The 42,626-nt window shown below is 45.0% G+C and carries 33 protein-coding genes; 19 read left to right on the top strand and 14 right to left on the bottom strand.

What is annotated here, in order from left to right; genetic code table 11:
* Positions 1 to 92 precede the first annotated feature (92 nt).
* The 7 genes from ACYVAA_RS13835 to ACYVAA_RS13805 all read left to right on the top strand — a co-directional run bounded on the left by ACYVAA_RS13835 (position 93) and on the right by ACYVAA_RS13805 (position 12,098).
* Complete coding sequence (locus ACYVAA_RS13835; RefSeq protein ID WP_460542675.1) at positions 93 to 1,586, top strand: glycoside hydrolase family 172 protein; 1,494 nt, start codon at positions 93 to 95, stop codon at positions 1,584 to 1,586.
* The gene (locus ACYVAA_RS13830) at positions 1,573 to 3,609 is read left to right on the top strand and encodes a glycoside hydrolase family 172 protein (protein WP_460542673.1); all 2,037 of its coding nucleotides are present in this window, start codon (positions 1,573 to 1,575) and stop codon (positions 3,607 to 3,609) included. Before ACYVAA_RS13835 ends, ACYVAA_RS13830 begins: the two co-directional genes overlap by 14 nt.
* Before the next feature lie 87 nt (positions 3,610 to 3,696).
* Positions 3,697 to 4,854 carry a glycoside hydrolase family 172 protein gene (locus ACYVAA_RS13825; protein ID WP_460542671.1) on the top strand — a complete coding sequence of 386 codons (1,158 nt, stop codon included), beginning with the start codon at positions 3,697 to 3,699 and terminating at the stop codon, positions 4,852 to 4,854.
* Between the two features lie 18 nt (positions 4,855 to 4,872).
* Positions 4,873 to 6,960 (top strand): hypothetical protein, encoded by a 2,088-nt coding sequence (locus ACYVAA_RS13820; RefSeq protein ID WP_460542669.1) that lies wholly within the window; start codon positions 4,873 to 4,875, stop codon positions 6,958 to 6,960.
* Positions 6,961 to 7,168: 208 nt separating this feature from the next.
* Positions 7,169 to 8,647: an alpha-L-fucosidase gene (locus ACYVAA_RS13815; RefSeq protein WP_460542667.1), complete on the top strand. Its 1,479-nt coding sequence runs from the start codon at positions 7,169 to 7,171 to the stop codon at positions 8,645 to 8,647.
* A 195-nt stretch (positions 8,648 to 8,842) separates the two neighbouring features.
* Entirely contained in the window at positions 8,843 to 11,590 is a 2,748-nt protein-coding gene (locus ACYVAA_RS13810; protein ID WP_460542665.1) for a GH116 family glycosyl-hydrolase, read from the top strand.
* Between the two features lie 133 nt (positions 11,591 to 11,723).
* Complete coding sequence (locus ACYVAA_RS13805) at positions 11,724 to 12,098, top strand: nuclear transport factor 2 family protein (RefSeq protein WP_460542663.1); 375 nt, start codon at positions 11,724 to 11,726, stop codon at positions 12,096 to 12,098.
* Between the two features lie 123 nt (positions 12,099 to 12,221).
* Here the strand turns inward: ACYVAA_RS13805 and ACYVAA_RS13800 are convergent, their stop codons facing one another.
* A complete protein-coding gene (locus ACYVAA_RS13800) occupies positions 12,222 to 13,214 on the bottom strand; it encodes a YhdH/YhfP family quinone oxidoreductase (protein WP_460542661.1) in 993 nt (330 codons plus the stop codon).
* 108 nt (positions 13,215 to 13,322) lie between these two features.
* On the opposite strand from ACYVAA_RS13800, the gene ACYVAA_RS13795 reads away from it, so the two are divergent.
* From ACYVAA_RS13795 to ACYVAA_RS13780, 4 genes are all read left to right on the top strand, one after another.
* Entirely contained in the window at positions 13,323 to 13,649 is a 327-nt protein-coding gene (locus tag ACYVAA_RS13795) for a winged helix-turn-helix transcriptional regulator (protein ID WP_200977975.1), read from the top strand.
* Between the two features lie 360 nt (positions 13,650 to 14,009).
* Positions 14,010 to 14,672 carry a Rossmann-fold NAD(P)-binding domain-containing protein gene (locus tag ACYVAA_RS13790; RefSeq protein WP_460542658.1) on the top strand — a complete coding sequence of 221 codons (663 nt, stop codon included), beginning with the start codon at positions 14,010 to 14,012 and terminating at the stop codon, positions 14,670 to 14,672.
* A gap of 266 nt (positions 14,673 to 14,938) precedes the next feature.
* Entirely contained in the window at positions 14,939 to 16,072 is a 1,134-nt protein-coding gene (locus tag ACYVAA_RS13785) for an MBL fold metallo-hydrolase (protein WP_460542656.1), read from the top strand.
* 24 nt (positions 16,073 to 16,096) lie between these two features.
* Complete coding sequence (locus ACYVAA_RS13780) at positions 16,097 to 17,020, top strand: helix-turn-helix domain-containing protein (RefSeq protein WP_460542654.1); 924 nt, start codon at positions 16,097 to 16,099, stop codon at positions 17,018 to 17,020.
* Between the two features lie 214 nt (positions 17,021 to 17,234).
* Here the strand turns inward: ACYVAA_RS13780 and ACYVAA_RS13775 are convergent, their stop codons facing one another.
* Together ACYVAA_RS13775 and ACYVAA_RS13770 are read right to left on the bottom strand one after the other, a co-directional pair.
* Positions 17,235 to 18,722 carry a RagB/SusD family nutrient uptake outer membrane protein gene (locus ACYVAA_RS13775; protein WP_460542652.1) on the bottom strand — a complete coding sequence of 496 codons (1,488 nt, stop codon included), beginning with the start codon at positions 18,720 to 18,722 and terminating at the stop codon, positions 17,235 to 17,237.
* 12 nt (positions 18,723 to 18,734) lie between these two features.
* Entirely contained in the window at positions 18,735 to 21,875 is a 3,141-nt protein-coding gene (locus ACYVAA_RS13770; RefSeq protein ID WP_460542650.1) for a SusC/RagA family TonB-linked outer membrane protein, read from the bottom strand.
* A gap of 314 nt (positions 21,876 to 22,189) precedes the next feature.
* On the opposite strand from ACYVAA_RS13770, the gene ACYVAA_RS13765 reads away from it, so the two are divergent.
* Positions 22,190 to 24,409, top strand: a complete 2,220-nt coding sequence (locus tag ACYVAA_RS13765) for a beta-N-acetylhexosaminidase (protein ID WP_460542648.1) — start codon at positions 22,190 to 22,192, stop codon at positions 24,407 to 24,409.
* A gap of 201 nt (positions 24,410 to 24,610) precedes the next feature.
* Here the strand turns inward: ACYVAA_RS13765 and ACYVAA_RS13760 are convergent, their stop codons facing one another.
* The 9 genes from ACYVAA_RS13760 to ACYVAA_RS13720 all read right to left on the bottom strand — a co-directional run bounded on the left by ACYVAA_RS13760 (position 24,611) and on the right by ACYVAA_RS13720 (position 33,266).
* Positions 24,611 to 25,717: an alkene reductase gene (locus ACYVAA_RS13760; protein ID WP_460542646.1), complete on the bottom strand. Its 1,107-nt coding sequence runs from the start codon at positions 25,715 to 25,717 to the stop codon at positions 24,611 to 24,613.
* Between the two features lie 27 nt (positions 25,718 to 25,744).
* A complete protein-coding gene (locus ACYVAA_RS13755) occupies positions 25,745 to 26,725 on the bottom strand; it encodes an aldo/keto reductase (protein ID WP_460542644.1) in 981 nt (326 codons plus the stop codon).
* 21 nt (positions 26,726 to 26,746) lie between these two features.
* Positions 26,747 to 27,736 carry an LLM class oxidoreductase gene (locus ACYVAA_RS13750; RefSeq protein WP_460542642.1) on the bottom strand — a complete coding sequence of 330 codons (990 nt, stop codon included), beginning with the start codon at positions 27,734 to 27,736 and terminating at the stop codon, positions 26,747 to 26,749.
* Position 27,737: 1 nt separating this feature from the next.
* The gene (locus tag ACYVAA_RS13745) at positions 27,738 to 28,940 is read right to left on the bottom strand and encodes an MFS transporter (protein ID WP_460542640.1); all 1,203 of its coding nucleotides are present in this window, start codon (positions 28,938 to 28,940) and stop codon (positions 27,738 to 27,740) included.
* A gap of 2 nt (positions 28,941 to 28,942) precedes the next feature.
* On the bottom strand, positions 28,943 to 29,686 hold the full coding sequence (locus tag ACYVAA_RS13740) for a type 1 glutamine amidotransferase domain-containing protein (protein ID WP_460542638.1): 744 nt from the start codon (positions 29,684 to 29,686) through the stop codon (positions 28,943 to 28,945).
* A gap of 126 nt (positions 29,687 to 29,812) precedes the next feature.
* The gene (locus tag ACYVAA_RS13735) at positions 29,813 to 30,379 is read right to left on the bottom strand and encodes a Crp/Fnr family transcriptional regulator (protein ID WP_460542636.1); all 567 of its coding nucleotides are present in this window, start codon (positions 30,377 to 30,379) and stop codon (positions 29,813 to 29,815) included.
* 170 nt (positions 30,380 to 30,549) lie between these two features.
* The gene (locus ACYVAA_RS13730) at positions 30,550 to 31,518 is read right to left on the bottom strand and encodes a CobW family GTP-binding protein (protein WP_460542634.1); all 969 of its coding nucleotides are present in this window, start codon (positions 31,516 to 31,518) and stop codon (positions 30,550 to 30,552) included.
* Between the two features lie 70 nt (positions 31,519 to 31,588).
* Positions 31,589 to 32,782: a zinc metallochaperone GTPase gene (locus tag ACYVAA_RS13725; protein ID WP_460542631.1), complete on the bottom strand. Its 1,194-nt coding sequence runs from the start codon at positions 32,780 to 32,782 to the stop codon at positions 31,589 to 31,591.
* 13 nt (positions 32,783 to 32,795) lie between these two features.
* A complete protein-coding gene (locus ACYVAA_RS13720) occupies positions 32,796 to 33,266 on the bottom strand; it encodes a MerC domain-containing protein (protein ID WP_460542629.1) in 471 nt (156 codons plus the stop codon).
* Positions 33,267 to 33,381: 115 nt separating this feature from the next.
* Here ACYVAA_RS13720 and ACYVAA_RS13715 point away from each other — a divergent pair, with 115 nt between their 5' ends.
* From ACYVAA_RS13715 to ACYVAA_RS13705, 3 genes are read left to right on the top strand one after another with little or no spacing between them, the layout of a single operon-like run.
* Positions 33,382 to 34,038 carry an ABC transporter ATP-binding protein gene (locus ACYVAA_RS13715; protein WP_460542627.1) on the top strand — a complete coding sequence of 219 codons (657 nt, stop codon included), beginning with the start codon at positions 33,382 to 33,384 and terminating at the stop codon, positions 34,036 to 34,038.
* Positions 34,039 to 34,043: 5 nt separating this feature from the next.
* Positions 34,044 to 35,375, top strand: coding sequence for an ABC transporter permease (locus ACYVAA_RS13710; RefSeq protein ID WP_460542625.1), 1,332 nt, complete (start codon positions 34,044 to 34,046; stop codon positions 35,373 to 35,375).
* Entirely contained in the window at positions 35,368 to 35,802 is a 435-nt protein-coding gene (locus tag ACYVAA_RS13705) for a DUF3299 domain-containing protein (RefSeq protein WP_460542623.1), read from the top strand. The genes ACYVAA_RS13710 and ACYVAA_RS13705 overlap by 8 nt, the downstream gene beginning before the upstream one ends.
* Positions 35,803 to 35,979: 177 nt before the next feature.
* Here ACYVAA_RS13705 and ACYVAA_RS13700 read toward each other — a convergent pair whose 3' ends face one another.
* Both ACYVAA_RS13700 and ACYVAA_RS13695 read right to left on the bottom strand, forming a co-directional pair.
* Positions 35,980 to 36,759: a DUF4625 domain-containing protein gene (locus ACYVAA_RS13700; protein WP_460542621.1), complete on the bottom strand. Its 780-nt coding sequence runs from the start codon at positions 36,757 to 36,759 to the stop codon at positions 35,980 to 35,982.
* Between the two features lie 345 nt (positions 36,760 to 37,104).
* Positions 37,105 to 37,485: a Fur family transcriptional regulator gene (locus ACYVAA_RS13695; RefSeq protein WP_460542619.1), complete on the bottom strand. Its 381-nt coding sequence runs from the start codon at positions 37,483 to 37,485 to the stop codon at positions 37,105 to 37,107.
* A 114-nt stretch (positions 37,486 to 37,599) separates the two neighbouring features.
* Between ACYVAA_RS13695 and ACYVAA_RS13690 the strand changes: the two genes are divergently transcribed.
* From ACYVAA_RS13690 to ACYVAA_RS13675, 4 genes are all read left to right on the top strand, one after another.
* Positions 37,600 to 39,843 carry a TonB-dependent receptor gene (locus ACYVAA_RS13690; protein WP_460542618.1) on the top strand — a complete coding sequence of 748 codons (2,244 nt, stop codon included), beginning with the start codon at positions 37,600 to 37,602 and terminating at the stop codon, positions 39,841 to 39,843.
* Positions 39,844 to 39,858: 15 nt separating this feature from the next.
* Positions 39,859 to 40,335 (top strand): DUF4625 domain-containing protein, encoded by a 477-nt coding sequence (locus ACYVAA_RS13685; protein WP_460542616.1) that lies wholly within the window; start codon positions 39,859 to 39,861, stop codon positions 40,333 to 40,335.
* 243 nt (positions 40,336 to 40,578) lie between these two features.
* Entirely contained in the window at positions 40,579 to 41,988 is a 1,410-nt protein-coding gene (locus ACYVAA_RS13680) for an alkaline phosphatase PhoX (RefSeq protein WP_460542614.1), read from the top strand.
* Between the two features lie 250 nt (positions 41,989 to 42,238).
* Positions 42,239 to 42,475 (top strand): hypothetical protein, encoded by a 237-nt coding sequence (locus ACYVAA_RS13675; protein ID WP_460542612.1) that lies wholly within the window; start codon positions 42,239 to 42,241, stop codon positions 42,473 to 42,475.
* Positions 42,476 to 42,626: the final 151 nt, after the last annotated feature.

Below are 42,626 nucleotides of genomic sequence, written 5' to 3'. Positions count from 1 at the left end.
AATAGTTTGGAGATCAAGCTCTTGAAAAAGAGTGCTTCCGACAAAAGCAGTGGCGTGATTGTGGATTACCTGAAGCTAAACGAATAGAAAGCATGATAAATAAAGCTGTTGGTTTAGTAATGGCCCTAAGCCTGCTTCTCTCCTGCAGACCGTCAGGAATCAATGTATACGAGAATGCATTTTCCCTTATTGATATGCCGGTATTGAAGAAGGATTGGGAAGGGGTGATGTTCAGCAGCTACGACCGATCAGGAGGAAACGATGATGGGTTTAAGGGGACTTATTCCAAGTTGAGGGTAGAAAATGGCAATAGTGTATTGGCCGAGGCAGAAGGGGCCGGTTACATCAGCAGAATATGGTTTACCCATTCTGAGCACCATGAAGATGGGCTGCTGAACAGAGAACGGGAAAATATTCGAATCTATATTGATGATAAGGATAAGCCCGCGATTGAATTTCCTTTGGAGCAATTGTTTACCGGGGATATTGAAGGTTTCCCGGAGGAATTGGTAGGCCAAGGCTTAGGGGGATGGTACTGTTATGTGCCCATTCCTTTTTCCAAGTACTGTAGAGTGGAAGTGGAAGGGGAGGCCGTCCGATTTTATCAGATCAACTTTCAGCAATATAAGGGACAGAAAACTATAGCCCCTTATGAGGAAAGTGATGCCAAAAAGGTGCAAAAGATGCTTAAAAGCCAGGTCGAAGAGTTTAACCTGGACGGGGCTGGAATTGTATTTCCTAAAAACACCCAAGTGCTTTCGGTTAAAAGAGGACAGTCCCAATCTGTTACCATTAATGAAAAGAATAAGCTAATCACAGGCTTGTTTGCCAAGGTGCCCGAAAATCAATTAGCTGCTTTTTTAAATTCACGGATGAGCATCTATTGGGATGATCAGGAGAAGGCAGCAGTGGATGTGCCTACTAAAATGTTCTTTGCAATTCCTGATGCTTCCAGTATTCAGGAAAGTTGGGTGGCAGGCTACCAAAGCGGGATTTTATATAGCCGGCTACCGATGCCCTTTAATCACCAAGCACGGATTGAATTCAGCGGGGAAGAAGCTGCTTTTGATCTTGAAATTGCCTATGAATTGGCAGAGCTGCCTCAAGCTCACTGGGGCTACCTTCATGCGTTTTACCAGGAAGAGTTGCCCACCAATGATCCCGCGGATCCCTATTTATTACTTCAGACCGAAGGGGCAGGCAACTATGTAGGTACCTTCTTGATGACAGAAGGACCGACCAGGGGAGAAGAAAATTTACCCGTTTGGCTCGAAGGTGACGAGGTCTTTGTTTGTGATGGTGAGATGAGGATCCATGGTACCGGCACAGAGGATTATTTCAATTGCGGTTGGTATTCAGTACCGGGAAGGTTGAATGAGCCAGGTGATTTTGCCATGCATGGCTTTCCTAAATTCGACATGGGACCAGTGGGGTTTGCATCAGCCTATCGGTGGCATTTGACTGATCCTGTTCCTTTTAATGAATCCATCCATGTTACCGTTGAGCATGGAATAAGTAATGCGGATGCCGTGGATTATAGAAGCGTTGCATTTTACTATTTATCCCAACAATATGATCAAGACTAATATTAAACTTCTTTTAGGCTGTTTAGGAGTGCTTTTGGGCTTCTCCTGTTCCTCTTCATCTTATGATGTGACGGTAGCATCGCTATTGGATGAAATGGTGGATAGGGAACAATTGGCCAAATTGAATACTCCGGCTTATTCCTTGGAACAGGTCAGCAGTCGGTCCGAAGAGTCCATTGGGCCCAATGAACCCGGCTGGTTTCATAATGGAGATTCGAAAATCATTGGAAATGACAGCTTGGATAAGGGAAGGGAGCATGTGCTTATGGATGTGGAAGGTCCCGGGGCAATCGTGCGTTTCTGGAGTGCGTGGAATCCTCAGCCGGCATCTTTTTCGAATGGGATATTGCGGATTTATATCGATCATTCGGAAACCCCTGAACTGGAAGGTAAGCTGGGTGAAATCATCTCCCACAATGCAGCCATAGGTGCCCCACTTTCCCGGGCCGTATCCTCTTTTTTGGAAAATGACAAGTGGTATGCAGGCCATAACCTTTATTTCCCCATTCCATTTGCCCGGCATATAAAAATCACCTATCAAAAGGCCAATCAGGAGGCCATAGATGGTATTTACTATATCATTAATTACAGGAAATATGATGCAGGGATCAGGGTGAAATCCTTTAGGCAAGCTGATTTGGAAGCTGGTGGAAGCTATGCTGAACTGACCCAACGCACCAATAAGGAACTCCAACAGTTTCCAAACTTGGACGGTTTGGAAAGCATTTCTGGGGATAAAAAGAACCTGGAAAGCGGTGGCGTCAGCTCCTTGGAAGTAAGTGGGAGCAAAGCCATTAAAAAGCTGACGGTAAAAATCGATGCGGAGCATTTGGAACAAGCCCTCCGCTCTACAGTGCTGTCCATGGAGTTTGATGAAAAAAATACCGTATGGGCTCCGTTAGGAGACTTTTTTGGGACGGGATATATGGTTTCCCCCTACAAGTCGCGCTATTCGGTGGTGGAAGAAGATGGCAAGATGAGCTGCTATTTTCCCATGCCCTTTAGCCAATCAGCAAAGGTTTCGATCCACAATTATGGTGAGCAGGAGGTAAAGCTCCTAACATTTGAGGCGGTGGTTTCCGACTGGGAGTGGGACGATAAGAGTCTTTATTTTCATGCCGATTGGAAAAACTATCCCGATATCTCCACTCAAAACAAGCAAGACTTAAACTACATCCATATTAAGGGCAAGGGCAAGCATGTGGGCGATGTGCTTACTTTGTTCAATAATAGCTATTACTGGTGGGGGGAAGGAGATGAAAAAATCTATGTGGATGGTACGGCCTTTCCGAGTCATTTTGGTACAGGCACTGAGGACTATTTTGGCTATGCCTGGTGCAGTGTGGTGGATTTTGAGAGCCCCTTTCATGCCCAACCCAGCGGGGACGGAAACCGGAGTCCAGGGATGACGGTCAACAGTCGCTGGAGGATGCTGGATGTGACGCCATTCGATGAATCCTACCGCTTTGATATGGAACTCTGGCATTGGGACAATCATACGACAATGGATTATGCCCCTACCGTTTTTTGGTACGGTACCAAGGAAGCCTATTCCATCAATGAAAAGGACATTTCAGGAGTAACCTTGCCCGTAAAATTCCCAGAGAGATTTGAAGGGGAAGGAATGAAGCTGGTGTCAAAATCAGGAGGCGAGATGTTGACCCAGGCCTTTCTGTCTTATGAATGGAGTGGGAGGAACCACCTGTTTTGGAAAGATTTCGATGCAAAGGATGAGCTTGAGGTAAAGTTTTATTCTCCTGAAAAAAGAGAGGGAAAGTTAAAACTGGTTTTCAGCCAAGCGCCAAGCTACGCGGTGGTGGATGTTTATTTGAATGGAAATAAAGTGGTGGAGGACCTGGACCTGTTTGAAGAAGAACTGGGCAGGACCACAGTCTATGGAGAGCAAGGGCTTGTTCTGCAAGGAGAAAATTTTGTGACAATTGTCGCCAAAGACCAAGCCCTGCACAGTGTGAAAACCAATGAATTCGGTTTTGATTATCTGATGATAGAAAATGAGGATTAGGTGGTGTAAGCTGATGATAATCAAAGATAATTCGATGGTGTCAGTTTCAATGAAATTTTACAATCAATTCGTTTAAAACCTACATAAATGATGAAAAAAGGAACTTATAAACCTTTACTACTCACTTTGATGAGTATCCTATTGGCTGGCTTGACTTTTGGTCAAGGAAGCCATAATGGCCTGAACAATCATCTGGGAAATCTTTATATGCTCTCTGATGCCAAAACGAGATCAATAAGTCCTGAAAACTTTACCGGCGAAAAGGGAAAAGGGGGGATGGCCAAAATAGGAGAAGGTACAGCCTCCGATGCCGCAAGGGATTTGGGCCAAGGCTGGAAAGTGAATCCCTTCGTCAATATTGAGGCAGGGGGTACGTTTACCCTAGCTGAGATAGAGGGGCCGGGTGCCATTCAACATATTTGGATGACCCCTACTGGGAACTGGAGATATTCTATTATTAGAATTTATTGGGATGACGAGAAGGAACCTTCTGTGGAAGTTCCAGTGGGAGATTTTTTTGGAATGGGCTGGGGGGAGTATGCCCATTTGAATTCAATGCCCGTTACCGTCAATCCAGGAAGCGCTTTTAACTGTTATTGGCAAATGCCCTTCAGGAAGAAATGCAAAATTACCATGGAAAATATAGATGAGAAGCCCATGCGCCTTTATTATCAGATCGATTATGCCTTAGATGAGGTTGCTGAGGATGCCGCCTACTTCCATGCTCAATTCCGAAGGGTCAACCCCAATAAATACAAAGAGGTGTATACCATTGTGGAGGGGATAAAAGGAAAGGGACATTATGTAGGAACTTATATGGCCTGGCAAGTAAACAATAATGGTTGGTGGGGTGAAGGAGAGATCAAATTCTATATGGATGGGGATAAGGAGTTTCCCACCATTAATGGCACCGGGACGGAAGATTATTTCTGTGGTTCCTACAACTTTGACCGCAACGGCCAATATGTGGAATATTCCACCCCTTATGCGGGATTACACCAAGTAATTAGGCCAGATGGTACCTATAGGGCCAACCAACGCTTTGGGATGTACCGGTGGCATGTGGTCGACCCTATCCGGTTTGAAAAGGACCTTAAGGTGACCATCCAGGACTTGGGCTGGAGAAGTGGGGGAAGGTATTTGCCTCAGCAAAGCGATATTTCTTCTGTTGCCTTTTGGTACCAAACAGAACCCCACAAACCGTTTCCAAAGCTCCCTTCGAAAGATGAATTAGAAGTGAATTAATTGAATTATCGATACGATATGAGACTAAGCGTTAAGTCAGGTTTTATAACTTTATGCACTTTCTTATTAATGGTCAGCAGCAGTGCCGTGGTGTTCGGGCAAGTGGCAGCACAGCAGTCATTTAAGGAGTATATTGACCAGATCATTGTGGATCCTCTGGGTGGGCAGGAGGGTAATATGGAAGTGGAGCAAGTTGCAGAGGAGGTTTTCCATATTACCGTTTCCGTTGATTTACCCAGGGAAACCGTGGCTAGCTCATGGGACATAAATGTTTTTCCATCCTTTGAGGGAAGCTTCCATTGGGCACCGCATTTAACCCCAACTGACGATCATATTATCAGTGACCATATATTCAGAGCACCGGCCTTGATATATGCTTCTTCAGAAAAGGTGCTTGCTTTGGTGCCGGACTTGGAGGCCAGGAATGCCAGCGAAAACAGGTGGTATTTGGATATGGATGTGCCGGAAAACCGCTTGTCAATTGGGATGAGTGATTATTATGTGGAGGAGCATGTGTTGTTTAAGAAAACTTCACAAACCAACTATAAAGCGGGCACGGTAGCTATTGCCTTTTACCTATTGATCAGTGACCAAGAAGAAGATATTGCCAATCCTTGGAGAAAACCATTGGCTTTTATGTGGGATAACCATGGGAAAGCACTCTTCGAATCCGGTGAGCCAGTCAAAAGCGATTTACAAGCCTACGTAAACCACACTTACAATTGGGCATTTAACACATGGAAAGACCCTGTATGGCAGGAATTTGATTTGGAAGGAACAAGGGTGGGGGCACCTGTATTTATCGTCAACTATACCCAAAGTCCCAATTATTCTGGAGAAGTCAATGAGCGGGAATTTAAGTCTATCTGGAATCAAGCCTGGTTCAATTCCCTGCGCTCCGCCCAAGGCTTATTTCGGTACGGTAGAAGAACCGGTAATCAAGATTATATAGAGAAAGCCCAATTAACAAAAGAGTTAGCCCTGTCTTTCCCTCAGGATGATGGGCTTTTTCCATCCGTGATAGCTGCACAAATGGAGCAAAAGGAAATCGGGGGGGCAGTGTATAACCGTTCCAAAGGTTGGGATACCTACTATTTTGGCAATTCCAACCGCAATCCATTTACTAATGAAGCATCCGATTCACCTTATCATATCGTGGATATGAGCTGTACCGCTTATTTTATGTTGATGTGGTACCAAGAACTGGAGAAGGATGAACGGCTTTTAGCATATTCTAAAAAGTATGCCGATAGGTTGCTGAGGCTAATGGGTCCCGAAGGCTTTTTCCCTGCCTGGGTTTCCCTGGATGGCAAGATGCCAATGGGTTATTTGGACCAATCTCCCGAATCTGCGAAATCCATTTCCTTTTTACTGAAGCTTTATGAAATTACCCAAGAGGAACGGTATAAGGACGCTGGTTTGAAGGCGATGGAAGCTGTAATTGATCACATCATTCCTGTTGGGAAATGGGAGGATTTTGAGACGTATTGGTCCTGCAGTCGATGGGGAAGTGGGGATTTTGTAGGGAAGAAAATTCCCAGAAACAATATGTACAAGCAAAATACCCTGGCCATTTTCTGGACAGCAGAAGCTTTGTTATCCTGCTATGAAGCTAGCGGAAACGAACGGTTTTTGACCTTGGGTCAACGGGTATTGGATGAGCTGCTTATGGCCCAAGCGGTATGGCAGCCTGATTATATGCATATCAATGTCTTTGGCGGTTTTGGGGTGATGAATGCAGATGCTGAGTGGAACGATTCAAGACAAGCTTTATTTTCAGAACTGTTGATTCGGTACGGAAAAACCCTAGGGCAGCAAGAGTACATCCACAGAGGGATATCCGCCCTAAAGGCATCCTTCAGCATGATGTATTGTCCGGAAAATCCAACTACCAAATTACAATGGGAAGCCAAGTATCCCTTTTTCAACGAGAAGGATTATGGTTTCATGATGGAAAATTATGGGCATGGAGGATATGCAGGAGGTGATGGAGAAGGGATTGGAGTTTTTACCATTTATGACTGGGGGAACGGAGCTGCATCAGAAGCTTATAATAGGATATTTGATCATTATGGGGATCAATTGTTTCGAGATCCAGGATTATAGATCGCATTATATGTTTAATCATTATGTATATCCGAAAAGACACCAGTAGCTCTAAGTTAGCAAACCATCTCTCACAACTTGTCCGCCTTGGCGGAGAATGCACAGAAACCCACAGAAAAGGTTAATTAATTCCGTGGAATTCTGTGGAATCTGTGAGAAATAAATTTACTGGTGTAATCCCGGATAACCTTATTAATCATTATTTATCATGAGTAGAAAAAGTATATTAAGCTTGATTTTGTTCTTGTTGCTGATCAACGAGGGCTTTTCACAACAGAAGTATGAAGCAACATGGGAGTCGATTGACAGCCGGCCGATTCCCGAATGGTTTCAAGACGCCAAACTGGGCATTTTTATCCACTGGGGGCCTTATTCCGTTCCAGCCTGGAGCCCAAAAGGAACGTATTCCGAATGGTATCAAAAGTGGTTGCAAAGCAAATCCCTGTTTGGAAACGGGAATTTTAAGGGGGATGAAGTGTACCAACACCATGTGAAGGCATATGGACCTCATTTTCCCTATTATCGATTTGGGGATATGTTTACAGCAGAGGACTTCAATGCCGAAGAGTGGGCTGAATTGTTTGAAAATGCAGGGGCCAAATACATGATGATCACGACCAAGCACCATGATGGTTTTACCTTATGGCCAAGTGAGGAAGCCAACAAGTCTTGGGGCTTCCCTTGGAATGCGAAAGACATAGGTCCCAAAAGGGATGTCCTCAAGGAGCTAGAGCTCGCTGTCAAGAAAACGGATGTGAAATTTGGGACCTATTACTCTCTCTATGAGTGGTATAACCCCCTTTGGTTAAATGATAAGGAGAAGTATGTGAAAGAACACATGCACCCGCAGTTTAAGGACATGGTACAAAACTATCGGCCCGATCTGATTTGGTCTGATGGAGACTGGGACCTATCTCCTGAAGAGTGGGATTCAAAGGAATTATTGACTTGGTTATTCAACGAAAGTAAAGTAGGACAGACCGTAGTGGTCAATGATAGATGGGGAGACGGGGTTAGGTTTAACCATGGCGGATATTATACCACGGAGTACCAATCGGAACTGGACGGTTCCCATCCTTGGGAAGAGTGTAGGGGAATTGGCTTTTCCTTCGGATTCAATAGAAATGAAGATGTAACGGATTATGCGGGAAGAAGAACCTTGGTTTACCTACTGCTCAATGTGGTGAGCAATGGGGGGAACCTCCTGTTGGACATTGGCCCAGATGCTTATGGAAATATTCCGGCGATCATGCAGGACCGTTTGCTTAACCTAGGGAAATGGTTGAAAGTAAATGGGGAAGCCATTTACGGAACCAGAAAGTGGAAGCATGCTTCACAATGGTCTGAGGGCAAGAAGAACTGGAAACCTGAAGGAGCGCATTACCTGCCAGCGGACTTTATCATCAAGCAAACCATCGATCCGGAGCCTGGATATGCGGTAAGGGAAATTTTCTTTACCCAAAAAGAGAAGGACCTCTATGCCATTGTCCCGCAATGGCCAAAAGGTAAGCTGGTCATTAAGGATGTCAAGGTAAATAAGGATACTGAGATTACACTTTTGGGCAAAGACCTTAAGTTTAATTTCGAAAAGCAAGGCAAAGATATCGTGGTTGAGGTACCTTACCTTACAGCGGATGAATTGCCTTGTGAGCATGCCTTTACGTTCAAACTGACCAATGCTAATTAATAGGGCATTCCATGTCTATTATGTGATCTTTTAGATAAGCAAGATGATACGCTCAATGTGGGTTTAAACCCGTTTGGGAAGTCCCAAAACTGTTTTGGGACTTCCCTTTTCACGTTTTAGTAGACTTTTGGATGGGCTGTTTTTAGTTTTCGGAATGAATCATGGTGCAGGGGCACTTTACTTAAAGTTTAATTGATGATGAAATATTTAAAGTGTGCATTAACAGCCATTGTTTTAGGCTTGAGTATAAAAAATGGCAATGCGCAAGTTGCTCGGAATTTGGAGACTTCTTCCACTGTCATGGAGAACAAGCCGGCCAATACAGAGGAACTGCAAGAGGCCTTTTTTGAGTTAAGCCAACAGCCAGGCCTTACTTCCCGCGGAACACCCAAGGTCTATAAAGGAAAGTATTTGGAAGCGATCCAGTTCCCCGTAGGTGGCATCGGCACAGGAAATATCCAGTTTGACGGACATGCGGTTCCCAGGTATTGGCAGATTTTCAATAATATGACCCATGATTTTGTGCCCAACAGTTTTTTTGCCGTAAGGGAAAAAGGAGAAAACGGCGTCAAGGTCCGTGCCCTCCAGACACAGGATGCAGGAGTGTTCCAGAAAATGAAAAGCCTGGAGGCCGTTTCAGCATTTCCTTTTTTAAAATACCGGTTTAAAGACGAACTGTCCGCGAGCATTTCCATGGAAGTGTTCAACCCTTTTATCCCCACCGACCTAAAGAATTCAGGGATACCTACCGTGTTTTATCGTTTCACCATCGAAAACCCCACGGAGGAAGAAATAGAAATAAGTCTGTTGGCTTCCCAGCAGAATGCCGTGGGCTATAGCAAGGTGAAGAACATTACTGAGGGGGATTCCTTTGCTGCCCGTTTTCAGAAAAGTATCGCCAGGGAAGTAGCCGTGGGCAACCGTTCTTCCTTATATGGAGGCAATGTAAATACCACCATCTCCAATGAAGGCTACAGCGCGCTGCTGATGTCAGGGCCTTACCGGGAAGCAGAAGAGCATTACGGTCAAATGGCTTTGATGCTGTTTGATGACAATGGAAGTGCAGCGGCCGGCCAGGTCACAGCCCAGTACGATAATGCACAAAAACTGCTTGAGGATTTTACCGATGATGGTTTGATCAAGGTGAAAAATAAAACCAGACCGAGTGCCAAAGGGCAAACCTATTCCGGCGCCATCAATGTGCCGGTAAAATTGAAGGCCCATGAGAAAAAGGTCATCAATATGGCCTTGGTATGGTACTTCCCCAATGGCAAGAATGGCGGGCATTTGGTTTCCTGGGATGCTTGGGGACATGGCGATTGGGAAGGTCTGGGGAATTATTATGCCCAGCAGTGGAAGCGTTTCGATGAACTGCTGGAATACATCACTACGAATTATCGGGATTTGGTGAGCGAAACGGAATCCTTTACCCAAAGCTTCTATGAAACCAATCTGCCTTATTGGCTTGTGGAGCGTATGGGGAATCAGCTGAATATCCTTCACAGCCGGACCATCTTCCATGATAAGAACAATTATGTGGGACTTTGGGAGGGAGCAGGTGCTGGGGACGGATCCTGTGCGGGAAACTGTAACCATGTATGGCACTATGCCCAGGCCCATGCCCGTTTGTTTCCGGGGCTTGCCAGACAGATCAGGAAGCAGACTTTTGAACATATCAAGGAGGGCGGCCAGATCCCTTACCGCCAACCGGCGGGAGGAGAGGCCTTTGACGGGCAGTGTGGCGATATATTGGGCGCATACCGGGAACACCTGCTCTCTGAAGACAGCCAATGGCTGCAGGACCATTACGGGGAAATTAAAATGGCCCTGAACTACCTGGTGAACAAGTATGATGCGGATAAAGACGGCTGGTTGAGTGATGCGCCCAAACATACCACCTATGATGCCAGCATGACGGGAAACCCTTCCTATTTGACTTCACTTTATCACGCCACCTTATTGGCCGGGGCCAAGATGGCCCAGGTGGTGAAGGATGTTGACCAGGGGTTGGAATGGGAACAGCTTGCCGAGAGATCCATCCGGCACCAGGAAGAGCGGCTGTGGAACGGACAGTACTATTATCAGGTTCCCGGAGTAAAGAGGGCCACCGATTATGAGAATGGCTGCCATTCGGATCAGCTGCTAGGGCAGTGGTGGGCAGATCAAATAGGCTTGGGAAGCCTTTATTCCGATTATCGGATCAGTACGGCCACCAAAGCCGTTTTGAAGAATAATTTCAAAGCCAATTTAAAGAACCACGTACAAAAAGCCAGGAAGTTTGCCATGGAAGAGGAGCCGGGCATGGTGGTGACCACATGGCCGGAAAATGACCGTACGCCTTATGCTTCAGGGTATTCAGATGAAGTCTGGCCTACCTTTGAATACACCATAGGTTCCAGCTTGATAAAGTACGGGGATTTCAAAGAGGCCTTGACCTTGCTGAAGGCAGGAGATCTCCGGTATGATGGGCAGTTGCGGGAAGGCTATCTCACTGACAATGGCTGGGGGAATTTTGGGTTCAGCGGAAACCCCTTTGGTGATGATGAATGCGGGCAGTTTTACAGCAGGTCCCTGTCCATCTGGTCGGTACTGCTGGCAGCCCAGGGCTTTACTTATGATGGCCCCCAGCACTCCATTGGCTTTGACCCCAAATGGCAACCTGATGGGCACGCTTCCTTCTTTAGCACAGCGAAAGGCTGGGGCCTGTTTACACAAAACAGGGAATCCGGTGAGCAGGTCAACACCCTGGAACTGAAATTTGGCGAACTGAAACTTTATGAAATCAGCCTGAATGTCGCTGGACTGGAGGCGGAATCGGTTTTGTTAAGCTTGAACGGGAAGGAGCTGCAGCCTACAAAGATCACTAAGGGTGAAGATATAAGGATAGAAATGGAACAGGTGCTGCTTCAAAAAGGCGATGTACTGACGGTTTTTGTGAAATAAATGAAGGTAGAAAATCAATAGCCGATTTTGATAGTAAATGATCGTTTAATTGAATGTACTGATCTATAATTCTAATTAGAAAAATGTAGTCAGAATAGTGTAATCATGAACAGCCAAAAAAACGGGAAGAAAAATGAACAAAAATGAAATAGGTAAGAAATACCTGGATTTCTTGGAAAAGGGCCAAGTCCAAAAGATTGTGGAGTTATTTGATGAAAACGGCATTGTCCATTCTCCCATCTATGGGATCAAAAAAGCAAAAGAGTTTTATCTGGAACTGAATAATGATACCAACAACTCCAAGCTACATTTTAAGGGGCTTTATGAAAATAAGGACGCGAATGATTTTGCCCTTTATTTCACCTATGAATGGACGCTAAAGAGCAATCAAGTGGTGGAGTTTGATGTTGTGGATATTATAGAGCTTGATGAAAACAATAAGATCAAGCAACTGAAGATCATTTATGATACCGTTATTTCGAGGAAATTAGTGGAGGAATTGAAATAAATTACCCCGCCCTGGCAAATGAAGTAGTGACTGGGCATCAGCAATTTTTAAAATATAAAGTTTTACGAAATACAGGAAGTGGGGGAGACGCGCCACTTCCTGTTTTATAAATGAGCTTGAGGTTTAATGCTTAAGAACTGACCTGCCTCTTGATTTGCCTTTCAGGACTTTGTTGATTTCATCTGAAAGTTCCTCTTTTGAAATCTCTTTGACCAGTTGGGTTAAGTTGGCCGGTTTCCAATCGCTGGCTAACTTTTGCCAAATTTCCTCCTTTTGAGCTAGCGGAATCTCTACTGAATCGATGCCCTGCAAGTTTACTCCCCTCAGTATAAAAGGGAAAATGCTGGTGTGGATTTCGGCAGAGGCGACCATTCCGCAGCAGGTAACTGTCCCGCCATAATTGACAGATTTGATGATTCCTGAGAGGATCTGTCCTCCCACGCTATCGATACCGGCGGCAAAACTTGGCCGCGACATGGCTTTTTTATCATAATTCGCTATAAAATCCTCCCGCAGAATGATGTCGGATGCACCTAAGGTGTGCTTAAAAAAGAAAGGTTCGTCTTTGGAGGTGATGACCTGTACCTCAAAGCCCAACTTATTTAATATGGCCGTCGACAGGCTGCCTACACCGCCGCTTGCACCGCTGACAATGATTTTTCCATCACTTGGTTTTATACCGGTTTGTAGGATTTTAGCCACGGACAATCCAGCCGTCAGACCGGCTGTTCCATAGGCCATGGCTTCCTTTTCCGAGAGTTCTGACGGAAGTGGCAAAACCCAGTTTTCCGGCACCCTGATGTATTCACCAAAACCTCCCCAGGTATTCATGCCCAGATCGTAACCGGTGACTAAAACTTTATCGCCTTCAGTGAAGGCCGAATTTTGGGAATCGACGACTTCTCCAACCGCATCAATGCCAGGTACATGAGGGAAATTTTGGGTTACTCCTTTATTGCCCGAGGCCGATAGGGCATCCTTATAGTTCAAAGAGGAATAAGAAACCTTGACTAATATTCCTTCAGACGGGAGGGCCGTCATAGGTAGTTCAGCAATTTGTTGGTAAAACTCCCCTTCCTTCTCCAGTACCTGAAATGCTTTGAATGTTTCTTTCATAATTTTTCTTTTAAAGGTAAATTGCACAGCGCAAATAATCAATGACTTACATTTTGTTCAGTAGCCGAATTTAAGTACAGATTTGCTGGAAATCAGGAGGATTAATTTATGGAAGAAATCGATAAAATTGAAGAAAACTGTCCATCGGATGCTTTTTTACAGGTGATCAAAGGAAAATGTAAAACCACTTTAATCATGTTGATCAAAAAGGACAGGAATAGGTTCAGTGAAATGAAGCGTACTTTGCCCACCATCAGTGAACGGATGATTGCCAAGCAACTGGATGAATTGGAAAAGGATGGGATCATAAGCCGAAAGATATTCCCTGAGGTACCGCCAAGGGTGGAGTACTATTTGACCGACTATGGGGAAACCCTTTATCCATTGGTACGGGCCATCAGAAAGTGGGGGTATAAGCATTTGGAGCGGGTTTAATTGTTGGGCAGTTGCTCTGCTGTGAGAGACAAGGCAGCCTGTTTAACTGCTACACTGAAAAATCACGGTAAATTATGTGACATCCATCAGTACCTTCAGCCGAATGGAAAGGTAAACCAATACATAAAACTCACCTACGCGAGCCAGGTAGCCGATTAAACAATAAGGAGGCTAAAAAAAGGCATCGACAAACCATGCTTCTATAGTACCAGTGTGATGATCAAAAATGTATACATCCTCTACCAAAAAGTATACGTGATCCACTTTCATTTTGACCGAACTTTGTATTGATGAATAGTTTGCAGACCTGATGCTTCAGCATTTGGTTATTTGAAGAGCATTTAAACCTAACAATTGGATATGAAAGTCATCATCACAGGAGCAACAGGTATGATCGGAAAAGGTGTTTTATTGGAATGCCTTGATCAAGATAATATTACCGAAGTATTGTCCATTTCCAGAAGGAGTCTTGGCATCAAGCATCCCAAAATCAAAGAATTGTTGCACGGAGATTTTTCTGAGTTCGATTCAGTAAGTCATCAGCTGGAAGGCTATGATGCCTGTTATGCCTGTATGGGGGTGAGCTCAGCGGGGATGAAGGAAGAGGAATACACAAGACTGACTTATGGATATACCATGGCCCTGGCCAGGACACTTTTTCAAATCAATCCCCACATGACCTTTATTTATGTTTCAGGTCAAGGAACAGATTCCACAGAAAGCGGAAGTATGTGGGCACGGGTCAAGGGAAAAACCGAAAACGACTTGCTGAAACTTGGTTTTAGGCAGGCATTTATGTTCCGTCCGGGTATGATTATACCAGTAAAAGGAGTATCCCCAAGCAGCAAACTCTACCGGGCCCTTATCAATAACCTGACCTGGTTGTTGAAGTTGATGAAACGGCTGGCCCCCAATTCAGTAGTAGATTCCGCTCAAATCGGCCAGGCCATGATCACCGCTACGCAAAGTGGTTATGATAAAAAGATCATTGCCCCCAGGGATATACTTAAGCTGAATAAATGAAGGGGGATTTTATGGGGTATCCAGCCCTGGAAAGACTATAATATGGATAAGCCCGGGTGCCAAGCCGAAGTAGTATAGGGCCACTGAACCTGTCGAATAAACCTTTTGGATTTTATTCCTCAACCGATCAAGCATCTAGAGGAATTGCCACAAGAGGAAAAAAAGAGCTATCATGTCCTGTGCTTCGGATGGATCGGGAAAAGAAACCGCATGGGCTTTAGCCTCCGTAGGAGCGGAAATCAGGATGGTGATCAGAACAAAAAAACATGAAAAAACTAGTTAAATGGACATTTATCTCCTTGGGAATACTGTTATCCCTTCTCATTTTAGTAGGGGTTTCATTCCTTTACTTCAGTCCGCAGTTTGGAGGAAGCGCCAGTGAGCTCCAAAGAAAAGCCTATGCACAAACCGGACATTATGAAGACGGTGTTTTTCTGAATGATGAAAAAATCATCATGGAGCTAAATTGCCATAGCATCACCACCATGCTTAGGGAAACCATGAATCCAGATCCCAACGTAGCACCTGGCAAAAATATCGAAGTACTTAATATTGCGCCCGAAAGTCTCTCAAAACTGTCTGATGCTGAATCAAGAATCACTTGGCTGGGACACTCTTCCTTTTTGATCGAAATCGAGGGGAAGAAAATACTGATGGATCCTATATTTGGGCAGTATGCGGCACCTCACCCATGGTTAGGAAGGAAAAGATTCAATAATGAAATGCCGATTACCATCGCTGAACTGCCCCAAATAGACGCGGTAATCATATCGCACGACCATTATGATCATTTGGATTATCCTTCTATTAAAGAACTGAAAGACAAGGTGGACCATTTCTTTGTCCCTTTAGGGGTTGCTAACCACTTGAAAAGATGGAAAGTGGAAGAAAAGACCATATCCGAACTGGATTGGTGGCAGGAGCAAGAGTATGAAAACCTGAAAATTATCATGACCCCATCCCGGCACATGTCAGGCAGAGGCTTGACCGATCAATCGGCAACGCTGTGGGGCTCTTGGATTATTCAGGGCCAAGATACCAACATCTATTTCAGTGGCGATGGTGGCTATGGAAAACACTTCAAGGAAATCGGAGGAAAATACGGGCCTTTTGATGTGGCAATGATGGAGTGTGGCCAGTACAATGAGCTGTGGAGACAGGTGCACATGATGCCTGAGGAATCAGTGATGGCTGCAATTGATCTTGAGGCTGAACTGATAGTTCCCATCCATTGGGGGGCATTTGCCTTGGCCACCCATGGTTGGACAGATCCTATTGAACGCATAACACAAGCGGCACTGAAAATGAATGTGCCCATTACTACGCCCCAAATAGGGGAACCTGTTCGTCTTGGGGATTTCGTTAACTTGCCGGTTTTCAGATGGTGGGAAAATATTTAGTTATCTTTATGTAAATAAGAAAGAATGAAAAAGCTGCTATTTAAAAGTATCGAAGAACTTCATGCTTACAGTGGGCTTTCCAAACCAGAAAATCCATTTTTCAGTGCAACGCACATCGTGCCAAACAATGTGCAGCCGGCAACTTGTGAGGAATCGGTAGAGCCAGTGAGCTTGACCTGTGACTTTTATAATATTAGCCTTAAAAATATTGTGTCCGGGGAGCTTATCTACGGAAAAACCAAGTACGATTGTAACAGTGGCTCCATGCTGTTTACTGCACCCCAGCAAACACTAACGTTCAAAGGATTGGTATACAGTGCAGAAGCCTTTCATATTTTCTTTCACAAGGACTTTATTAGCGGCACAGATTTATATCACCAGATCAAAAAATATAACTTTTTTGAGTATCAGGTAAATGAGGCCCTGCATTTAACGCCCAAAGAAGAAGTCCTCATTAAATCAATTTTCAAAAATATCGAAAGCGAATACCATAACAACCAGGATGAATTTTCTAAAGAGATTATTTTATCACAGTTGGGAACTTTGCTGCGTTATTCCGACCGGTTTTATAAAAGGCAATTCCTTGACAGAAAGCAGATCAACCAAAGCATGCTCGAGCAGTTTACCAAAATCCTGAATGATTATTTTGATGAGGATTTGGTGGCAAAGTTCGGTATTCCAACGGTAGACTTCGTTGCCGGCAAGCTGGGGGTAAGTCATCGCTATATGAGTGACACCATCAAGGCTGAGACCGGTAAGACCGCGATCGATCAAATTAACCTATTCCTCATTGAAGAGGCCAAAAATTTGTTGCTGGCTCCCCAAACTTCTATATCTGAAACGGCCTACAAGCTTGGTTTCGAGTATCCGCAGTATTTTTCTAGACTATTCAAAAAGAAAACGGGAATGAGCCCCAAGGAGTACGTCGAATCAGCGTCCATGAATTAAAAAAATACGATTATCCATAGTTATACCTAAAAACTTATCTTTCACAGCTTGTCCGCCACGGACAAGCTGTGAAAGATGGTTTGCTAATTTAGGGCTACTGCTGTCTTTGAGGACATACCTATTTTAATTCATAGCGCCATGTAATTCCTTAGAAACCTAAGGAAAACTTCTTGGAACAGTGGCTCCAGAAGTTTTCCTTGGTGGTGATCTTAGTTTATTTAATTAACCACATGATTTCGTCGCGGCTGTCATTTTCAGTACCAAATTGGCTTATCAAAGCATTGCGGTAATTCTCTTGGTTCCTGTCATTTTCTGAGGAAGGGTACATCCATCTAACAGGAATCTGTTCCACATTATTTTCGCTGCTGAATTTATAGGTGGGAACGCCAGTTCTGCGGGTCATAAAGAAAGACTCCCAACCTGAATTTTCAGCATAAGCAATATACATTTGTTCATGGATCCGTTGGAGGCCTTCCTCTCCGGGGATATACGGAGCCTTATCATTCACATATTCGCTTGCTTCTGTTTCATCAATGCCGTAAAACTCCATGGACGCCACGATTCCCTGACGGTAATGATCGGCAGCACTTCCCGTAATCCAACCTCTGTTGGCGGCCTCTGCCAAGTTCAACTCTTGCTCAGCATAACCGATCCAAATGGCTGGTTGGCCGCTATAGTTCCAGTATTTTTCTTCGTTTGGAAACGAAAAGTCGCCGTCCAGTTTTTTAGAGGAGTTTACCGTTCCGTTAGCGGAGAATTCTGCTCCGGCATAACTGTTGAAATCAGCCCTTACAGCCAGCTCATTGCCGGGGTTCGCGTCTAAAGCGTCCTGCGTGGGATCAGCCACCACCATCAGTCGAGGATCCTCATAAGATTTAAGCATGTCAATATAGGTGTCCACATACACTATGGCCGCCCTATAAACGGCCTGGTCGGGATTGTAAGTCTGGCGGAAACCATCCTCATTCCTATATTCCAGCTGTGCATTATCCGCAATGCCGCTCATTAAAGGATATTTAGTGGGTTGTGAGTAAAGACGGTTCATTCGCCCGGGAACATCCAGGTCCGCATCGTCTGATCTTTTGCTTAAGGTAGTCAATACTCTTACCGTGTAGGCATTGATTATTTTTTGCCAACTTTTCAGATTGCCGTTGAAGTAGATGTCTCCGTCGATGACCAGTCCGGGGTTTTCCTGAATATATTCGCCCAGTTCCAGATTGGCCTCATCTAACCAATCCAGTGCTTGGATGTACACCTGCTTTTGGGCATCATAAGCGGGGGTAGGGTTTTCTGCTCCCTTCATGGATTCACTTAAGGGAATATCTCCCATTCTTCGGGTCATTTCCACATAATAGTAGGCCCTCAGGAATTTTCCCAAGATACCGTAAACGGGGGCATTGGCTCTTTCTGCTTCTTCGCTCATCTTGTCGATATTGCGGATGTCCGCATAGGAGAAAGACGCTCTTCCAAATTGATAGCTGGGGGCAGTGGCATTGTCTGTGGCGATCCAGATGTGGTACTGGGCGAAGGAATAGGCATCCCCCGCAAAGGAAGATTCAGGACCGGGAGTTAAGCTGGTAAACAACAAGCTGGGAGGAACCGTTAGCGGGTCATTGGGATTTTCCCTCAACTCCCCAAAATCCAAACAGCCGGAGTTCACTAAAATCAGTGCAAACAGGAATATTTTATGTAGTAATTTCATGGTACTTTTTTGTTAAAACTGAAGATTGAAATTGAAACCGTATGTTCTTTGGGCAGGCATTTGAAGATTGGTATCTCCTCTGCTTACGGTATAAGAATCCAAGTCTCCATAGGTATCATCCTTGGTCCAATACAGCAGGTTACGCCCAACAAGGGAGATGGATGCATGGTTAAAGAAGGTGTTTTGCACAACAGAGGAAGGAAGGTTGTAGGAAATCACGACTTCCCTCAGTTTGACAAAGGTCTTGTCGATGATTACACTTTGCCAAGCTGCCTTATAGTTTATTGCCCAAGATTGATAATCCACCATATAATCATTTGGCGCATATTCTCTGGTGTCAGCAATGATATTTCCTTCCGGATCATACGTCGCTTCTCCCCCTATTACTTTTACCCCTGGGATAAGCATGGTTTTGGCATCTGTTCCATTTACATAGGCAATGTTGGACAACTCCCTTTCCGGATGGATGGAAGCCGGATGGGAGCCTGACCTCCAGAGATCGCGTTCGTAACGGTCATAGGTCACCCCGCCGAAGCGCCCGTCAATCAAGAAGCTAAGGCTGAAATCTTTGTACTGCAGTGAATTTTGCAAACTCAAGGTGTAATTGGGTTGGGTACTTCCTTGGTTGACAGCAAAGTCCGTTTTTTTAGGTAGGCCACTAGGTAAGATGATCAGCTGTCCATCAGGTGTTTTTTCCCATGAGGAGTACCAATAGTCATACAGTCTGTCCCCTAGGTTGGTTCTTCCCTCGTTGGTTTGAGGAGTTCCATCGGGTAAAGGAGGCAGAGAAGTCAGGTAGTCGGTGTATTTGCCATAGTTGATGAGGGCGTTCCAGCTGAAGTTGGTATTTTGGATGGGTGTGAAGTTAACCGAGAAATCCATGCCTTTTCTTTCTGTTTTCCTTCCGTTTTCACGGATACCGTCCCAGCCTGAAGCGGTAGAAAAGGGCTGGGTAAATATTTGTGGACCGTACTCGTTCCTGAACAGGGAGAAGTCTATCCCGATTTTGTTGTTGAACAATTTGGATTCAAAACCATACTCCAGGGAATTGGTAAATGAAGGAGAGAGGTTGGGGTTTTCTATGGTGCCGGGGTAACTCGCTGTGGGCTCGTTTCTCCATCTACCACCAGTAGAGTAGGAGTTGGCAGCCGTGTAGATAGCCATGTCTCCACCTACCCTTGCATAAGCTGACCGTAACTTTAGGTAATCTATTTGTTTAGGCATACTAAACACCTCGTTTAGCACGGTGCTGAATGTGACAGAAGGATAGAAAAAGGTATCATTCAGCTTGGGCAGGGTAGAGGACTTGTCCAGACGACCTGTAAAGCCAAGATAGAACATTTCTTCATAAGATAAGTCCAAGGAAGCATAGGCACTGTAGACCCCTTTGTATTGTTTACTGCTGGTGGGGGTAACCCTGTCCACTGAGTTGCTGAGTTTGAATACCTCAGGTACGATCAGCTGGGTAGTAGAGGCACTTTCAGTTTCATTGCGGTAATACCTTTGATTACCGCCCAAAGTAGCATCCAACCCTATTTTATTGGCAAAATAATCCTTGTAGGTAATCAGGAAATCGGTATTGTTTTCAAAGTACCTTGTGGCATTGTACCTAAAACGGCCCCCTCTGTCAGGAATATCATAATTGTAGATGTCCATCGATATCTCCTCATTGTCCGTAAGGGAAAAGGTGTTCAGGGTAGACCTTACGTAAGCACTTACTTTATTGCTGATTTTATAATTTAACTTCAAATAAGTCAGGACATCATGTTTGGTCCACGGTTTCTTCCAGGCGTGGGCAAGGGCATAGGGGTTGTTATACCTCCAGTTTTCTACAAAATACTGTTGAATGCCTTCTTTTCCGGGTACCCAGTAATCTTCCATATCCCTGATATCATAATGGGCACCTCCCCAAATGGACATCAGGTAAATGGGGGAGCTTGGGCCATAGCTTCCACGGATACGGTTATTTGAATATTGGTAATTATATTGAAGGGAGCCGTCCAAATTGATTTTATCCGATAATATCAGATTGCCCCTTAGGCGGGTGGTATTGATGTCAAGCTTTTGTCCGGGGGTGGAGGCTTTGGAATATTTATAAGTATTGGAAATAACAAAGCTCCCTTGGTCGGTATTGGTTTGGATGGAAAGGTTGTTTGAGCTCACAATGCCCGTTTCCATAAAGTTTTTAAGGTTGTCCTCTCCTCTGGAAATCCAGGGGGTAGGGATTCTTTCCCCTGTTTCGGGATCGATCGGGGAATCAAACTGTTTGATCAATCTTCCGTCAAATTTTGGTCCCCAGATAGAATAATCATAATCGTTGGTTCCGCCACCTCCGGCTGCTCCGGTGCCAAATTCATACCTGCCGGTATTGCCAGGCCCATATGCTGTCTGCGCATGAGGAATCCTTAAGAATCCTGTTTGGAAGGTCGTGGAACTGTTAAAGGAAACCGTGGTGCCTTTCGCCAGGCTTTTTCCTGATTTTAAGGTGATTTGTATAGCGCCGTTAGCTCCTAGAGAGCCATATAGGGCAGATGCAGAGGCTGCTTTTAAAACAGTGATGTTTTCGATATCATCCGCGCTGATATTCCAAAAATCATTGCTAGGTTGAGGAACCCCGTCCACTACGACCAAAGGTTTGCTGCCTCTTAGGTATAGCTGTGGATCAGAAAAGAAATCCGAACCGTTGCTGGTCACAATTAGGCCCGCTACCTTGCCGGAAAGTGATTCCACTACGTTGGGGGTAACGGCCTTTTGAAGGGTTTCTCCCTTTACTTCCTGGACAGCATAGCCTACTTTTGACCGATCTTTTTCAATGCCCAATGCGGTCACCACCACCTCATCCAGCCCCAATGAGGAGGGGCGTAATGTTACATTGACGGTGTGTTGTTGATTGACAGGGATTTCGATCGTTTCAAAGCCGACAAAGGAAAAGACCAAGGTGTCTTTTGCCGTTGACCGTAGGTTAAAGTTACCATCTAGGTTCGTGATGGTGCCGATGCTTTTGTTTTTGATAAGCACACTCACTCCGGGCATGGGCTGTTTTTGCTCCGAATCAATGACTTGCCCTTTTACCGCATGTTGTGCAAAAAGGGAGTTACTCAATGCCAATAAACCTGCTATCAGCCAAAGAGACTTGGTGTAAAATGGTTTCATTAAATAATAAATAGTTTTTGATAGTTAAGTGATAGACGCGTCAATAATGTTTACAAATATTAAATAAAGTTTACTATTGTGATCCTTGAAAAGTGTTAATAAAAAATGAACAAATCTTTATCTAACATAATGGTGCTGAACTGTCGTATGCTGTTCAATCTGATAGGCAGTAGGTGTTTCGATAGAATGGAGATAGGGGACTTAACAGTACTTTAATTGCGTATGTTTACCGTGATAGGCATATAGAATTATGTTAATGGTATTTAAAACTTTCAAATAATTATGTATTTTTAAGAATTAAATATCAAATTGTTATGAATACTAATAATAAGCTCAAATTTTCAATTTATTTCCTGTTTGTTTTTTTGTTTGGTTATGGTTTTTCCAATGCTTCCGAGATCATTCCCAAGCCACAGCATTATCAGCCCAACGGCAGGGATTTCCTTCTCAGAGAAGATGTTAAAATCATTTATGAGGGAGACACCAAGGATCTCGCTGAATATTTAGCGGAAACCTTGTCTCCCGCGACAGGTTGGGACCTGGAAATTGCCACTTCCAAAAAAGGTAAATCTTCCAAGGTGATTTTTTTAGGGATCCAGCCCGATGGCAAATCCAAAGAAGGCTATAAGCTATCGGTGAATGAGGATCAGGTGCGAATTATCGGAAACGGTAAAGCGGGGCTTTTCAATGGGATACAAACATTGCGGCAAATGCTACCGGCCGATATTTATAATTCCAGAAGGCAAAAGGATGTGGAATGGAGGATCGAAGGGGCAGAGGTTGAAGATAGCCCGGAATATCCCTGGAGAGGGGTAATGCTGGATGTGAGCCGGTATTTTTATGAAAAAGACTATGTGCTTCATCTCCTGGACATGATGGCCATGTATAAAATGAATGTACTTCACCTTCACCTGATCGATGATTCGGGTTGGAGATTGGAAATCAAAAAATATCCAAAATTGACCGAAATAGGTGGTTTCAGAGGGGAAGGGCATAAAAGGACAGGAGGATATTATACCCAGGAAGAAATCAAGGAAATCGTCGCTTATGCGTCCTTACGTAATATAGAAGTAATTCCTGAGGTCGAAGTTCCTGCCCATACCTTATCAGCCATAGCCGCTTATCCCTTCCTTTCCTGTACTGAGGAACCTCAGAAAGTTCAGGTGCAACATTCCATCAGCAGGGAGCTTTACTGTGTGGGGAAAGAAAGCACCTTCAATTTTTTAGAAGATGTATTTCAAGAGGTGGCGGAGTTATTCCCTTCTCAATATGTGCACATAGGCGGTGATGAGGCCAACTACGACCGTTGGGAAAAGTGCCCTCATTGTCAGAAAAGAAAAGCAGATTTGGGTCTTGAGGATGAAAAATCACTTCAGGTCTATTTTACCAACCGCGTTCAAAAGATGCTCAAGTCCCACGGAAAGACCATTGTGGGCTGGGATGAAATTATCGAAGAAGGTATAGAGGATAAGGCGGTAGGAATGGTGTGGCACGACAAGGAAAAAGCCATTAAGGGAACCGCCAATGGTCATGATGTGGTAATGGCACTGACCGGCCATGCCTATTTTGATGTGGCTGAAAGCAGCCTCCCAGGAGAAGTGAAAGCTGCCACCTGGTTGCCTCCCATCAGCCTGGAAAAAGTATATGGAATGAACCCAATGGTAGAGGGACTTGATAATGAATTCCGTTCGCAGGTATTGGGTGCCCATGCCACTTTATGGTCCGATCAGTTTATCCATGGGACTATTTTACAGGAAATCGCACCGATCAATGAAAACCGCTCCGAGAAATATTTTGATTACCTGACTTTTCCCCGGTTGGCAGCTTTGGCTGAAGTATGTTGGACAGATCCTCAGCAGAAGGAGTGGAGTGATTTTGAAAATAGGATGGAGACACATTATAACAGACTGGACGAGGCCGGCATAGGGTACAGGGTCCCATTGCCACAGCTTGTTAGCAAGGAAGAAAATAACGGTAAGACCTTGGTCGAGCTGAAGAATGTGGTAGAAGGCGCAGAAATCAGGTACACCACGGACGGAATCCTTCCACACGTGCGCTCAAAGGTGTACGAAGGACCGGTGGAAGTGGATAGGCTGTCGGATTTTATGGCCATTACGGTGGTGAACAAGCATCAGTTTTCCCTGCCCCTGTATTTTCCTGAAAAATACGATCAGTTCAAAGCGTATGGACAGTTGTTGGGAGAATGGAAACCGGCAGCTATTAAAGGAGGAGATTATTCCTACCTGGAAATGGATGGCAGCGGTAAGATCGATGGAAACGGTACCTATGAGATAACCTTTCTTTATACCGATGGAAAATATAAACTGGAAATTGCCGGAGTACAGGTCTTGAAAAATGGCAACAAGCTGGTGGAAGATATTCACGATGGCCAAACAGGCTCCTCTTCTTCCAATAATTCCTATAAGATCAATATCAACGAATACGAAACCGGAGCCGGATTTACCGTGAAAGCAGAAGTTCGCGGGGATTTGGGCAATGATTCCTATGGGGTCGTCTTCATCAGGAAACTGTAAGGCCAATCTACCAATCGGTAATCTGGATTAAAACAGCACATCTGTGCAATGAAAAAGGGAAGACGTTCCGTACGTCTTCCCTTTTTATCTCCATTAAAATCTTCCTGGAAATAACAGGAAGAATGCCTTTGGTTTCACCTGTCTTTAAGGCATAAGGAGGGATGTTTTACATTCTTTGTAAGGTTTCCATCCTTACAGTTCTTAGTTGTTTTGAAATATTGGGTAGTCCGTGTAGCCTTCATGGCCTCCCCCAAAGAATTTCTCTTTCCTGACTTGGTTCAATAGCAAGCCGTGCTTTAAACGGAAAGGGAGGTCTGGATTGGCGATAAACGGACGGCCAAAACCGATAAGGTCTGCCCAGTTATTCTCCAGTGCTTCTTCGGCTTTTTCACGGTTATAGTTTCCTGAATAGATGAGGGTTCCCTTAAAGGCCTCCCGGTAGGCTTTTCTGAAGGCCATGGGCATTAACGGGGCATTGTCCCAATCGGCTTCGGCAATATGGATATAGGCTATCTCCAGATCATTAAGCATTTCTGCAGCCGCAATGTAGGTTTCCTGGGGATTATCGTCTATGGCGCCCATCAAAGTAGTCAACGGAGCCTGTCTGACGCCAACCTTCTCCGGGCCGATGGCATCGGCAACGCCCGTCACCACTTCCTTTAGAAACCTTAATCTCTTTTCTAAAGTCCCTCCGTATTCGTCTTCCCGGAGGTTGGTCTGGGAATCAATAAACTGTTCAATGAGATAGCCGTTGGCTCCATGTAACTCTACTCCATCAAATCCCCCTGCCATTGCATTTTTTGCTGCTTGTACATAATCGTGGATGATGTTTTTTATTTCGGGAACGGTCAATTCTCTTGGCATGGAATGCTGTACCATTTCTCCTTCCCCGGTAAAGGCTTCTTTTCCCTCTTTGGCCAGAAAAACCTTAACGCCTTCCGCTAGGAGGGCAGAAGGGGATACAGGTGCCTGGCCGTCTTCCTGGAGAGTGGTATGGGAAATCCTACCTACGTGCCAAAGTTGGGCAAATATTTTTCCGTCGGCCTTATGGACAGCATCCGTTACTGCCTTCCAGCCTTCGATCTGTTCCGGAGTGTAAATGCCCGGGGTCCAGGCGTATCCCCGGCCTTGCCTGCTGATGGGGGTTCCTTCAGAAATAATCAGCCCGGCAGAAGCCCTTTGAGAATAGTATTCTGCCATCAGTTCAGTAGGGACTTCTCCTTTTCCCGCTCTTGAGCGGGTCATGGGGGGCATTACTATTCTGTTTTTTAAACTGATCTCTTTTAAATGATAACTATCGAATAACATCGGTTTTACTGTTTAGGAAACTAGGTTTTATTTAAGGGAGGCCAAATGCTTATTGATCAGAGCCCTATCTGCTTCGGCAACATCTAAGTTCATCGCTGCTGCATTGGAGATGACCTGGGATTCATTTCTTGCCCCGGCCAAGGTCACTGTCATACCTGGCTGGTTCATCGTCCAGTTGAGTACCAACTGAGCTAGGGTAGCTTGGTACTGTTCAGCAATGGGCTGTAATTCGTCCAGCACCTTTTTGATGGCTTCCAAATCAAACTGCTTGAAATAGCCATTTCTATGGTCGCTATCTTCCAGCTTACCTTCCTTAAAGTACTTTCCGGTAAGCAAACCACGCTCCATGGGGCTGTAAGCAATCAAGCTTAGTGCTTCAGTTTGGGCATAAGGCAGCAAGTCAGCTTCAATACCACGTTGCAGCATGCTGTAGGGTATTTGGTTGGAGCTAAGGTTTAGGGTTTGTTGTGCTTCTTTCAATTGGTCAACATTGAAGTTGCAGACCCCTGCCGCCCTGATTTTACCTTGTTCCAAAAGGCGCTCCATGGCTTCCATGGTTTCACTTATGGGAGTGCTGGAATCTGGCCAGTGCAATTGTAACAAATCGATAAAATCGGTCTTCAATCGCCTCAGGCTTTCTTCCACTTCTTTTACTACATTTTCTTTTGAGGCATATTTATAGATAGCATAATTCTTTCCCCGGTCTTCTGTATCGAAGAAGTAGTCACCTTTCCCATGGTTACTTCCATCCCAAACAAGGCCAAATTTGTTCAAAATCTGAATGTTCTCCCTTTTCTTTCCTGCAAGAGCCTTTCCGATCAATTCTTCACTTCTTCCCAAACCATAAAATGGCGCAGTATCCAAGGTAGATATGCCGTTGTCCAGGGCTGCATGAATGGCATTTATGGAATCCTTTTCTTCATTTCCTGCCCACATGGTGCCTCCGATGGCAAAGGCTCCAAAGGCAATGGGTGAAACGTCAATCGAGGTATTTCCTAATTTTCTCATTTTTATCATTGTGCTTATTGTTTATTTGGGCAGGCAGTCTGCCATTTGGTTTTTAAAATGGGGCAATACTTTTTGTCCAAGCTGTTCCAAGGCTTCTTCTATGGGCAGTTCGGACCTGCGGAGGTGAATGGCCATATGGGAAACGCCGGCTTTTTGATAATCCATCATTAAGTCGGTTAGCCGGTGGATGCCGATCGAACCGCCAAAACGTCCTGCGGAAAATGCAGCGTCTTTGTCTTTTAGCAAATTCAAATGGAAAGCAGTGATGTAGGGCTTTTCGGGCTGCTCACTGTCGTACAGTGCCTCACGCCAGTTCAGTACCATTTGTTGCGCCTGCTCTACCGGCCGTGGGTAGTTAAACCATCCGTCCATGTTTTGGGCAATCCAATCCATGGACTGTTGTGCCCTTCCCGCCAGGACTACCGGCAGCTTTTGCCTTGGTTTTGGATACACCTGATAATTCCCGTTGAGGTTTTGATAGTATTGCTGAAGGTGATGCTCTTCCTTCCAAGCTTCTTGTAGGACATCATAATGGGCACGGAAGCGTTCACTTCTCCCTTCGGGGTCGGTACCAAACACAGCAAACTCCACCGGCCTGTCGCCCAGACCAAGTCCTAGAATAAACCTGCTACCGGAGAGTTGCTCTATTGTTGCCGTGGCCTTTGCCAATTGAAGCGGGTGGTGCAGGGGCATGACCATGGCAGCAGTGCCCAGCAGAATATTGTCTGTAATTCCTGCTAGATAGCCAAGGTAACTCAGCGTATCAAAAAGCTGCGCACCATCTCCAAAAGAGGGGTCATACAAGGGTACTTCCCTTAGCCATAGTGTGTTAAAACCCAGTTGGTCAGCCATTTTTGCACGGACTAAATGGCGGTTCATATCGGGAACACCAAAGGGTCTTCCTTCTTCTTTTCGCTTTTTCTCTCCTTGGATCGACCAGTCGTTGTCTAAGGGCATTTCGAGTCCTATACTCATTCTCCCCGGATGATGTAACTTGCAAATGGTATCCATATTAAGCCTCCTTTCTGTGGCTGACCATTGTCAGCATAAAACCTATAAAGACTAAGATGGCCCCGATCCATGGAGTGGCTCCTACACCCAAACTGGACTCTACGATATATCCCCCCATGACGGAACCAATGGCTATCCCGACATTAAATGCCGCAATATTCAGCGCAGAGGCCACGTCCTCTGTTCCAGGGGCATATTTTTCCGCCATTTGAACGATATAAAGCTGAAGAGCTGGAACATTGGAAAAGGCCAATATGCCCATGAAGAAGAGGGTAATGACCGCTGCCACTTTAAAGGGGACTGTAAAATACAATACCAAGAGGACCAAGGCCTGCAAGAGGAACATACTCATAAGCGCTTTGCCCGGCTTTTTGTTGGACACCTTTCCTCCAATAATATTGCCCAGTGCAATGGCAATCCCATAGACCAAAAGCAGTAAGCTGGTCATGTCAGCAGAAAAACCGGTGACCTCTTCAAGCAATGGCGCCAAGTAGGTGAACGTGACAAAGGTCCCACCATAACCTAAGGCCGTAATGGCCAGTACCAAAAGCACAGATGGGCTTTTGATGACTTTCAGTTGATCCACCATCCGGAGCTTTTTACCTCCCTTAATATTGGAGGGAACCAGCAGGGCACTTGCAGCGGCTCCGACCAGACCTAAGATGGATACGCCTATAAAGGTCGCCCTCCATCCGAAATTTTGGCCTATGAAGGTGCCCAATGGAACTCCCGTGACAATGGCCAGTGTAAGCCCTGAAAACATCATGGCGATGGCTGAAGCCCTCCTATCGGAAGGTACCAAGCTGGCCGCAATGGTAGCACCGATAGAGAAATATACCCCATGGGCAAAACCGGTGAGCACCCTGGCCATTACCAATACGCCAAAGCCCGGTGCCATGGCGGCCAAGACATTGCCCAGTATAAATACCAACATTACTCCCAACAGCAGCTGTTTTCGGGGAAGTTTGCCGGTCAAGGCAGTGAGAATGGGAGCACCTATGGCTACCCCTACAGCATACAAGCTCACAAGTAGCCCCGCTGATGAAATGGAAATGGCGAGGTCCTGGGCCACGGTAGGCAATAAGCCCACAATCACGAATTCAGTGGTTCCTATACCAAATGCACTAATGGTTAATGCCCAAAGTGCAGCCGGCATGCTTTTCTTTTTGGCCGGTCCTGCGGCCACAGTTGCCGTTGTACTCATCCTTACTTGGTCTTAAGTAATGAGACAATTTCAGTGGCTACCTTATGCGCAGAGGCAGGGTTTTGGCCGGTTACCAAACGGCCATCAACACTTACTTTTTCTGACCAGTTGGCACCTTTTACGATGGTTGCCCCCCTTTCCAAAAGTCTGTCCTCCAATGAAAAGGGCACGACTTCCTCCAATTCTACGGCCCTCTCTTCTTGGTTGGAAAAGGCACTTATATCTTTACCCTCTACCAAGTAGGACCCATCGGAAAGCTTGATGTTTACCAAGGCTGAAGGGCCATGACAAACGGCTGCGACAATACCGTTTTGCTCGTAAATTTGAGCCGCTATTTCAGCTAAGGCCTCGTTTTCTGGGAAATCCCACATCGTGCCGTGACCGCCGGCATAATATATCACATCATACGCTTCGGGGGCCACCTGTGCAGGGGAAAGGGTACGGTTGATCTTGTGCTGGAAAGTTTCGTCTTCCCAGTACTTTTTATTCACCGCATCCTCTAAATCAAACCCATCTACCGGAGCTTTTCCTCCTTTGGGGCTTACCATATCAATTTGGTAACCCGCTGCTTCAAACACCTCGTAGGCGTGCGTGGCTTCACTTAAATAGAAGCCCGTGGTTTTTCCCGTGTTTCCCAAGGTTTCGTGGCTTGACAGCACCATCAGGATTTTCACCTCTTTGGATTGTTGGGCCAGAAGAATTCCACCGGTAAAAAGTAAGGCGATAAGAATGGTTAATTTTTTCATGGTTTTCTATTTTGTTTCTGGTACAAAATTCCATGAATTGTCAGACCTGTACGAGGAGCTAGGTCACAAGAATCGGGTGCGCCAACTCACCCCAAAAAAGTGATGTATATCACCTCCTTTTGGGAACTAAAGCCTGCTTAATGTCTCTCTGCTCACCCCAAGAAAAGAGGCAAGCAGCCGCTTGGGGACACGCTGTATGAGGTGGGGAAGTTTTTTTAGGATTTCACTGTATCTTTCTTCAGCAGATTGGGTGAGCAGAGAAAGGATTCGTTGCTGTAAATTAATGTATCCAAGGTTCGATTTGGTCCTGAAAAAATTGGCCATTGCAGGAACTTCGGCACAGATCTTTTCCCGATCAAGGAAGGCAAGGGAGAAAAAGGTGGAGTCTTCCAGGCAATCTACATTTATCGTTGCTTCCTTCTGGAACTGATAGGCGAAGTAATCGCTGACCCAATAATTTTCCATTCCAAACTGAAGGATATGCTCTTTCCCTTTATCGTCAATGGCGTAGGACTTTACCAGCCCTTTGACAATCCAGAATTCGTTGTCCACTTTTTGTCCCTGTTGCACCAAGAAGTGGTGCTTTTTAAGTCTTCTCAAGTGGAAGTGGGGGGCAATAAATTCCCATTCTTCATCGGAAAGTTGGGATATTTCTTCAATATGAGACTTTAGTAGTAAATGCTCTCGGGTCACGGTGAATGAATTCTGGTTAATAAAATAAAAGTAACGAATTCCCTAAAATAATGATTCATGAAAAACAGAAGGCACCCAAGTTTTGCAGGAATGGTACGGGACTTCTGGGCATACTTCTCCCCAAGCGGGCAAGTGATGGGGAAGATTTGCTCATTTAAATTTCTTTGGAGTTATGGGGCTTGTTTTGAAGCCACTGTCTTGTTGATCATTCTCTCCAATGATTTTCGCTCGAGCCCCTTGCCAATAAAGACCAATTGGGATTTGGGATAGGGGCGTTTTATTTCTCCCTCCAAAGGCGCTAAATGAACTTGTCGGCCATGTGTCTGGACTAAATGTGGAACGGGGCTGTCTTTTAGCCAAACGAGTCCTTTCATTCGGTAAAGTTGATGATAACTCAGGAAGAAGGTCAGGGTAAGTTGATTGAGGAGCATTTCACGGTCAATAAGTTCTTCCACTTCAAACAACATGCTCTTCAAGGGATGGGGGGACTTGTTTGCTGTTTCGGGTATGGTCTTGGCAGGGTCCCAGGGATTTTTCTGTTGAGAGAAAATATCATGGGGAATTTGTCCATGGTCGCTGACGATTACTTCGGCAAGGGAATTGATCCCTTGTACCAGTTGGACCAGACTGGGCAGGTAGGAGGGGGAAACCAGGGATTTTTTGTTCAGCACCATCAAATCCGCTGCGGCGAGCTGGCGGCTGACCTCAGGAATTTCTTCAATCCAATCTTCCACCACCGTAGCGTCCACTACACAAATTACCTGTTGGAGTTGGAAGAAGTTAGCCACTTCCTCTTGCCTGAAAAGGGCTACTATTCCGCCGGGGTCAGCCACTCCCGAAGCCTCAATGAACAGATTGTCCGGTTGGACATCCGCATTGAGGATAGCGGCCAATACTTCCACCAGTTCATTGTCCAAGGTGCAGCAGATACAGCCATTGTTCATTTCAAAGAGGGAACAATACCGCGTTTCAACCAAGTGGGAGTCAATGGACACTTTACCAAATTCGTTTTCAATGATGATGTTTTCCTCATCTTTTTTGGCGGCTAAAAGACCGTTCAAAACAGTGGTTTTTCCTGCTCCCAAAAAACCGGTCAATAGGTAAACGTTGATTTTAGTGGGAGGTGTTGGCAGTGACATATGGGGTGAAATTTAAATTTATGTAGGGGATACCTGATCCCCTACATTGGGTAGAATAGTTGGCTGATTTCTACAGGGGCCATTCGTCCTTTAAGGCGTTGTTAAGAGAGAAGTTTCCTTGGTCACTTTCCCTCACCAGGCATGCCTTAAGTTCATTGGTAATGGCTTCCTCGTCCAAATCCTGGCCTATGATTACCAGCTCGTTCATGCGGTCACCGTATTGGCCATCCCATTTTTCGGCAATCAGATCACGGTTGTCCAAGTAGCTGGGATTGCGCAGGCGTTCTTTTTCAGAGTAGGCAGCCCACCAGGTACCGAAGGTCTCCGCCTTCAATGAGCCACCTGCCTGACTCCATAGCAGGGCATGTTGGGGCCTGGAGGCCAACCAAAAAAGCCCTTTGCTTCTTACAACATTGCTGGGCCAGGAATTGCTGATATAGTTCCAGAACCTCCCCGGGTGGAAGGGTCTATGCTCCCTGAATACAAAACTACTGATGCCATATTCTTCCGTTTCTGGAACATGCTCTTTGTTCAGCTCCTTGAGCCATCCGGCCGCTTGCTCCGCTTTATTGTAATCGAATAAGCCGGTGTCTACAACTTCTTTGATGCTTACCTGTCCATAAGTTGTGCGGATGATGTTAGCCTCCGGATTCAGTTTGATCAATAGCCCTTCCAGTAGCTTAAGTTGGTCTTCAGAAACGAGGTCGGTTTTGTTAAGGATGATGACATTGGCAAATTCTACCTGATCGGTAAGGAGATTGACGATCGACCTGGCATCTTCTGGATCATCGGTCATTTGACGGTCGAGAATGGTCTCGGCCGAACCGAAGTCACTGAAGAAATTGAAAGCATCCACCACGGTCACCATGGTATCCAACCTACTGATATGACATAAGTCCAGCAGACTATCTCCAGTTTCAAAGGAAAAGGTCTGGGCAACAGGAATGGGCTCCGAAATTCCAGTGCTTTCTATGAGCAGGTAGTCAAAATTCCTTTGACGGGCAAGCTTTTGTACTTCCTCGATGAGGTCTTCTCTTAAGGTGCAGCAGATACAGCCATTGGACATTTCAATAAGCTTTTCTTCTGTCCTGCTCAGCTTTATTTCATTCTTGACCAGCTTCGCATCCACATTTACTTCGCTCATGTCGTTGACGATAACGGCCACTTTATAGCCTTCCCGATTTTGGAGGATATGGTTGAGCAAGGTCGTTTTACCCGCCCCCAAAAAGCCGCTGAGTACAGTTACAGGAATTTTGCTTGACATAGGTTGATGGTTTTTAATTTTCCACGGCAGTGTGACCGTTTTTTGATTTTTGGATACAGTGCCAATTCATATAATGGCCTGCGCTTACTACCAAAGCACCCACCGGAGTAATGAAATGCTCCATGGGCAGCGCATGCTTATTTTGGTTAACTAACTGAATCGGACCCGTGGGAAGAATGCTATGTTCTATGGCACCATGGCCAAAGAAGATCCCTATCAGGATGGTCCCAAAGCCAATAATGACGAATAGTAAGGGAAGCCAATTATGATGGTGGTTCCTAAAACCATGGGACAGGGCAAAGACTGCAAGAAGGAGGCTCAGCAGCATGACAGTGTATTCAATCCAGTGATTCAATAAGAAACCCAAGCCGATAAATGGCAGGACAGTGATCAATGCAGGTATTGCCACACAATGGATGGCACAGACCACAGAAGCAGAAAATCCGATAAAGTCCAGGTGGTTGCCCAAAAAGGAATTTTTCATAAAAGAATTTGTTTGTGCAATTATGTTGCAATATTAATCGTTGAATTCTTTAAATGCAACAATATTGCAAATAAAGGTTTCGCTCCCTAGATTTGCGTCGACCAATTTTAATGACATGATCACGACTCGCGCTGTTTCATTTGAATACAATGAGAAAAACCAATTTGAATTTCCCGACTTATCGGTTACAGAAGGTTCGGATTTGCTGATCCTCGGAGAGTCCGGTATAGGCAAAACCACGCTTCTGCATCTGATCGCCGGCCTCTTGAAGCCCAAAACCGGTACGGTTGAGATTGGAGGAACGGATATTTCAACGCTGACAGGTAGGCAACTGGACCTATTTAGGGGTGCCAATATTGGCATAGTGTTTCAACGACCCCATTTTATCCAATCCCTCAGCTTGGAGGAAAACCTGGAGATGATCCAGCATTTGGCCCAAAAGCCCCACGACCCTTACCGGATCAAAAAGGTGCTGGATGAGCTTGGATTATTGGGCAAGCTGAAAAGCTCTCCTAAGCAATTATCCCAAGGAGAACAACAGCGGGCAGCCATTGCTTTGGCAGTTGTGAACCGGCCCAAGTTAATCCTTGCAGATGAACCGACCGCTGCATTGGATGATAAAAACTGCCATAGGGTCATCGAGCTGCTAAAAAGCCAGACAAAAAAATCAAGATCCAGTTTGATCATCATTACCCATGACCAGCGATTGAAGTCCGAGTTTACAGCCTCAGTGACCTTATCTCCCAAAAATGAAGTAGTTGCCTCCAATTGAATCCCATGAATATTTTCCGACTGAGTATTAAAAATGTGAGTGCCAAGCCACTTTCTACAGGCTTGAGCCTTTTGCTCTTATCCCTTGGCGTGGGCTTGATTTCCCTTATGCTGCATATTGACCAGCACCTCAAGGCACAGATGAATTCCAATATCCGTGGTATTGATATGGTGGTGGGGGCTAAAGGAAGCCCGCTTCAGTTGATTTTATCCGCAGTATTCCAAGTGGATGTTCCGACTGGGAACATCAAGCTTGCAGAGGCCGAGGCACTTTTGAAAAACAGGTTGGTCGAATATGGCATTCCCCTTTCCTATGGAGATTCCTATGGGGGCTTTCGTATCGTGGGAACCGACGAAAGGTATCCCGAAAACTATTCTATGAAGGTGGCCCAAGGAAAAAGTTGGGAAAAATCAATGGAAGTTACTATTGGGGCTTCAGTGGCAGGGAAGACTGGATTAACGGTTGGGGATACATTTTACGGTTCCCATGGCCTATCGGAAGGCGGTCACCTGCATGAAGATCAGGCTTATTTGGTGACGGGCATATATGAACATTCCGGTACTGTAGTCGACCAGTTGATATTGACAGGATTACAAAGTGTATGGGACATCCATGAGCGCCACGATCATGATGGAGGAGGACATGAAGAGGTCCACTCAGAAGAGCGTGGGGAGGACCTGCATGATCATAGGGTAGCAAGTGATTCCCATGCCGAAGGGGATGAACCGGCCCATGACCATAGCCATGATCATGATCACGAGGAAGGGGAAGGGCAGCATCCGGATGAGGAAGACAGGGAGATCACCGCCTTGTTGGTCAAGTTTAAAAATCCCTTGGGACTGGTCCAGCTCCCGCGTATGGTCAATGAAAATACCCCTATGCAGGCGGCACTGCCCAATTACGAGTTGAGGAAACTCTTCAGTCTAATGGGGATAGCCACCACCACGCTAAATATGGTGGCATTTATTGTCATGGTAGTTTCAGGAATTAGCGTTTTTATCAGCTTGTACTTGGGCTTGAGAGAAAGAACTTACGAGATGGCCCTTTTAAGGACCTATGGGGCATCCAAGTTCCAGTTGCTCGGAATGATATTTCTGGAAGGGCTGTCCATCGCTGTTTCAGGGTTTGTTTTGGGTTTGATATTCAGTAGGATAGGCTTGGTCCTGATGTCCGTATTGCTAAGGTCCGGGTACCATTATGATTTTTCCCTGGCCGGACCGATTTTGGGAGAGGGTTATTTGCTAATGGTGACCATGGCAATAGGTTTTCTTTCAGCCCTTATCCCGGCCATTGCAGTTTACAGAATAGATATTTCAAAAAGTTTGTCAGATGCTTAAATTTAGTTTGATTATTTTACTTTGCATTTCCGCCTTTACGGCTAATTCCCAAACTAGGATTACCTGGGATACTTTAAAGGATGTAAAGTTTACCGACAGGTACAGCAAAGAGGTAGATGCCTACTATTACTTTCCCAGTTTCGGCCCTGCTGTACTGAAACTGAACGGTAAGGAAGTAGTGATTCAAGGATTTTTACTGGAAATAGACGCGGAGGAGGATATTTATATTCTTTCTGCCAATCCCTTTTCATCCTGCTTTTTTTGTGGCGGAGCTGGACCGGAATCCATTATAGAACTTAAAGTCCCCAAAAACCATCCTAGCTTTGTAATGGATGAGGTAATGACTTTTAAGGGGAAGCTCAAACTCAATGCAACAGATGTATACCAGTGTAACTATATTCTGGAAAATGCCACTGTTTATAAATAAGCGGGCCAGGCTTTCAGTTTTGAGTCCCGAATGACAAAGTATTTGGAGCTCTTGGAGCATAAGAATTGTCCCTCGGTACTTCTAAAGGAATGATTTCCCGCAACAAGTCATATGGAGCAAAAAAAAAAACGGAGCTAAAATTCATTCAGCTCCGTTTTTTTAATTGCTGTATCAGTATCAATTGGCTGTCACATCAATGTGCGATTCATATTCTACTATGTTCCCTTCCTCATCTTCGACAATGAAAGTGACATGGTACTCACCCACTGGGGCGGTGGCCGGAACATCTATATGCTCATGGAACGTTGCTTCGGTAAGCCCATGGTAGCCTTCTTCAAATTCTTTTTCAAAATCCCACGCTACTTCACCAGCTCCTGGTGTAAGTCCATGAGAATGGATGTCAACCGTTATTTTGTGAATTCCATGCATGGCATTAATCATGAATTCTACATGGATATCCGTTCCACGAACCACCGTCTCGTCCATGTCAAAATCACTGACGGTTACAGGTGACATTATTTGCAGGTGTCCCTCTACCTCTGTGGTGTTTCCAACAGCATCGGTCACTTCCAATACCACATGGTACTCACCTTCCGGAGCAGTGGCCGGGATATCAATATGTTCATGAAAAGTGGGGTTTTTGACCAGATACTTTTCATCAGTGAAAGTTTCGGAATAATCCCACTCCGTTTCGTCTTCACCTACTTCCAGGTCATGTCCGTGGATAGTTACTTTGATGGAGGCAATGTTTGCCTCCGCAAGGATTTCCGCCTCCATATGGAGGTCATCACCGCGATAGGCTGTGCCATCAGTAGCATGAGAGCCGCCTTCGCCAAACTCAAAAGAAGAAATTACCGGAGCGTCAAAGGTCTGGTCTTCATCATCCTGGCAGGAAAACAGTACCCATGCCAATAGGGAAAGTAAAAATGCGTGTCTTAGTTTGTTTAGTTTTTTCATTTTAGAAAATAGATTTATTTGTGATTCAAGTTGTTGTACTGGTATTTGCCCATTTTTTTGCAACAGTTTAAAGTGAGGCAAAGAGGATAAGGCAGTTAATGACCTGTTCTTTTTCAGCTAAACAATGCCTCTTTGCAATTTTGTTGCACAAATATTATGCAATATTGTTGCAAATGCAAACCGTTGAAGGAAGATTATTTTAATGACGGTGGGAATAATTTTAAATAAAGACTACCATTGAGCTGGAGCAGGGGGGAATACATTACGAATTACAAATTGAAAAAGTACTCAGCAGATGGGTTGAGATAGGCCCAGGTTATTCGTCCAATTGTTATTAATAATCCTCTATTTAGGTTTCTGAGAGCAGCAGTTGGGGCAAATTCCCGAAGCTACAATGGTGATCGATTCAGTTTTATAAGCTGGGGGGATCGAAGCGTTAAGTTCTTCCGGTGCTAAACACGAAACGGTGTCACATTTTATACAGTGAAAGTGACTATGCTCAGAACAGGGATTGGTATGCTCATTATTATTCGCATAGCGGAAGTCACCGTTGGCATCCGGAAACCTTAGGATAAGCTTTTCTTTTTCCAAGCGCAACAATATTCGATAAATGGTGACCCTGCTGCAGGAATCCTTCATTTGCTTTTTGATTTCACCATAAGTTATGGGATGATCTGACGCTTTGATAATTTGAAGGATTTTGGACTTTGCGATGGTGTTTCCCATTATTTCTATTTTTATGCAGCAGTATTGCAAATGTTAATATTATTTATCTTATATGCAACATTGTTTCACTTGAATGTATTTGTATATTTGCAATATAATTGCATTTAACTTCTCATGATCCATCTTTTACTCCTTGTTTCCAGTTTATTTTCTTTGAGCTATTTCCCAGAACCAATCCTTTCGAAAGCTACTTATCCAAGTACCCAAGAAGGGTCTGAGCGGTTGGGTTTGGATACTGCTGTGTCCACTAAATTGGATACTTTTCCCAAATTTCATGAATTGGAAGAGGTGGTGGTGATTGATCAGGCAGAGATGATCAGAAGGGAAGCGTCCAACAGCATAGAACTGGTGAAGCAGGATTTCATTCGGGAAAATCGGGGCGGGAGTCTGATGAAATCGCTGGAACGCGTGCCTGGGATAAATTTAATAGGGATAGGTTCTGGTGCTTCCAAGCCCCTGATCCGTGGCTTGGGCTTTAACCAAGTAATGGTGGTGGAGAACGGGATCAAGCATGAAGGCCAGCAGTGGGGCGCTGACCATGGCTTGGAAGTGGATCAATATGCCGCTGACCGGGTCATAATTATCAAGGGCCCTGCCTCCTTTAAGTATGGATCCGATGCCATCGCCGGTGTAATAGATATCGGGGAAAAGCTGGCCCCTTCCGAGGAGGGAATCGGCGGATACATTGAAGTTGGAGCCCGGTCAAACAATGCTTGGTTTGGAGGTTCTGCCAATCTATTTGTTAGAAAAGGGAAGTGGTTTGCGGATGGCCGGTTCACCCTGGCCGATTATGGTGATTTTAGCGTACCTGCAGATTCTGTTTTCGTCTATGATTATGGAGTGGCGCTGTACAAGGGACATGTGCGAAACACCGCAGGCAAGGAGCTGGACTTTTCGGGAAGGATTGGTTATCTGGGTGAACATTTTCGCAATACCCTTATGGTCAGCAGTGTCCAAACTAAGTCCGGTTTTTTTGCCAATGCCCACGGATTGGAACCCAGGCGGGTGGATACGGAGCTTCATGATAAATCCAGCCGTGACATTTTGTTGCCCTTCCAGGAGGTGAGGCATACCAAACTGATCAATAGGTCCAGCTCTGCAGGCGGAAGGCATTTTATCCAACTGGATTTGGGCTATCAAAGAAATGACCGAAAGGAGTGGAGCCAATACGTCAATCATGGTTATATGCCAGCAATTTATCCCGCTGAAATTCCCTATCCATCGACAATGGAGCGGGCCTTTGACAAGGAAGTTTTTTCCTTCAATCTGAAAGATGAACTTTTCTTGAGAAATCATGAGCTATTGTTTGGGGCAAGTGCCGAATATCAGCACAATGATATTGGTGGTTGGGGCTTTTTGATTCCTGCCTTTAAGCAATATAGTTTTGGACTGTACGGGATAGAAAAATATAAAATCAATTCCCTATGGCAAGTTACCGCAGCTTTGCGGTACGACCATAGTCGGATAGCTGCAGAGAAATATCAGGATTGGTTTCCTAGTGTGAAAGAGGCTTCTCAAGCAGAGGAGAAGGATTACCTGTTCCGAGCAGAAGATTTTAAGCGGGAGTTTAACAGCTTGGTGTGGTCGGTAGGTTTTAATTACCTTCCGGGAGATTGGAGTCTTAAAGGTAACCTGGGGACGAGTTTTCGAATGCCCATTGCCAAAGAACTTGCGGCAAATGGCGTGAATTACCATTACTTTCGCTACGAAAGAGGCAATGCGGACCTTGACCCTGAGCAATCACTGCAGCTTGATTTGGGAGCCTACTTAAAGAAAGAAAAATGGCTGGTATCCCTTAGTCCTTTTGTCAATTATTTTTCCAACTACATTTACCTTAATCCTACCTCAGAACTGGACATTCTTTATGGGGCTGGAAACCAGGTGTTCAACTATACCCAGTCCGAAGTTTTACGTTATGGGGCCGAAGTGAACGTGGTGTATCAGCTGATCCAAGCATTGGGTTTTGAGTTTATAGGGGAGTACGTGTACAGTGAGCAAAAATCGGGAGCAAAAAGAGGATATACCTTGCCTTTTTCTCCTCCTCCATCAGCTATACTCAATGCCACTTATAAGCCTGCAGGTATTGGGGTTTTTAGCAGTCCCTATTTTGCGGTAGACTACCGTTTGACTGCCAAGCAAAGCCAAATCGTTCCTCCAGAGAAAATGACCGCGGCTTATCGGTTGGTAAACTTTCGTGCAGGAGCTTCGATCGCTATCTTTCGTCAGCAGATCCAGGCCGATATACAGGTGCAGAACCTGTTCAATACCCGCTATTACAACCATACCAGTTTTTACAGGCTGATCAATTTGCCCGAAGCAGGACGAAACATCAGTCTTTCCCTCAACTATCAATTTTAAACTATTAATAAGATAATGAAACTCAACATCAAGTCTCTTCTGTCTGTTTTATTGACGACCCTGCTCTTTAACGCCTGTAGTGAAGACGATAAGCCGAATATCGATTTGGAATATCCTGAGGTGATTGTAACTGAAAGCTCTTTTCCACTGCAATGCAGTGTGCTGGAGAGAGGAAGCACGGTAGCGTTTAAAGCACTCTTCAGGGACAATGTGGAGCTAGGGGGCTTCAGTATTGATATCCATCATAATTTTGACCATCATACCCACAGCACCGAGGTCAATGATTGTGGACTGGAGCCGGTCAAGTCCCCAACCGATCCTATGTTGTTTATTCAAACCTATTCCATTCCAGCAGGCCTTAAAGAATATGAAGGCACAGCGGTGATCGAAATTCCTGCAGCTGTAGACCCGGGCGATTACCACTTTATGATCCGTGTGACGGATAAGGAAGGTTGGCAGACCATTCAAGGATTGAGTATAAAGATTGAATAGCTCTTTGGTGTTAATGAAAAATAATAAATTATTAATCTGTCAATATTCGGTTAATTAAACGGTTAACTTATATTTGGGTAATAGCCATTGAGGAAAAGTACGTGAATGCTTCTTAATGGGAGGAATTATAGTCATCAACGCTGTTTGTTCTATAATGTATGCTTGATTTTCAAGGTCCCGGACAGCGAAGGGCGCTCCTATTAATTTTTATCATGAATCATTAAAATAAAGAGCAAGTAAAACATGAGTTCTACAAAGAATACTACACGGCGGGAGTTTTTCCTGAAATCCGGAATCGCTACCATTGGATTTATGGGGTTAAGTCAATTTCTACACTTACCGTCCATGGCCAAAAGAACCGAGAGTAAACTGATCACTGGATATGGGCCGCTTATGGATGATCCAGATAATATTTTAAGGTTGCCAAAAGGCTTTTCTTACAAAATTATTTCGCAAAAGGGAGAGCTGATGGATGATGGACTTTTGACACCGGGAAGACCGGATGGAATGGGGACTTTTCAAGGACCAAATGGCAAGGTGATCATCGTCCGAAACCATGAAAACAGTCCGGATGATCTAACAGAAGGTGGTTTTGGAAACAATAATGAACTGTTGAGCAAAATCAACGGTGATTACCTCTATGAAAAAGGGAATGGCATCCTTCCTGGATTGGGCGGAACGACCACCTTGATCTATGATCCAGTAAGCGAAAAAGTGGAAAGCCAATTTATGAGTCTGGCGGGTACTCTCCGCAACTGTGCAGGGGGAGTCACTCCCTGGGGCTCTTGGCTGACCTGTGAGGAATCTACCGTTAACCAAGGCGGGTATAATGGTCGGATGGAAGAGGATCACGGTTATGTTTTTGAAGTAGATGCCACGTCCAACATAGGGCTTCAGCAAGCCCTTCCGCTCAAAGCATTGGGACGCTTCAATCATGAAGCAGTAGCTGTGGATCCTAAAACCAGCATCGTGTACTTGACGGAAGACAGAGGTGACGGGCTATTTTACCGTTTTGTTCCCAAGGTACCCGGAAAATTATCCCGTGGCGGGAAGCTGCAGGCCTTGGCCATCAAGGGAAAGGAGAGTTGTGATACCAGAAATTGGGCCGAGCAGCAGGGGGAAAAGTTTCCAATCCAGCAGAGGATAAAGGTGGAATGGCTTGATTTGGAAAATATAGATTCGCCGGAAGACGACCTGAGGTATCAGGGCTTCAATAAAGGTGCGGCCTGCTTTGCCAGGGGAGAAGGCATCTGGTTTGGAGATAAGGAATTGTATTTTGCCTGTACCAATGGTGGCGAGATTATGGCCGGACAGGTATTCAGGTACATTCCCGGTCCTAAGGAAGGCTTGGAAGACGAGGGAAATGGAGGCGGTGAACTGGAACTCTTTGCGGAGCCAAACAACGAAGAGATTCTTAAAAGGTGTGATAATGTCGCCATAGCACCTTGGGGGGATCTGGTATTGTGTGAAGACCATCCCCATCCTTTTATTGTTGGGATAAGCCCAAGAGGTGAATACTATAAACTAGCCGAAAACATCGGTTTCGAAAGTGAATTTGCAGGAGGAGTTTTTTCTCCGGATGGTTCCACTTATTTTGTCAATATCCAAAATCAAGGGTTGACCCTGGCGATAAAGGGGCCTTGGCAAAAGTAAAATGGCCATGAAGTTAAGTAGGCACCGGGGATTCCCTCGGTGCTTTTTTTATATATTCGCATTTTATTTTTTTAGGTTTGTGGCTCGTCATCGTTCTTTCTCGAACCAATTTTAGGGGGAGGCAAGAGCGTTAATAAGATCAAGAGGATAATACATCTTCTTGGAATATACTTTGACGGATGAAATGATCCAACTCCTTTAATTTCCACAAATCAATTTGTCTAAATTGTGGTTTTTTCGGATTTTCAACATGATTAAAAAGGCCCTTTTCTTTTTTAGTTTTTGTTTGGTATGCATGGTCCAGGAGGGATTAGCTAAAGAACCGGATAGTTTATTGCAGGCATTATGTACAACCATAGAGGAGAGGGAAAGCTATGTACAGCTAAAAGAAGCACGGATCAAAGCACTGAAGAATGAATTTGAAGATAGGGATGTAAAGGATCTTAGCTTAACTTTTTCCCTATGCGGAGATGCTCAGCCAGAATGAAGTGATGATGTCTGCCGGATCATAGCCCCGGTTGGAGCCATGTTTATTTTCTTGTACAATTGGTCCAGTTCCATTAGCAATCGGGGGCTTTTGTCCAGCGCAAAAGCTCTTTCCAACAGTTCCTGTGCTTGGGCCTTCTTATCAAACTTAT

The sequence above is a fragment of the Echinicola sediminis genome, from assembly GCF_054777495.1.
This window is presented reverse-complemented; position numbering and strand designations above follow the sequence as displayed.

What these genes read in the sequence shown, in the direction of transcription:
- ACYVAA_RS13835 (WP_460542675.1), top strand. Translation starts at nt 93, where the DNA reads ATGATAAATAAAGCTGTTGGTTTAGTAATGGCCCTAAGCCTGCTTCTC.
- ACYVAA_RS13830 (WP_460542673.1), top strand. Translation starts at nt 1,573, where the DNA reads ATGATCAAGACTAATATTAAACTTCTTTTAGGCTGTTTAGGAGTGCTT.
- ACYVAA_RS13825 (WP_460542671.1), top strand. Translation starts at nt 3,697, where the DNA reads ATGATGAAAAAAGGAACTTATAAACCTTTACTACTCACTTTGATGAGT.
- ACYVAA_RS13820 (WP_460542669.1), top strand. Translation starts at nt 4,873, where the DNA reads ATGAGACTAAGCGTTAAGTCAGGTTTTATAACTTTATGCACTTTCTTA.
- ACYVAA_RS13815 (WP_460542667.1), top strand. Translation starts at nt 7,169, where the DNA reads ATGAGTAGAAAAAGTATATTAAGCTTGATTTTGTTCTTGTTGCTGATC.
- ACYVAA_RS13810 (WP_460542665.1), top strand. Translation starts at nt 8,843, where the DNA reads ATGATGAAATATTTAAAGTGTGCATTAACAGCCATTGTTTTAGGCTTG.
- ACYVAA_RS13805 (WP_460542663.1), top strand. Translation starts at nt 11,724, where the DNA reads ATGAACAAAAATGAAATAGGTAAGAAATACCTGGATTTCTTGGAAAAG.
- ACYVAA_RS13800 (WP_460542661.1), bottom strand. Translation starts at nt 13,214, where the DNA reads ATGAAAGAAACATTCAAAGCATTTCAGGTACTGGAGAAGGAAGGGGAG.
- ACYVAA_RS13795 (WP_200977975.1), top strand. Translation starts at nt 13,323, where the DNA reads ATGGAAGAAATCGATAAAATTGAAGAAAACTGTCCATCGGATGCTTTT.
- ACYVAA_RS13790 (WP_460542658.1), top strand. Translation starts at nt 14,010, where the DNA reads ATGAAAGTCATCATCACAGGAGCAACAGGTATGATCGGAAAAGGTGTT.
- ACYVAA_RS13785 (WP_460542656.1), top strand. Translation starts at nt 14,939, where the DNA reads ATGAAAAAACTAGTTAAATGGACATTTATCTCCTTGGGAATACTGTTA.
- ACYVAA_RS13780 (WP_460542654.1), top strand. Translation starts at nt 16,097, where the DNA reads ATGAAAAAGCTGCTATTTAAAAGTATCGAAGAACTTCATGCTTACAGT.
- ACYVAA_RS13775 (WP_460542652.1), bottom strand. Translation starts at nt 18,722, where the DNA reads ATGAAATTACTACATAAAATATTCCTGTTTGCACTGATTTTAGTGAAC.
- ACYVAA_RS13770 (WP_460542650.1), bottom strand. Translation starts at nt 21,875, where the DNA reads ATGAAACCATTTTACACCAAGTCTCTTTGGCTGATAGCAGGTTTATTG.
- ACYVAA_RS13765 (WP_460542648.1), top strand. Translation starts at nt 22,190, where the DNA reads ATGAATACTAATAATAAGCTCAAATTTTCAATTTATTTCCTGTTTGTT.
- ACYVAA_RS13760 (WP_460542646.1), bottom strand. Translation starts at nt 25,717, where the DNA reads ATGTTATTCGATAGTTATCATTTAAAAGAGATCAGTTTAAAAAACAGA.
- ACYVAA_RS13755 (WP_460542644.1), bottom strand. Translation starts at nt 26,725, where the DNA reads ATGAGAAAATTAGGAAATACCTCGATTGACGTTTCACCCATTGCCTTT.
- ACYVAA_RS13750 (WP_460542642.1), bottom strand. Translation starts at nt 27,736, where the DNA reads ATGGATACCATTTGCAAGTTACATCATCCGGGGAGAATGAGTATAGGA.
- ACYVAA_RS13745 (WP_460542640.1), bottom strand. Translation starts at nt 28,940, where the DNA reads ATGAGTACAACGGCAACTGTGGCCGCAGGACCGGCCAAAAAGAAAAGC.
- ACYVAA_RS13740 (WP_460542638.1), bottom strand. Translation starts at nt 29,686, where the DNA reads ATGAAAAAATTAACCATTCTTATCGCCTTACTTTTTACCGGTGGAATT.
- ACYVAA_RS13730 (WP_460542634.1), bottom strand. Translation starts at nt 31,518, where the DNA reads ATGTCACTGCCAACACCTCCCACTAAAATCAACGTTTACCTATTGACC.
- ACYVAA_RS13725 (WP_460542631.1), bottom strand. Translation starts at nt 32,782, where the DNA reads ATGTCAAGCAAAATTCCTGTAACTGTACTCAGCGGCTTTTTGGGGGCG.
- ACYVAA_RS13720 (WP_460542629.1), bottom strand. Translation starts at nt 33,266, where the DNA reads ATGAAAAATTCCTTTTTGGGCAACCACCTGGACTTTATCGGATTTTCT.
- ACYVAA_RS13715 (WP_460542627.1), top strand. Translation starts at nt 33,382, where the DNA reads ATGATCACGACTCGCGCTGTTTCATTTGAATACAATGAGAAAAACCAA.
- ACYVAA_RS13710 (WP_460542625.1), top strand. Translation starts at nt 34,044, where the DNA reads ATGAATATTTTCCGACTGAGTATTAAAAATGTGAGTGCCAAGCCACTT.
- ACYVAA_RS13705 (WP_460542623.1), top strand. Translation starts at nt 35,368, where the DNA reads ATGCTTAAATTTAGTTTGATTATTTTACTTTGCATTTCCGCCTTTACG.
- ACYVAA_RS13700 (WP_460542621.1), bottom strand. Translation starts at nt 36,759, where the DNA reads ATGAAAAAACTAAACAAACTAAGACACGCATTTTTACTTTCCCTATTG.
- ACYVAA_RS13695 (WP_460542619.1), bottom strand. Translation starts at nt 37,485, where the DNA reads ATGGGAAACACCATCGCAAAGTCCAAAATCCTTCAAATTATCAAAGCG.
- ACYVAA_RS13690 (WP_460542618.1), top strand. Translation starts at nt 37,600, where the DNA reads ATGATCCATCTTTTACTCCTTGTTTCCAGTTTATTTTCTTTGAGCTAT.
- ACYVAA_RS13685 (WP_460542616.1), top strand. Translation starts at nt 39,859, where the DNA reads ATGAAACTCAACATCAAGTCTCTTCTGTCTGTTTTATTGACGACCCTG.
- ACYVAA_RS13680 (WP_460542614.1), top strand. Translation starts at nt 40,579, where the DNA reads ATGAGTTCTACAAAGAATACTACACGGCGGGAGTTTTTCCTGAAATCC.
- ACYVAA_RS13675 (WP_460542612.1), top strand. Translation starts at nt 42,239, where the DNA reads ATGATTAAAAAGGCCCTTTTCTTTTTTAGTTTTTGTTTGGTATGCATG.